This window comes from Leptolyngbya sp. BC1307, assembly GCF_002286735.1.
Taxonomy (GTDB): Bacteria; Cyanobacteriota; Cyanobacteriia; order Phormidesmidales; family Phormidesmidaceae; genus Phormidesmis.
Genome location: NZ_NRTA01000003.1, coordinates 57,138 through 114,808, shown reverse-complemented (window position 1 = coordinate 114,808; position 57,671 = coordinate 57,138). Strand labels below are relative to the sequence as shown.

Annotated in this window: 51 protein-coding genes and 1 pseudogene (2 of these 52 cut by a window edge); 23 read left to right on the top strand and 29 right to left on the bottom strand. The window is 53.7% G+C overall.

Going from position 1 to position 57,671, the window contains the following annotated elements; genetic code table 11:
- Positions 1 to 573, bottom strand: the 5' portion of a protein-coding gene (phnC, locus tag CKL79_RS03055) for a phosphonate ABC transporter ATP-binding protein (RefSeq protein ID WP_240518614.1). It extends 264 nt beyond the left edge of the window; 573 of the gene's 837 nt are visible here — the first part of the coding sequence; its start codon is at positions 571 to 573; its stop codon lies beyond the left edge, outside the window.
- A 244-nt stretch (positions 574 to 817) separates the two neighbouring features.
- Between phnC and CKL79_RS03050 the strand changes: the two genes are divergently transcribed.
- The 3 genes from CKL79_RS03050 to CKL79_RS03040 all read left to right on the top strand — a co-directional run bounded on the left by CKL79_RS03050 (position 818) and on the right by CKL79_RS03040 (position 3,110).
- Positions 818 to 1,174: a TSUP family transporter gene (locus CKL79_RS03050; protein WP_121968192.1), complete on the top strand. Its 357-nt coding sequence runs from the start codon at positions 818 to 820 to the stop codon at positions 1,172 to 1,174.
- Positions 1,175 to 1,250: 76 nt separating this feature from the next.
- Complete coding sequence (locus CKL79_RS03045) at positions 1,251 to 2,162, top strand: histone deacetylase (RefSeq protein WP_121968107.1); 912 nt, start codon at positions 1,251 to 1,253, stop codon at positions 2,160 to 2,162.
- 57 nt (positions 2,163 to 2,219) lie between these two features.
- Complete coding sequence (locus CKL79_RS03040; RefSeq protein ID WP_121968106.1) at positions 2,220 to 3,110, top strand: rhodanese-related sulfurtransferase; 891 nt, start codon at positions 2,220 to 2,222, stop codon at positions 3,108 to 3,110.
- Positions 3,111 to 3,121: 11 nt separating this feature from the next.
- On the opposite strand, the gene CKL79_RS03035 is transcribed toward CKL79_RS03040, so the two are convergent.
- Complete coding sequence (locus CKL79_RS03035; protein ID WP_121968105.1) at positions 3,122 to 3,787, bottom strand: class I SAM-dependent methyltransferase; 666 nt, start codon at positions 3,785 to 3,787, stop codon at positions 3,122 to 3,124.
- Positions 3,788 to 4,345 (bottom strand): SRPBCC family protein, encoded by a 558-nt coding sequence (locus CKL79_RS03030; protein ID WP_121968104.1) that lies wholly within the window; start codon positions 4,343 to 4,345, stop codon positions 3,788 to 3,790.
- Between the two features lie 488 nt (positions 4,346 to 4,833).
- Between CKL79_RS03030 and CKL79_RS03025 the strand changes: the two genes are divergently transcribed.
- Positions 4,834 to 5,019: a hypothetical protein gene (locus CKL79_RS03025; RefSeq protein ID WP_121968103.1), complete on the top strand. Its 186-nt coding sequence runs from the start codon at positions 4,834 to 4,836 to the stop codon at positions 5,017 to 5,019.
- 49 nt (positions 5,020 to 5,068) lie between these two features.
- On the opposite strand, the gene CKL79_RS03020 is transcribed toward CKL79_RS03025, so the two are convergent.
- Positions 5,069 to 6,037: a YihY/virulence factor BrkB family protein gene (locus CKL79_RS03020; protein WP_121968102.1), complete on the bottom strand. Its 969-nt coding sequence runs from the start codon at positions 6,035 to 6,037 to the stop codon at positions 5,069 to 5,071.
- A gap of 355 nt (positions 6,038 to 6,392) precedes the next feature.
- Here CKL79_RS03020 and clpB point away from each other — a divergent pair, with 355 nt between their 5' ends.
- The gene (clpB, locus tag CKL79_RS03015; protein ID WP_121968101.1) at positions 6,393 to 9,011 is read left to right on the top strand and encodes an ATP-dependent chaperone ClpB; all 2,619 of its coding nucleotides are present in this window, start codon (positions 6,393 to 6,395) and stop codon (positions 9,009 to 9,011) included.
- Positions 9,012 to 9,256: 245 nt separating this feature from the next.
- Positions 9,257 to 9,838, top strand: coding sequence for a late competence development ComFB family protein (locus CKL79_RS03010; protein ID WP_121968100.1), 582 nt, complete (start codon positions 9,257 to 9,259; stop codon positions 9,836 to 9,838).
- Positions 9,839 to 9,878: 40 nt separating this feature from the next.
- Here CKL79_RS03010 and CKL79_RS03005 read toward each other — a convergent pair whose 3' ends face one another.
- Positions 9,879 to 11,105, bottom strand: a complete 1,227-nt coding sequence (locus CKL79_RS03005; RefSeq protein WP_205878975.1) for a glycosyltransferase — start codon at positions 11,103 to 11,105, stop codon at positions 9,879 to 9,881.
- Positions 11,106 to 11,176: 71 nt separating this feature from the next.
- Between CKL79_RS03005 and CKL79_RS03000 the strand changes: the two genes are divergently transcribed.
- Positions 11,177 to 11,731, top strand: coding sequence for a Uma2 family endonuclease (locus CKL79_RS03000; RefSeq protein WP_121968099.1), 555 nt, complete (start codon positions 11,177 to 11,179; stop codon positions 11,729 to 11,731).
- Between the two features lie 4 nt (positions 11,732 to 11,735).
- On the opposite strand, the gene argH is transcribed toward CKL79_RS03000, so the two are convergent.
- From argH to CKL79_RS02970, 6 genes are all read right to left on the bottom strand, one after another.
- On the bottom strand, positions 11,736 to 13,160 hold the full coding sequence (argH, locus tag CKL79_RS02995; RefSeq protein WP_121968190.1) for an argininosuccinate lyase: 1,425 nt from the start codon (positions 13,158 to 13,160) through the stop codon (positions 11,736 to 11,738).
- Between the two features lie 149 nt (positions 13,161 to 13,309).
- Complete coding sequence (locus CKL79_RS02990) at positions 13,310 to 13,516, bottom strand: hypothetical protein (protein WP_121968098.1); 207 nt, start codon at positions 13,514 to 13,516, stop codon at positions 13,310 to 13,312.
- Positions 13,517 to 13,710: 194 nt separating this feature from the next.
- Positions 13,711 to 15,105 carry a PP2C family protein-serine/threonine phosphatase gene (locus CKL79_RS02985; RefSeq protein WP_346427040.1) on the bottom strand — a complete coding sequence of 465 codons (1,395 nt, stop codon included), beginning with the start codon at positions 15,103 to 15,105 and terminating at the stop codon, positions 13,711 to 13,713.
- A 398-nt stretch (positions 15,106 to 15,503) separates the two neighbouring features.
- Positions 15,504 to 16,292 carry a cobalt-precorrin-6A reductase gene (locus CKL79_RS02980; protein ID WP_121968096.1) on the bottom strand — a complete coding sequence of 263 codons (789 nt, stop codon included), beginning with the start codon at positions 16,290 to 16,292 and terminating at the stop codon, positions 15,504 to 15,506.
- A 6-nt stretch (positions 16,293 to 16,298) separates the two neighbouring features.
- On the bottom strand, positions 16,299 to 17,030 hold the full coding sequence (locus CKL79_RS02975; protein WP_121968095.1) for a class I SAM-dependent methyltransferase: 732 nt from the start codon (positions 17,028 to 17,030) through the stop codon (positions 16,299 to 16,301).
- Positions 17,031 to 17,045: 15 nt separating this feature from the next.
- Entirely contained in the window at positions 17,046 to 17,231 is a 186-nt protein-coding gene (locus tag CKL79_RS02970) for a hypothetical protein (RefSeq protein ID WP_121968094.1), read from the bottom strand.
- Between the two features lie 320 nt (positions 17,232 to 17,551).
- Here CKL79_RS02970 and CKL79_RS02965 point away from each other — a divergent pair, with 320 nt between their 5' ends.
- Both CKL79_RS02965 and CKL79_RS02960 read left to right on the top strand, forming a co-directional pair.
- Entirely contained in the window at positions 17,552 to 20,062 is a 2,511-nt protein-coding gene (locus tag CKL79_RS02965) for a mannose-1-phosphate guanyltransferase (protein ID WP_121968093.1), read from the top strand.
- A 12-nt stretch (positions 20,063 to 20,074) separates the two neighbouring features.
- Complete coding sequence (locus tag CKL79_RS02960) at positions 20,075 to 20,542, top strand: single-stranded DNA-binding protein (RefSeq protein ID WP_121968092.1); 468 nt, start codon at positions 20,075 to 20,077, stop codon at positions 20,540 to 20,542.
- Between the two features lie 105 nt (positions 20,543 to 20,647).
- On the opposite strand, the gene CKL79_RS02955 is transcribed toward CKL79_RS02960, so the two are convergent.
- From CKL79_RS02955 to thyX, 6 genes and pseudogenes are all read right to left on the bottom strand, one after another.
- Complete coding sequence (locus CKL79_RS02955; protein ID WP_121968091.1) at positions 20,648 to 20,962, bottom strand: STAS domain-containing protein; 315 nt, start codon at positions 20,960 to 20,962, stop codon at positions 20,648 to 20,650.
- A gap of 149 nt (positions 20,963 to 21,111) precedes the next feature.
- A complete protein-coding gene (locus tag CKL79_RS02950; RefSeq protein ID WP_121968090.1) occupies positions 21,112 to 22,239 on the bottom strand; it encodes a glycerate kinase in 1,128 nt (375 codons plus the stop codon).
- Positions 22,232 to 24,067 (bottom strand): DUF3352 domain-containing protein, encoded by a 1,836-nt coding sequence (locus CKL79_RS02945; RefSeq protein WP_170943945.1) that lies wholly within the window; start codon positions 24,065 to 24,067, stop codon positions 22,232 to 22,234. Before CKL79_RS02945 ends, CKL79_RS02950 begins: the two co-directional genes overlap by 8 nt.
- Before the next feature lie 123 nt (positions 24,068 to 24,190).
- Positions 24,191 to 24,796, bottom strand: coding sequence for a transcriptional repressor LexA (gene lexA / locus CKL79_RS02940; protein ID WP_121968088.1), 606 nt, complete (start codon positions 24,794 to 24,796; stop codon positions 24,191 to 24,193).
- Between the two features lie 239 nt (positions 24,797 to 25,035).
- A pseudogene (rpoD, locus tag CKL79_RS02935) lies at positions 25,036 to 26,205 on the bottom strand (RNA polymerase sigma factor RpoD); the annotation flags it as partial.
- Positions 26,206 to 27,134: 929 nt separating this feature from the next.
- Positions 27,135 to 27,857 carry an FAD-dependent thymidylate synthase gene (gene thyX, locus CKL79_RS02930; protein ID WP_121968086.1) on the bottom strand — a complete coding sequence of 241 codons (723 nt, stop codon included), beginning with the start codon at positions 27,855 to 27,857 and terminating at the stop codon, positions 27,135 to 27,137.
- Between the two features lie 224 nt (positions 27,858 to 28,081).
- Between thyX and msrA the strand changes: the two genes are divergently transcribed.
- A complete protein-coding gene (msrA, locus tag CKL79_RS02925; protein ID WP_121968085.1) occupies positions 28,082 to 28,747 on the top strand; it encodes a peptide-methionine (S)-S-oxide reductase MsrA in 666 nt (221 codons plus the stop codon).
- Between the two features lie 81 nt (positions 28,748 to 28,828).
- Here msrA and galE read toward each other — a convergent pair whose 3' ends face one another.
- From galE to CKL79_RS02880, 9 genes are all read right to left on the bottom strand, one after another.
- The gene (gene galE, locus CKL79_RS02920; protein WP_121968084.1) at positions 28,829 to 29,875 is read right to left on the bottom strand and encodes a UDP-glucose 4-epimerase GalE; all 1,047 of its coding nucleotides are present in this window, start codon (positions 29,873 to 29,875) and stop codon (positions 28,829 to 28,831) included.
- A gap of 144 nt (positions 29,876 to 30,019) precedes the next feature.
- Positions 30,020 to 31,126: a glutamate 5-kinase gene (proB, locus tag CKL79_RS02915; protein WP_121968083.1), complete on the bottom strand. Its 1,107-nt coding sequence runs from the start codon at positions 31,124 to 31,126 to the stop codon at positions 30,020 to 30,022.
- Positions 31,127 to 31,129: 3 nt separating this feature from the next.
- Positions 31,130 to 31,663 (bottom strand): YqeG family HAD IIIA-type phosphatase, encoded by a 534-nt coding sequence (locus CKL79_RS02910; RefSeq protein WP_121968082.1) that lies wholly within the window; start codon positions 31,661 to 31,663, stop codon positions 31,130 to 31,132.
- Positions 31,664 to 31,736: 73 nt separating this feature from the next.
- On the bottom strand, positions 31,737 to 32,792 hold the full coding sequence (gene mltG, locus CKL79_RS02905; protein WP_121968081.1) for an endolytic transglycosylase MltG: 1,056 nt from the start codon (positions 32,790 to 32,792) through the stop codon (positions 31,737 to 31,739).
- An 84-nt stretch (positions 32,793 to 32,876) separates the two neighbouring features.
- The gene (locus tag CKL79_RS02900) at positions 32,877 to 33,449 is read right to left on the bottom strand and encodes a DUF3727 domain-containing protein (protein ID WP_170943944.1); all 573 of its coding nucleotides are present in this window, start codon (positions 33,447 to 33,449) and stop codon (positions 32,877 to 32,879) included.
- A gap of 73 nt (positions 33,450 to 33,522) precedes the next feature.
- Entirely contained in the window at positions 33,523 to 34,002 is a 480-nt protein-coding gene (ruvX, locus tag CKL79_RS02895) for a Holliday junction resolvase RuvX (RefSeq protein ID WP_240518608.1), read from the bottom strand.
- A gap of 22 nt (positions 34,003 to 34,024) precedes the next feature.
- A complete protein-coding gene (locus CKL79_RS02890) occupies positions 34,025 to 35,329 on the bottom strand; it encodes a GNAT family N-acetyltransferase (RefSeq protein WP_121968079.1) in 1,305 nt (434 codons plus the stop codon).
- Entirely contained in the window at positions 35,326 to 36,534 is a 1,209-nt protein-coding gene (locus tag CKL79_RS02885) for a F420-0:Gamma-glutamyl ligase (protein ID WP_121968078.1), read from the bottom strand. Before CKL79_RS02885 ends, CKL79_RS02890 begins: the two co-directional genes overlap by 4 nt.
- A gap of 67 nt (positions 36,535 to 36,601) precedes the next feature.
- Positions 36,602 to 37,099: a CRR6 family NdhI maturation factor gene (locus CKL79_RS02880; RefSeq protein WP_121968077.1), complete on the bottom strand. Its 498-nt coding sequence runs from the start codon at positions 37,097 to 37,099 to the stop codon at positions 36,602 to 36,604.
- A gap of 197 nt (positions 37,100 to 37,296) precedes the next feature.
- Here CKL79_RS02880 and wecB point away from each other — a divergent pair, with 197 nt between their 5' ends.
- Complete coding sequence (gene wecB, locus CKL79_RS02875; RefSeq protein WP_121968076.1) at positions 37,297 to 38,448, top strand: UDP-N-acetylglucosamine 2-epimerase (non-hydrolyzing); 1,152 nt, start codon at positions 37,297 to 37,299, stop codon at positions 38,446 to 38,448.
- Positions 38,449 to 38,456: 8 nt separating this feature from the next.
- On the opposite strand, the gene CKL79_RS02870 is transcribed toward wecB, so the two are convergent.
- Positions 38,457 to 38,708: a hypothetical protein gene (locus tag CKL79_RS02870; RefSeq protein ID WP_121968075.1), complete on the bottom strand. Its 252-nt coding sequence runs from the start codon at positions 38,706 to 38,708 to the stop codon at positions 38,457 to 38,459.
- 604 nt (positions 38,709 to 39,312) lie between these two features.
- On the opposite strand from CKL79_RS02870, the gene CKL79_RS02865 reads away from it, so the two are divergent.
- From CKL79_RS02865 to CKL79_RS02845, 5 genes are all read left to right on the top strand, one after another.
- On the top strand, positions 39,313 to 41,115 hold the full coding sequence (locus tag CKL79_RS02865; protein WP_240518607.1) for an alpha/beta hydrolase: 1,803 nt from the start codon (positions 39,313 to 39,315) through the stop codon (positions 41,113 to 41,115).
- A gap of 129 nt (positions 41,116 to 41,244) precedes the next feature.
- Complete coding sequence (ilvD, locus tag CKL79_RS02860) at positions 41,245 to 42,930, top strand: dihydroxy-acid dehydratase (RefSeq protein WP_121968073.1); 1,686 nt, start codon at positions 41,245 to 41,247, stop codon at positions 42,928 to 42,930.
- Positions 42,931 to 43,144: 214 nt separating this feature from the next.
- The gene (locus CKL79_RS02855; protein ID WP_121968072.1) at positions 43,145 to 44,404 is read left to right on the top strand and encodes an exonuclease SbcCD subunit D; all 1,260 of its coding nucleotides are present in this window, start codon (positions 43,145 to 43,147) and stop codon (positions 44,402 to 44,404) included.
- Positions 44,405 to 44,553: 149 nt separating this feature from the next.
- Positions 44,554 to 46,899, top strand: coding sequence for a M48 family metalloprotease (locus CKL79_RS02850; RefSeq protein WP_121968071.1), 2,346 nt, complete (start codon positions 44,554 to 44,556; stop codon positions 46,897 to 46,899).
- Between the two features lie 640 nt (positions 46,900 to 47,539).
- On the top strand, positions 47,540 to 47,992 hold the full coding sequence (locus CKL79_RS02845; protein ID WP_121968070.1) for an RNA-binding protein: 453 nt from the start codon (positions 47,540 to 47,542) through the stop codon (positions 47,990 to 47,992).
- Positions 47,993 to 48,132: 140 nt separating this feature from the next.
- Here the strand turns inward: CKL79_RS02845 and crtB are convergent, their stop codons facing one another.
- Positions 48,133 to 49,068 (bottom strand): 15-cis-phytoene synthase CrtB, encoded by a 936-nt coding sequence (gene crtB, locus CKL79_RS02840; RefSeq protein ID WP_121968069.1) that lies wholly within the window; start codon positions 49,066 to 49,068, stop codon positions 48,133 to 48,135.
- Positions 49,069 to 50,079: 1,011 nt separating this feature from the next.
- Here crtB and glyA point away from each other — a divergent pair.
- On the top strand, positions 50,080 to 51,363 hold the full coding sequence (glyA, locus tag CKL79_RS02830) for a serine hydroxymethyltransferase (RefSeq protein WP_121968067.1): 1,284 nt from the start codon (positions 50,080 to 50,082) through the stop codon (positions 51,361 to 51,363).
- 307 nt (positions 51,364 to 51,670) lie between these two features.
- Positions 51,671 to 52,735 (top strand): MraY family glycosyltransferase, encoded by a 1,065-nt coding sequence (locus CKL79_RS02825; RefSeq protein WP_121968066.1) that lies wholly within the window; start codon positions 51,671 to 51,673, stop codon positions 52,733 to 52,735.
- 44 nt (positions 52,736 to 52,779) lie between these two features.
- On the opposite strand, the gene CKL79_RS02820 is transcribed toward CKL79_RS02825, so the two are convergent.
- The gene (locus tag CKL79_RS02820) at positions 52,780 to 54,354 is read right to left on the bottom strand and encodes a glycosyltransferase family 39 protein (protein ID WP_240518606.1); all 1,575 of its coding nucleotides are present in this window, start codon (positions 54,352 to 54,354) and stop codon (positions 52,780 to 52,782) included.
- 27 nt (positions 54,355 to 54,381) lie between these two features.
- Between CKL79_RS02820 and CKL79_RS02815 the strand changes: the two genes are divergently transcribed.
- The 5 genes from CKL79_RS02815 to CKL79_RS02800 form a co-directional block, all read left to right on the top strand.
- Positions 54,382 to 55,671 carry a competence/damage-inducible protein A gene (locus tag CKL79_RS02815; protein ID WP_240518605.1) on the top strand — a complete coding sequence of 430 codons (1,290 nt, stop codon included), beginning with the start codon at positions 54,382 to 54,384 and terminating at the stop codon, positions 55,669 to 55,671.
- Positions 55,672 to 55,968: 297 nt separating this feature from the next.
- Positions 55,969 to 56,109, top strand: a complete 141-nt coding sequence (locus CKL79_RS23030) for a hypothetical protein (RefSeq protein ID WP_170943943.1) — start codon at positions 55,969 to 55,971, stop codon at positions 56,107 to 56,109.
- Positions 56,110 to 56,265: 156 nt separating this feature from the next.
- Entirely contained in the window at positions 56,266 to 56,715 is a 450-nt protein-coding gene (gene aroQ / locus CKL79_RS02810) for a type II 3-dehydroquinate dehydratase (protein WP_121968064.1), read from the top strand.
- A 57-nt stretch (positions 56,716 to 56,772) separates the two neighbouring features.
- The gene (miaE, locus tag CKL79_RS02805; protein ID WP_121968187.1) at positions 56,773 to 57,378 is read left to right on the top strand and encodes a tRNA isopentenyl-2-thiomethyl-A-37 hydroxylase MiaE; all 606 of its coding nucleotides are present in this window, start codon (positions 56,773 to 56,775) and stop codon (positions 57,376 to 57,378) included.
- Positions 57,379 to 57,390: 12 nt separating this feature from the next.
- Positions 57,391 to 57,671 carry the 5' portion of a GNAT family N-acetyltransferase gene (locus tag CKL79_RS02800; protein ID WP_121968063.1) on the top strand. 223 nt of this gene lie beyond the right edge of the window, so only the first 281 of its 504 coding nucleotides appear in the window; its start codon is at positions 57,391 to 57,393; its stop codon lies beyond the right edge, outside the window.

Sequence of the window (57,671 nt, the reverse complement as noted above, 5' to 3'; positions counted from 1 at the left end):
AATCGGTTCGTCCGCCAATATGATTTGGGCTCCCTGCATCAGGCAGCGAGCGATCGCTACCCTTTGCTGCTGCCCGCCTGAGAGCAACGCCGCCCGCTTGTAGGCTTGACCCAAAATGCCTACCCGGTCTAGCGCTGCTAACGCTCGCGTTTTTTCCGCCTGAGTAAACAGGCGAAAGGCCGAGCGGACAGACGGTGTTCGTGACAAGTTGCCAATCAGCACATTCTCTAAAACGCTGAGGCGGCTGACCAGATTAAACTGCTGAAAGATAAAGCCGACTTGAGCGCGCAGTTGGCGAGCTTTAGAATGCAGCTTGCTGTCACTCTGTAGCGGTGTATCAAAAATCTTGACCGTGCCGCTATCGGCCATTTGCAGGCCGTTGATTGTTCTTAGCAGCGTCGATTTGCCAGAACCTGAAGCGCCTACTAGCGCCACCATTTCACCGTTTCGAACGGCAAAATCCACCTGCTGCAAAGCCGGAATACCCTTGAAACTCTTGCTTAAGTTTGTAACTGTAACCGCTGGCTGGTTCAGCAAGCTCTCAACACTGATGTCTTTCTCAACAGAAACCACGACATTACTGAATGCTTGACTGCCCCCTTACTCAACCACACTGATCAGGTCAGTACTTTAAGCGAGTGTGGTCGGCAGGTTAAATGTAGATTAATGAAGGGTTAAAGCGATAGCGACAGCGCTGTTGATCGGGGAAATGTCGGTCAACAGCGCTACGTTGGCACTGTCAGCATACTCTCTGATAAGCTGCTGCGGTTAGCACAGAATTTTGTTTCAAGACTTTATCGAAGGCGGCTTTGGTCAGATGGAAATTTTGCTGTTTTTATGTCTGGGGTTAGCAGGCGGCATCATCAGCGGGCTAATTGGCATTGGTGGCGGCGTTTTGTTTACCCCGGCGCTGGTGTATCTGTTGGGGTTTTCGCAGCACGAAGCACAAGGAACAACATTGGCGCTGCTGGTGCCGCCGATTGGCATTTTAGGCGCTTGGACCTACTATCAGCGCGGCTATGTAAATGTGCATGCGGCAGCGCTGATTTGCGTTGGGTTCGTCTTGGGCGGTTTGGTGGGGGCAAAGTTTGCGATCGCTATCCCCGCGCTCTTGTTAAAGCGAGTATTCGGCGTGGCAATTTTAGGAGTCGCTGTGCGAATGTTGTTCTTTTAGCTGTTCGTCGTCGTGGTCGTCGGCCCGATCATCATTCATCATAGAGTAGACTACTGCTTGATTTGAGTGGGTTCCTTTGGCTGACTTTCCGATCGTTTACCATGCTGACTATGTAACACCGCTGCCCGAGGGTCACCGCTTCCCGATGCCGAAGTTCCAGCTACTGCGCGATTTGCTGGTGCGAGATCGGGTGATCCATGAGGGGCAAATTTATCAGCCGGGTGCCCCGCCCCGAGAATGGTTAGAACTGGTTCACGATGCTAGCTACGTGCAGGCGTACTGTCAGGGCACGCTAGAGGCTAAGGCCCAGCGGAGAATTGGCCTGCCCTGGAGTGAGGGGTTAGTACGGCGCACCTGTACGGCGGTCGGTGGCACTATCCTCACGGCCAAACTCGCTTTGCAGCAGGGGTTGGCTTGCAATACAGCAGGGGGTACCCATCACGCTTTTCCGCGCTATGGCTCCGGATTTTGCATTTTTAACGATCTGGCGATCGCCCTCAAAGTCCTTCAGTTACAAGGTCTGATCCGCACAGCGCTGATTGTCGATCTCGATGTGCATCAGGGCGACGGCACTGCCTTTATCTTCAGAGATGATCCCAGCGTGTTCACCTTTTCAATGCACTGCGGCATTAATTTTCCGGGTCGAAAGCAGCAAAGCGACTTGGATGTGCCTTTAGAAGAAAATACGGGAGATGCCGCGTATCTAGATGTTCTGCGATCGCACCTCCCCGCCTTACTCACTCGTCTCCAGCCCGATCTGGTCATGTACGATGCGGGCGTGGACGTACACCGGGATGACCGGCTAGGGAAGCTGGCGCTGACGGATGAGGGGATTTATGAGCGCGATCGCACCGTCCTCCAAACCTGTAAAACGGCAGGTATTCCCGTCGCCTGCGTCATCGGCGGCGGCTACGGCGATGATATGAACGCGCTGATTTACCGACATTCACTGTTGCACAGAGCAGCCAAGGCAGTGCTAGCCCAATAGCGCAAGCTAATGGCAAAATAGAAGCAGACTTGCTCAGCGAATTGCCTTACCGTCGATATGTCTCTAACCGTTGCCACCTTTTACAAATTTGTGACGCTGCCCGACTACTCAGCGCTAAAGCAACCGCTTAAAGACGTTTGCCAGGCGCAGGGAATTAAAGGCACTATTTTACTGGCAGCAGAAGGCATTAATGGGACGATTGCCGGAACTCGCAGCGGTGTTGATAAAACGCTGAGCTACATCAAATCAGACGACCGACTGTCCAATATAGATATTAAAGAGTCTTCCGCTAGCGACCCCCCGTTTGAGAAACTTAAGGTTCGACTCAAGCAAGAGATAGTCACGCTGGGTTTGTCAGAGGTCAACCCTACCCAAAGGGTCGGCACTTATGTTCTAGCTCAGCAGTGGAATCAGATTATCTCTGATCCAGAGGTAACGGTGATTGATACCCGTAATGATTACGAAGTTGGCATGGGCACATTTAAGCGAGCCCGAAACCCCGAAACCGCGACTTTTAACGAATTTCCTGACTACGCAAAGAACAACTTATCTCCAGCAAAAAACAAGAAGATCGCTATGTTTTGTACTGGCGGCATCCGCTGCGAAAAAGCCTCTTCTTATCTGCTCTCTCAAGGCTTTGAAGAGGTCTATCACCTCAAAGGTGGCATTCTCAAGTACCTAGAAGACGTGCCTGAAGAAGAGAGTTTGTGGCAGGGCGAATGTTTTGTCTTTGATGAGCGAGTAGCCATTACACACGGACTCGAACCTGGATCTTACGAGATCTGCTACGCCTGCGGTCACCCGATTTCAACGACCGATCAACAATGTTCTGCCTATGAAAGTGAAGTTTCCTGTCCGCATTGTATAGAAGAGTTGACTGAGGAAAGGCGCGATCGCCTCCGCGAAAGAAAGCACCAGCGGCACTTGAATGCGAAAAACAATTGTTAGTGGATCGCTTGTCAGTTGTTTTTAACAGCCAGCAATAGCCCATCGCCGATAGGCACCAAACTCATATTAACGCGCTTATCGCCCTGCACCTTTTCATTTAGAGCACGGATGCGTTTGGTGCGGTTATCCTGCACATCGGGGTCGGCGACGCGGCCATACCAGAGAGTATTGTCTACCGCGATTAGTCCGCCGGGGCGGATGAGTTGCAGAGCGCGCTCGTAGTAATTGTCATAGTTGCTCTTATCTGCATCGACAAAAGCAAAGTCAAAGGTGCCTGATTCTCCAGCGGCGATCAGTCCATCTAAAGTATCCAGGGCGGGGGCAATGCGAAGATCTATTTTGTGGGCAACGTTGGCTTTTTGCCAGTAGGAAAGAGCGATCGCCGTATACTCCTCACTCACATCGCAAGCGATTACCTGCCCATCTTCTGGCAAGGCTTGAGCTACTACCAGGGCGCTATAGCCTGTGAAGACGCCAATTTCTAGCGTTTTCTTCGCGCCAATCAGCTGCACTAGCAGCGCCATAAACTGCCCCTGTTCAGGAGAAATTTGCATTCTCGCCTGAGCGTGCGCTGCGGTCTCGTATCGCAGCTGGGCTAACAGATCTGTCTCTCGTAGGGTTGCCGAGAGCAGGTAGTCATAAAGGCGTTGATCGAGCCCGATGGACTGATTTGACATTTAGGCGGCGCACATCACCCGGCGCATAGTTTTCATGTTGCCAGGCAGGTCGCGGCGAATGGCTTGCTCAATTAAGAAGCCGGGTACAGGAATAAGCGGTGTCGCGCTTACAGAATAGGTGATTAGCGTGCCCTGGCCATAGTCTTCGAGGGTGAGATCGGCGCTAAAGTCGGAGAAGGTGCCACGCTCAAAGCGAAACTGAATCTTTTGGTGTAACGTCTCAATCACCTGTAAGTAAATCTCTACCTGCGCTGAAAACATTAAAAAGGCTTTGCGGGCGACCTGATAGAGCCTGCGGGTCATCGGGTGCGACTGTGACTGCTTTTTGGCTTCTAGTACCTGACTTTGCACAATGTCGGGAAAATAAAGTACCCATTTGCTGTAGTCAGTGAGCTTTTGCCAGGTTTGCGATCGCACCATCGGCACGTACATGGTGGCAGTAACAGCCGCGCCCATATCAGTTAGCGTGGTCGAAATCAAGACATCTCCCTGCAAGAGCGATTTTTCTTGTTGAAGGGCTGCTGCTGATAGCGCAGGTAAACGCAAAGAAGCTGTCATAAGTTAAAAAAGGGGCGTAAAAGGGTTAGGAAAAATCGCGCTCGGGTAGAGAATTAAGCGACACGATTTTAGAAGTATTACAGCAGAAATATAAGAAACCAGAACTTAAAGAGAAACAACCTATAGGAGGATAGCGGTATGTATATCTGCGGGTATGTCTGTGGTTAGTAGCTGCTGCTATTATTACCTAAGCTGACGGCGGTAAAGTTAAGGCTGTAAGAGCGCTGAGTAAACTTTTAGTGAAATCACTGATTTGCTAAAGTATGCAGACTAGAGAATACCCACTTCATTCGCAAGACTCTGTAGTGTGTGATCGTGTTCCTATGGAGGCCAATATATTTCTTTGTTGAATTTTATCGCCGAGAAATTAAAAACGCAGCCAGTATATTTGGTTAGGCTAAAGCTACCAGCTAGCAACCTCCAAAAGCGTATTCGAAGGCACTAAACTATAGTTGAAAACGACCGCTCCTACTATCTCCCTCACCGCTATGGCCAATCGCTTTCGATTAAAAACCGGCTCTCAACTCCTGTTAGCGCTGATCTGTTTTACTCTGGCAGTATGGGTTTTACGGGGCCTGACGCTGCTCTCCTTTTTGCCGGGCATTGTTATCTGGCTGCTGGTACTGGCCTGCCTGACGGTGTTTGTAATTAATAGTTTGCAGTCTATGCGCTAGCAGTCTGTGTCGTAGGAACCTAAGCGCTAGTAAATAGTTTGGCGAGTGCTCAGCGTCCTGGCTGTCGGCGGCTGTCGGCCATCGCTCTGCCCACCGTCAGATTGAGCAAGTCCCCAATTAGCATCACCAAAGAAGTAATCCACAGCCACAGCAGTAAAACAATGACAGTGGCAACTGCGCTGTAGACAAAATTACCAAAGTGCGTGACATACAGCCGAAAAAGGCCGGAGATCACCGCCCAAGAAAGGGCCGCTAAGATGGCTCCCGGCATCAGCGGCTTACCCGGATTCCAGCGGCTCGGGCCAAACCGGTAGACAAAAGCAAAAGCCGTTGACATAATGCCTAAGGCCAAAGGCCAGCGAAACAAGCTCCAGATCTCTGAAACCCAAAGGCTGACATTGCCTCGGCTGTGAATGACCAACTGCTGCACCGCCCAATCGCTAACGAATACCAGACTAGACGCGGTAATCAGCAGGGCGATGGTGCCCAGCGTCAGTGCAATAGATACCAGCCGCGCTTTCCAAAATGGCCGTCGCTTGCGAGGCGGAATCTGATGCATCTGATCGAGGGCTCGCATGGCGGCACTCATTGCCCCGGCTGATGCCCAGAGCGAAAAGGCAAAACTCACCGAAAACAGGCCGCGACTCTGATTTTCAGTCACTACATTGCCAAAGCCGTAAATCAGTTCGGGCACGCCAGTTGGGGCCAGCTCGCTGAGCCGTCCGGCCAGGGTGATAAAAGTCTTTTTGAGCGGGCTAAACAAGCCGATTGCGGTCAGAAAAGCCAGAATGGCTGGAAATAGGCCCAGCATGGAGTTGTAGGCCATCTCTGAGGCAAGGCTAGGCAGGCGCTGGCGAAAGGTGCTGCGGATAACCAACTGCGTAGTGCTCAGATTGATGTAGCTCAGAAACCGGACAAACTCGATAGGTGAAAGGTTGCGCCAAAGTCGCCGCAGCGGTTTTTGCTGACAGTAAGTCGAATAGATTTTTTTAGAGATAGTGCGAGGACGAGAAGACAAGGACGCGACCTAGCTTCGAGAGGGCAGTGTGACGCTACTTGTATAGCTTAATTCGATATCAGTCTAGCTGTGAGGGGGGCAGTTTGCTATCTGTGCACCTTTGGCTGGGCCTGCAAAGTCGATAGTTCGCGAAATTGCTCTGTCGGTTGTCTATAGGGCGGTTGTCTATAGGGCGGTTGTCTATAGGGCGGTTGTCTATAGGGCGGCAATACCTACCTGTTTAAGCCGTGAACACCGAATGGTAAAACGCTCAGGCTTTTTTACAATACAGACATACTCAATTGAGCATCTGGCAACGGCTCAATTCTATTTAGTCAGAATAAAAGCTGGAGCGCTAGACACCGGAAGGGGAACTATGCAACCAAACGATCCCAACAAATTTACAGAAAAAGCTTGGAGTGCGATCGCCCGCACCCCGGATATCGTTAAGCAATCAGCTCAGCAGCAGCTAGAGCCCGAACACCTGATGCAGGCGCTGCTAGAGCAAGAAGGTCTGGCGGTCAGTATTTTTCAAAAGGTAGGTGTGCCCATCGGCGAACTGCGCGATCGCACGACTGCCTTTATCAACAAGCAGCCTAAAGTCAGCGGCAGTAACGACTCTGTCTATTTAGGTAGTGCCCTAGATACGCTGTTAGACCGGGCCGAAGGCTATCGTAAAGCGTTTGAAGATGACTATATTTCAATTGAGCATCTGGTGCTGAGCTATACCCAAGACAAGCGTTTTGGCCGAGATTTATTTAAAGCGTTTAACCTGAGCGAAAAAGACTTAAAGCAGGCAATCGAGCAGATACGAGGCAACCAAAAAGTGACCGACCAAAACCCCGAAGGCAAATACGAAGCGCTAGAAAAATATGGCCGTGACCTCACTGCCTACGCCCGTGAAGGCAGGCTAGATCCGGTGATTGGCCGCGACGATGAAATTCGCCGCACTATTCAAATACTCTCACGCCGCACTAAAAATAATCCGGTGCTGATTGGTGAACCGGGGGTGGGGAAGACAGCGATCGCCGAAGGCTTGGCTCAGCGAATTGTGCGCGGCGATGTGCCGCAGTCACTGCAAGATCGCACGCTGATCTCGCTCGATATGGGGGCGCTGATTGCCGGGGCCAAATATCGCGGCGAATTTGAAGAGCGGCTCAAGGCCGTGCTCAAAGAAGTTACCGATTCTAGCGGTCAGGTCGTTCTATTTATTGACGAAATTCATACCGTTGTCGGTGCCGGGGCGACCCAGGGCGCAATGGATGCGGGTAACCTGCTGAAGCCGATGCTGGCGCGGGGCGAGCTGCGCTGCATCGGGGCGACCACGCTTGATGAGTATCGCAAACATATCGAAAAAGACGCTGCGCTAGAGCGTCGATTCCAGCAGGTGTACGTCGATCAGCCTTCGGTGGCCGATACGGTGTCGATTTTGCGGGGGCTCAAGGAGCGCTACGAAGTTCACCACGGGGTGAAAATTGCCGACGGTGCGCTGGTGGCCGCCGCTGCTTTGTCTACTCGCTATATTAGCGATCGCTTTCTCCCTGACAAAGCCATTGACCTGGTAGACGAAGCCGCTGCCAAGCTAAAAATGGAGATCACCTCCAAGCCCGAAGAGCTAGACGAAGTAGATCGCAAAATCCTGCAGCTAGAGATGGAGCGGCTGTCGCTGCAAAAAGAGAGTGATGCGGCTTCAGTAGAACGGCTAGAACGGTTAGAAAAAGAGCTAGCCGACCTGAAAGAAGATCAAGGTGAACTGAACGCGCAGTGGCAATCTGAGAAAGATACTATCAGCAATATTCAGTCCATCAAAGAAGAGATAGATCGCGTCAATGTTGAGATCGAGCAGGCCAAGCGCGACGTTAATTTGGCCAAAGCTTCTGAGCTTGAGTACGACAAGCTTCCTAAGCTGCAAAAGCAGTTAGCAAAAGCCGAAGTCGTTTTAAGCGAAACTCAAACCTCTGGACAGACACTACTGCGCGAAGAAGTGACCGAGTCCGATATTGCTGAGATTATCTCTAAGTGGACGGGCATCCCGCTCAATAAGCTGGTGGCCTCTGAAATGGAGAAACTGCTCAACTTAGAAGATGAGCTGCATCGGCGGGTGATTGGTCAAGACGAGGCGGTGACAGCAGTCGCCGATTCAATTCAGCGATCGCGCGCTGGGCTGGCCGATCCCGACCGACCGATGGCGAGCTTTATCTTCCTCGGCCCGACAGGTGTCGGTAAAACTGAGCTGGCCAAGGCCCTAGCGAGCTACCTGTTTGACACCGAAAATGCCCTGGTGCGGATCGATATGTCTGAATACATGGAGAAGCACTCTGTCTCTCGCTTAGTCGGAGCCCCGCCGGGATACGTCGGTTATGACGAAGGCGGTCAGCTTACCGAGTCGGTGCGTCGCCGTCCTTTTGCGGTGATTTTGTTTGATGAAATTGAAAAAGCCCACCCCGATGTATTTAACATCCTCTTGCAAGTGCTAGACGATGGCCGCATCACCGATTCTCAGGGCCGGACGGTAGACTTTACCAACACCATCATCATCATGACTAGCAATATCGGCTCTCAGTACATTCTCGATATTGCTGGCGACGATACTCAGTACGACACGATGCAATCGCGCGTCACCGACGCGCTGCGATCCAGCTTCCGGCCCGAGTTTCTCAACCGGATTGATGAAATTATCATCTTCCACGCCCTGGTCAAAGCGCAGCTGCGCAACATCGTCAAAATTCAGATCAAGCGGCTAGGGCGTCGTCTAGAAGATCGCAAAATGGCCCTCAAGCTCTCCGATGCGGCGCTAGACTTCTTGGCCGATGTTGGCTACGACCCCACCTACGGCGCTCGCCCCCTGAAGCGAGCTATTCAGCGGGAAGTCGAAACCCAAATCGCCAAATCCATCTTGCGTAACGAATTCACAGAGGGAGATACCATTTTCGTCGATGTGGAAAATGAGCGCTTAGCCTTCAAACGCTTACCGGCTGAGTTAGTCACCACCTAAGCAACCCAGATCAAAATCAATTGCTAGCTAACTGCTCTCAGGTCAAAACTTTGATCTGGGAGCTTTTTCGTGAATTGTACGGATGGGTTTTCAATAGGCCTGGTGTATTTTCGTTGACTTTGCGATCGCGCCTGATACGTAACCCAAAGCCCCTGGGCAACCTATCTATAAAGCTATACCTGTAGGCTTGATATCCAAGCGCCTTACTGTCAGCTACACACATCTCCACCAGGTTTTCATCGCTTATGACTACTTCTTCCTCGCAGGCCGATAGAGCCTACACCAACGTCATGGAGAGGCTGGTTGCTAAAGAAGTCGGACGGCAAAAGACCAAGCTTCCTCCCAAGCTACGCGAGTATATCAAAACGACCGAAGTCGAAACCTATGCGCTCAACCGGCTGCCTGCACTCTATGCTTCGAGTGAAAAGGGCTGGCAGATGCAGTATGAAAAAGCAGGTAAGGCCCACACTCAAGCAATCCGCAACGCTGTGCGTCAGGGGATCGCTGCCGTCCAGATCGATCCCCTTCGGGCGTCTCAACCCCTCTCAGTGCAGCAAAATAGCGAATCTGAGGTGATTTTGAGTACCTTTCGCCAGTTGCTCAACCAGCCTGAGTTGACCTGGGACGATGTCTTATACAAATGCAAGCGGATTTTGTTGCCTCGCGATCATCCCGACCGACCAGCCCTGCGAGAAGAGACTCAGCACACAGCTTTTTGGCAGCCAGCCAGTCATGGTGGCAGCGAGCCCTGGCAAAAATCGGCTCAGCATCTTGCCGATTTACGAGGCCGTGGCATGTCGGCCTCAAAATTCTCGGACTCAGAATAGACATATCTTAGTCCGACGGGCGTAGTCATCAGTCTGTCGTCTAGCTGAGTCCTAACTTTTTCATCCCTTGCCGAAGCCGATCGCTCTCTGCCGGATGAGTACTCTCAGCGAGCGCGATCGCCTGCTCAAAGGCTCGCTTGCTCTCAGGGAGCCTGCCTAGCTTAAAGAGTACGACTGCCAGATTTTGATAGGCCGCGCCATAGTCGGGAGCCAGCGCGATCACGTATTCGTAAGCTCTCAGGGCAGGCTCTAAATAGCCCCTGGCCCGGTGAACGACGCCCAGATTGAAATAGGTCACTGGCTGAGTGGGATCAATGCGGGCAGCCGCTTCATATTGAGTGAGTGCCCCGGCTAAATCGTTTTTGTGTTTAAGCAGCGCCCCGAGGTTGAGATAAGCGCCTAGCTTCAGCTTGTCGGCGATGGGAATGGCGATCGCCTGACGGTAGGCCGCTTCTGCCGCTTCCCTCTGACCGGCTATCGGCGCTAAATGGCGGTGCGTAATGCCCAGGTGATAGTGCAGCTCGTACTCTGTCATCGGGTCAAAGTTGCCCGAGCTGAGCGCCGTCCGCAGAATGGGCAGAGACTTATCCCACTCGTTATTTTGGGTGTAGAGCGCGCCGAGCTTGTTAGCCATATAGGCGTCCTGCGGATGTGCGTTCAGGTGTGCCTCCATGATCCGTTGCGCCCGGTCGAACTTTTGCTTGGCGGCAATTTCACTGACGCGATAGCCTGTATGGTCAATCGCCACATCGCCAAACTGCGCAATTTGCCAGCGCGAATCAGCGGCCATCAGCGCTTCGGCGCTGTCGTCAATGCTCTCGTGATAGGGGCGAGAAAAGCTCAGGGCGGGCAAGTTGCGAAACAGCCGGGATACCTGGCTATAGGGCGACTGATTGGCACCAATCTCTTGGCGCAGCAGCGTTACTAGCAGCAGATCGTTCGGATCAATTTGTCCTAGAGACTGACCCTGCTTAATCGCGCCAACTAGCTGTCTACCCGCCTGAGTCAGCGTTTCATCGGCATCTAATACCAAAACCCAGTCCTGCGTGGCCTGCTTTAGCGCCGCGTTACGGGCTTGAGCAAAATCGTCGTTCCAGGTCAGGAAGTCCACTTTCGCGCCAGCCTTGGCGGCAATCGTCGGCGTATCGTCCCGTGATCCGGTGTCAATAACCACGATTTCGTCAGCCAAATCTTTCACACTCGCTAGCGCTCTGGGCAAATTTGCCGCTTCATCTTTGACGATCATGCAGAGACTGAGGGTGGCCATAGCGATGAAAAAAACCTCTAGAAGGCGCTGCTACAATGTGGACTACTGGCTAACACAATGGGAGCCGCACAATGACGGTTGCAATTGCAAAATGGACTCTGGAAGAATACCACCAGATGATTGCATCTGGCCTGCTAGACGACAAGCGGGTAGAGCTGATTAGGGGAGAAATTGTCGAAATGCCACCAGAAGGCGAACCTCATGCTCATTTCAGTACTGCCACAGGCAATTACTTGATCCGGCTGCTGGGCGACCGAGCGATGGTACGTCAAGCAAAACCGATTACGCTACCCAACCAATCTGAGCCCGAGCCAGACGTTGCCGTTGTAGTACCTTTGGGAATTGAATACGCTAGCCATCATCCCTATCCAGAAAACATATTGTGGTTGATTGAATATTCAAACTCTAGTTTGCAGAAGGACTTACAGGTGAAAACCCAAGTTTATGCAGAAGTAAATATTGCGGAGTATTGGGTAGTCGATCTCAAAAATCAGTCACTGAATGTCTTTCGAGATCCTCAGTCAGGACAGTATACTTCTCGCGTTTCTTATACCGAAGGTGAATTGACTCCGCTTGCCTTTCCAGATGTGTTGATTGAAGTTAGTGACATTATCAGGCGAGCTTGAATCATTAAGCATCTGGCTTTAGCAAAGATTGAGCCCGATTTAGGGCAATGCGTACCTGTTCAAAGCCGGTGCCACCTGCGCTGTTGCGAGCAGAGACAACCTGAGCAGGGGCGATCGCCTCATAAATATCCGCCTCAAACGCCGGATGCAGCGACTGCCATTCTGCCAAACTCAGATCTTTGAGCAGCTTGCCAGCAGCCAGAGACGTTTTTACGACTTTGCCCACCAAATTGTAAGCTTCGCGAAAAGGCACACCTTTAGCCGCTAGATAATCAGCCACGTCGGTCGCGTTAGAGAAGTCTTCAGCTACTGCCTGATTGAGCCGCTCCGGACGGAAGGTGATGCCCTCTTGCAGCAAAATGGTCATTGCTTCTAAGCAGCCTGACACCGTTGCCACCGTATCAAAAATAGCCTCTTTGTCTTCTTGCAAATCTTTGTTGTAGGCCAGCGGCAGACCCTTCATCATCACCAGCAGCCCCTGCAAGTGGCCGAAGACTCGCCCGGTTTTGCCCCGTACCAGCTCTGGCACATCTGGGTTTTTCTTCTGCGGCATAATGCTCGACCCGGTCGAACAAGTGTCCCCTAGCGTCACAAAGCGAAACTCTTCCGAAGCCCAAAAGATAATCTCTTCAGACAGCCGCGAAAGATGCACCATGATCAGGCTTGCAGCCCCAGCAAATTCAATGGCAAAGTCTCGGTCGCTGACTCCGTCCAGGCTGTTGTGGTAGATATCATCAAAGCCCAGCAGCTCTGCTGAATAGTGCCGGTCAATCGGGAAAGTTGTGCCCGCCAGCGCGCCGCAGCCCAATGGCGAAAGGTTCACCCGTTTGAGCACATCACCCAAGCGTTCCCAGTCGCGCTGGGTCATTTCAAAGTAGGCCAGCAGGTGATGCGCTAGGCTCAAAGGCTGCGCGCGCTGCATGTGCGTGTAGCCGGGGATCAGCGTCTCTACGTTCTGCTCAGCAATGTCAACAAGAGCCTGCTGAAAGGCTTTCAGGCGCTGGCGGATCTGCTCAATCTGGCCGCGCAGATATAGCCGCATGTCGGTGCCGACCTGATCGTTGCGTGATCGGGCCGTGTGCAGCTTTTTACCGCCGTCTCCCACCAGTTCGATCAGGCGATGCTCTACGGCAAAATGCACGTCTTCTTCGTCTATACCCGGGTTAAATTTACCCTGCTGGTATTCTTGCCGAATGGTTTCTAGCCCGGCGACAATGCGATCGCATTCATCCTCTGAGAGAATGCCGACCTTTGCCAACATCTGGGCGTGAGCAATCGATCCAGTCAGGTCACAGTCTAGCAGCTCAATATCGAAGCCAATGCTGGCATTGAACTGAGCGATCGCTGGATGCAGCGCCGATTCAAATCGCTGGCTCCAGGCTTGCTGGCCGCCTGCCGGGGTAGGTGACTGGCTCGGTTGGGTACCCACTGTCTCGCTCTCCTGCACTTTCTCTGTACTTGGGCTTTAAGTATTAGCCCACCATACAGTAGCAGTTTGAGCGGCCTTCCTTTTGTTCTGTCAAGGTTCCCTGGTCTGCTGTTGGCTCCCCTTTCATATCAACTGGATATCAACTGGCCTCAGCCGTAGGAAGACATCGACTTAAAAGCGTAGCCCAGCACCAGCCCAATCAGCAGCGCCCACAGTTGCCCCGACTGATAGAAACCGGTCAGCATCTCGCCAGTAGAGCCGATGAGGTCTTGATCAAAGTATTGCTGGCCAATGACAGGCGTACCCGTGACGGCAGTCGTCTCAAACTGAGCAGTATAAAACTCAAAAGGTTCCATAGATTTTTAGCGGCGATCGCTATCTAATAGGCACCCACCCAAAATACCCGTAACCGCGTGAGCAACTAACAAAGCTGAATTGATTTTGGGGCGGTAATTCTGTTTGGTAAATATTCCTGATGCGCAGAAAAGGGAATAGAAAGTAGGAGATAGGTGCTAAAGCGTGAGACATCTACCGCCCCCTGGGGAAAAGCTCAAGACAATACGCCAGTTGAAAGCTGCCTAAACTCAGCGGGCGCAGTCACCCGCATCACCACCAGGGTTGTATCGTCTTCGGCTTCTCGGTCGGCGCCGACAAAACGCTGAAGCATATTGAACAAATAATCTAAAATCTCTTCGGCGCTAGAGAGATTGCGACAGGCCCAGCAAGAGGATTCTATTAAGTTATCCTCATCAAACCGTTTGCCGCCGCTGTTGGCAGCTTCGGTAAAGCCATCGGTATAGTAAATAACGGTATCTCCCGGCTGAAGCTGAACCTGGTTTTCCTGGTAGTGAGTATCCATGTCTAGCCCTAGCAGCATGCCGTCGGCATCGAGGCGGGTTATCTGCCCGGTCGCGGCCCGCCATAGCAGCGGCGGATTGTGAGCGGCGTTGCCATAGGCCAACATCTGAGTGCGCGGATCATACTGGGCGCAAAACAGGGTGACAAAGCGATTAGAGCTTTCTAAGTCGGTGCGCATGACCCAGTTAAGGTGCTGCAATAGCTGTCCGGGCGAGTGGCGGTTGAGCACTTCAGCGCGCAGCATGCCGCGCAGCATGGTCATCATCAGCCCTGCCGGTACGCCTTTACCCATTACATCGCCGACCGCAAAGCTCCAGGGCTTTTGCCCAGAGGCGGGGGCGTTAGGCTGCCGCAGCTGCTCGTAGGTTGTTGGGATAAAGTCGTAATAGTCGCCGCCAACCTTATTGGCGGTTTTGCAGCGAGCAGCCAGGTCAATGCCTTCGATGGTCGGGCACTCGTGGGGCAGCAGCTGCGCCTGGATTTCAGCGCCCAGTTCCAGCTCTCTGTCAATGCGTTCTTTGTGGCGCAGCTCATGAGTAAGCTCGTTGTTTTCGATGGCGACAGCCGTTTGATCGGCCACCAGACGCACTAGCTTTTGGCGGGTTTCACTCCAGGTATAGTCGCCCTCATTGCTGAAGACATACAGCCGCCCTCGCTCTACATTTTGCACAATGATGGCGGTGCCAAAGATCTGAAAATCTGCGCCTAAGTACCGTCCTGCCTGCTGGTCAAGCGACAGCATGGCGTGGGTCAAGGTAGCGGTTTCACTCGCTGCATTTAGCGATACCGTCGTCTGCCGGGTAGCCATCTCCAGTGCCAGGCGGACGTTTTGGCAGTCGTCAGAGCCCGCACAGTGCACCTGCTCTAGCCGCAGCTGCCCATCCGGCTGAAACATCACCAGCGCCCCACCATAGGCGTCAGTTACCCGGCTGGCAATCATCGGAATCAGCTCTAAAAACTGGCTGAGGTTGTTCAGACTGCGCAGGGCGAACCCTAGCGATCCCAGCAGATCTTGAATCTTGTATTGCTCGCGCTGTAGTCGGGAGACCAGTTCTCTGAGCGCATATACCGAAGTGCTACTGGGCATTGCCGGGCTGGGCCGGGGTGGATTGGGCAACGTCGGCCCAGCGGTATCACTAGGAACTGTACGACCACTGCTCTCTGACGACCTGCCTTCTGGCGACGAATTAAATGGTGGAGTCGGCCTAGATTGCATAGGAGAAGAGGGCATAGGGAGTTAGTTAGGCAAAGGGCAACGACTGTTAAGAATTGCGTCGGAGCCAATTGTCTTGGCAGTGAGTAAGCATTGTGCGAAAAGTAGCCATCACGATAGCACTTCTTGGCACATAGTCAAGGTGAAATTGGTCTTTTTGCGTGACTGGTCGCTTTTTTAGTGATTTCTGCGCTGACCGCTGATGGCGATCGCCACTCATTTACTCTGCTTGACTGATTGAATTGATTGAGCTGCTCCCCTTAAGCGTCAGGTTAGTACAGACTGAGCGCTTCTGAGCAAAATTTAACAGCTATAGACAAAGTGCTGGTTTGCTTGGGGTAGGTGATCGCCGGACGTTGGATCAAAATCAGACCAACGCCCAGTTGTTGAGCCACCTGCTGCTTAATGGTTTCGCCGCCGGGCTGGCCGGAGGCTTTGGCAACCACTTGGGTAATCTGCCACTGCTGCCACAGGGCTTTTTCTAAGGCGAGAGAGACGGGTGGCCTCAGGGCAATGATTTCTGAGGAGGCAAATCCGGCGGCGATCGCCCCTGCAACCGCCTCCACCGAAGGCAGCACCCGCGCAAATAGCTTTGAAGTTTGGCGCAGCGCTGTAAACCTGGCTAGATGCCGGTAGCCAATCGTCAAAAGCACCCGCTGGTCGTGCAACAAGTCGCTGGCTATTAGTGACTCTAGCGACTCAACGACTGTGAGCAACCCGTCTTGTTGCAGGGCGCTGTCTGTCTGGGCCGGGCGTTCGTAGCGTATATAGGCGATCGCCTGCTTTTGTGAGAGGGCGATCGCCTGCTGAGAAATTTCACAGGCAAACGGATGAGACGCATCTAAAATGCACTGCACCCGCTGCTGCATGACGAACGCCTGAATGGCTTCAGCCGTGAGCTTTCCGACCCGAATCTGAGCGGCATCTGGATATAGATCAGCGGCGCTTGGCGTCGTTACCGTCACGAGGTAAGGCACGCCCTGAGCTGAGAGTCGTCTCGCGAGATCAGCGCTTTCGCGGGTACCGCCAATCAGCCAAACCTGGGGTGTGATCGCCGTCAAAGCCGACTACCAGCGCACTTTATAGAGGTGAAACAGCTCGCCTTCTTGTTGCTTGACGACTTTGGCTCCGGTTGCTTTTATGAGCGATCGCCAGTCAGTCAAACTCTCTAAAAAGACTTCTGCGCCCAGATAAGTCTCTAAAATGGCCCAGTTTTCCGCTAGCGCCTGCTCTGGGTCGACCACATCAAATACAAAAAAGCCACCCGGTTTCAGCAGTGGCTTCACCGCCTCCATCACCGCCTGCCAATAGTCCAGCGGGTAGTAGCAGCTAAAGCCCGTCGCAATCACCAGATCAAAGCTCGCAGGCGGATAGTCTAGCTGATGGGCCGGGCCTTGCTTGACCCCTTTAAACAGCTTAGAGTCCAGCTGAGGGCCGCGCTGATGCAGGGTCTTAGTTGCAGTCTCGCTCACATCTTGCCCGTGAAACAGCGCCTGCCAGCTCTTCCATTCGTAGATCAAAAAGCTAAACCCGCAGCCCAAGTCCAAGCAGTGCTGATTTTTTTTCGGCTGAGCGATCTGCCAGAACGGTGAAGCAATGCGCGAATTCAGCGAGCCCGCTGCCCAGTCACGAAATACCGGCATCGCTTCGACTTCTTCGGGTAGATCAAAAGACTCACCCGCATACTCCGCATCAAACCGTTGGGCGACCGCACTAATCATGGGCAGCCAGGGCACAGACTTGGCTTGCAAGACATCCCCCAAGGGGGATTGGGACGATTTACTTATGCTTTGACCCATCTGCGCTACTGTCCTTTAAGAGCCCTTGATGGCCTTAGTAAAATTGCGTCTGTAGTCCTTATTGCCAATCAAGAAAAACGGCCATAGCAAAGTCAAATAGGCTTTACCCGTGCTGAAATTTGTGCGGTTAAACCCCTGCCAAAACTTCCAGGCTCCAGCACCATAAACGCCCAGCAAAATAATCGTAATCAAGGTACTCATTGACGCCCTCCTAGCGTGTTTCCACACTTAAATTGATAGCTCTGTTTGATGACTCTATGACCATAATGATATCAATAGCCTCATGACAGCTCACCTGAGATAGCCGCCCAGTCATCTAGAGATAATCTAGCCCACCATAGCCGCCGCTGCGGAAAATCGCCCTTGATTACAACATCTGCTTAATAAAAAGCGGGCGCTTGCTCTCGCGCTGTGGCTCCGACCGCTTTTTTAAGCGTTTCAAAGGTAGCGCCGTAGGCAACAAGCATCCTGCTTTTCGCAACTCCTATAAAATACATTAGTGACTCATCTGGAGAGTAACTATGCGTGCAGTAATCATGGCCGGTGGCTCAGGAACCAGGCTCAGGCCCCTGACCTGTGACCTGCCTAAGCCTATGGTACCTGTGCTCAACCGCCCTATTGCCGAGCACATTATCAATTTGCTTAAGCGCTATGGCATCACAGAGATTATTGCCACTCTGTTTTATCTGCCCGATGTCATGCGGGACTATTTTCAAAACGGTCAAGATTTTGGGGTGCAGATTACCTACGCTGTCGAAGAAGATCAGCCCCTAGGAACCGCTGGCAGCGTCAAAAATGTCTCTGAACTGCTCGACGATACTTTTCTGGTCATTAGCGGCGACAGCATTACCGATTTTAATCTGCAAAAGGCGATAGATTTTCACCGGACAAAGGGCGCTAAGGCCACGCTGGTGCTGACCCGTGTGCCTAATCCGATTGAGTTTGGCGTTGTGATTACTAACTCCAGCGGGGAGATTGTGCGCTTTTTGGAGAAGCCTTCTGCCAGCGAGATTTTTTCAGATACGGTAAATACAGGCATCTATATTCTGGAGCCCGAGGTGCTGGAGTATTTGCTGCCTGAGTGCGAGCAAGACTTTTCGACTGATCTCTTTCCACTGCTGCTAGAGAAAGGCGAGCCGATGTATGGGTATATCGCTGAGGGCTACTGGTGCGATGTGGGTCATCTTGATGCCTACCGCGAAGCCCATTACGACGCACTGCAGGGCCGCGTAAAAATTGACTATGCTTACCCTGAAGTCAGTAGCGGAGTGTGGGTCGGCAAAAACACCTGCATCGATCCGACTGCCAAGATCATGCCGCCTGTGTTGATTGGCAGCAATTGTCGCATCGGCCCCAGAGCGCTGCTAGAGCCAGGTACAGTCGTCGGGGATAATGTCACGATTGGCAGCGACGCCGATCTCAAGCGGCCCATCATCTGGAATGGCGCGGTGATTGGAGATGATACGCATCTGCGGGCCTGTGTGATCGCTCGGGGCACCCGCGCTGATCGCCGCGCTCAGATACTGGAAGGTGCTGTTGTCGGGGCGCTTTCGACGATTGGAGAAGAGGCCCAAATTAGCCCAGGGGTAAGGGTCTGGCCTAGTAAGCTGATTGAGTCGGGCGCGACGCTGAATATCAATTTGATCTGGGGGAAGACGGCTCAGCGCAATCTGTTTGGCCAGCGCGGGGTGGCGGGCCTAGCCAATGTCGATATCACGCCTGAGTTTGCGGTAAAGCTAGGTGCCGCCTATGGCTCTACGCTGAAGCCCAGCGACCATGTGACGGTGTCTCGAGATCAGCGCAGCATTTCGCGAATGGTGACGCGCTCACTCATTGCCGGACTGATGTCAGTGGGCATTCATGTACAAAATTTAGAGGCCATTTCAATTCCGGTGGCCAGAAATGTGCTGCCGGCGCTCAATGTGGCCGGGGGAATTCACGTTCGGATTCACCCTGATCGCTCGGATCATCTGTTGATTGAGTTTTTTGACGACCAAGGCATCGACATTCCCAAAGCCCAAGAGAAGAAGATTGAAGGGGCTTACTTCAAGGAGAATTTACGGCGATCGCAAATCCACGAAATCGGCTCTGTCTCCTACCCCAGCGGCCTGCTAGATGCCTATACAACGGCCTTTGAAGATCATCTTAATATAGGATCGATTCGCAGCAGCAAGTCCAAGATTGTGATTGACTACGCCTATGCGGTGTCGGGCGCGGTTTTACCCCAACTGCTCGGCAAGTTTGGTTGCGACGCGGTGGTGCTCAATGCCAGCTTAAATCCGACGGTGCCCTCGGCGGCGGCTCGTGAGGTGCTACTCGGTCAGCTCGGGAAGGTGGTGCTGGCTTTGCAGGCGACTTTTGGCGTGCAAATTTTGGCCAACGGCGAGCAGTTGGTGCTCGTTGATGAAATTGGTTCACCCATTCGTGGTGAACAGCTAACGGCGCTGATGGCCTATATGATTTTGACTGCGCACCCCCGAGGGACGGTGGTTGTGCCCGTTCACGCCTCAGGTGCAATCGAAGAAATTGCCCGTCGCCATGACGGTCAGGTGATCCGCACTAAGGCCAACCCGACCGCGCTGATGGAAGCTTGCCGCACCCATCCTAATGTGGTGCTCGGTGGCAGTGGCGATATGGGCTTCATTTTTCCGCAGCTTCATCCCGGTTTTGATGCGATGTTTTGCGTGGCTAAGCTGATTGAGATGCTGCTAATTCAAGAGCGATCGCTAGGCAAAATTTGGGAGGAGCTGCCGCGCATTTCCCACCGCTCTCAGAGCATCCGCTGCCCCTGGACGATTAAGGGAGCCCTCATGCGCTATCTTGTAGAGACCCATCCGGCTGATAGTTTAGAACTGGTCGATGGCGTTAAAATAGTAGACCCGAGCCGACAGAACTGGGTGCTAATTTTACCCGATGCCAGTGAGCCTTTGGTGCGTATTTTTGCCAATAGCGAAGATCGAAATTGGGTAGATAGGCAGCTGCAAACGTATCGGCAGAAGGTTCAACACTTCATTGAAGTAGAGCAGAATTAAGGAAGAGCGGGTATGAACAACTGCATCTTAATGGCGGAAATTGTGGAGGCTCCTCAGCTGCGCTACACCGCCGATAATCAAACGCCGATTGCGGAGTTTGTCGTTAAGTTTCCGGGGCTGCGGGAAGGCGATGCGCCCGGTCAGATGAAAGCCATTGGTTGGGGCAATCTTGCCCAAGAGATTCAGGAGCGCTATCAGGCAGGTGACCGCGTCCTGTTAGAAGGCCGGTTAGGAATGAACACGCTAGAGCGGCCTGAGGGCTTTAAAGAAAAGCGGGTTGAAATGACGGTTCAGCGAGTCAGCCCGATTGGTGATTTGCAGGCCATGGCGATCGCCGAACCTACGCCTATGGCCGAAGGCAAGTTCGCAGGTAGCAGCAGCTCTCCGGCTTCTGTCCCCTCAGCGGCTGCGCCTTCTGCGCCCGCCGCTGCTAAACCCGCCGCTGCCGAAACGCCTGATTACGACGACATCCCTTTCTAAAGGGATCTGCGGGCTGACAGTCTGCCAACTGACTGTTGACTGACTACTGACTGCCTGACTAATCATTGACTGGCTGCTAATCAGCTAGCTACCAATTAACGACCACTACCGTGAAGCTTCAAAAGCTTCGCGGTTTTCAAATATTTCAAACACCCGGTCCATGCTGGTGAGTTCAAACAGCATTTTGACCTGAGGATTGATTGCGCAGACGACCATTTCGCAGCCCTGCGATCGCACCTTCTTCAGTACAGAGACTAGAACGCCCAGTCCAGAGCTGTCGATAAAAGTGATGTCTTTAAGATCCATCAGCAGCGTCTTGGCCCCGGTCGAGAGGGCGCTATCGACTTGAGCGCGAACCTCTTCTGCTTGAGTGCTATCTAGAATGCCAGAGGGCACTAGCACTTGAACGGTTGTATCCATACTCACCATGTTCATTTAGGTTCCCTTCTCTACTGACGGTACTTTACTATTTAGCTTAGAAGCAACTGCCATTTTGTCAGGTAGAGACAGCTGCTGGCTAGAAAGACGAGTCACCAGCCCTAACTCTTTGCTGAGTCTCTACGGGAGGTTCATATAAAATGAGCCCGCCCAGATGAGGGAGAATACACTTCACTTGGGCTGTGGTCGCGCTCAACTTTTACGACCAGGCTGGTATCTGGGCTGCGAATGGCCGGGGTGATAAACAGTTCAGGGTGCAGCGCTTTCCAAAAATAGGTGACAAAGGCGGTGATCTGGCGATCGCCAAGGCCCTCTTTACCCTGCGCTTTCATCTGCTGTTCGGCCTGCTGTCGCCATTGTTGTGACTGGCGGTAGTCGGTAGGGTAGAGCACGAGCAAACTATTGAGAAAATCCCATAGGGGTAAATAGCTTTGCAGTCGGCGGTTGCTGTCTCTGGCAAACTGCCGATCAGCAGCGGTATGGATCGGGTCAGGCAGCGGATGCTGGTCGCTAAAGACGCTGTCATCTACGGGCCGCGTGCCGACAAGCCAGCCCTCAAATAGCACAATCGTTGGGGCCGGTAGGGTAAGGGAGCGCGTGCGATCGCCATCCCCTTGATACAGCGACTTATCAAACTGGGGTAGCGTGATCTGCTCACTAGCTGACGCATTTTTAATTTGCCTCAGCGTGCGCTGCCCTAGCTCAATATCGTGCGTACCCGGCGGGCCGCGCCAAATCAGCCGGGGATCTTGCGCTCTCAGCTCACAGCGCTGGGCATGGGTCAGGTACAGATCATCAATAGACAGCGCCGCTGTCTGGTGGCCTAAGTGGCCTAAAATCAGTCGCAAAATTTTAGTGAGCGTCGTCTTCCCCGTCCCCTGCCCGCCTAAGATACCTTGAACCCAAGGACCGCCTAAGTCCCGCTGCTTTTTATCCAGCCACTGTGCAAGCGGCAGCCACACTGTCCATAGCGGAACAATCCAGTCTGTCCAATCACCCGGTAAGGGCATGGTGGAGTCAGGTGTCTGCTGGCAGAGGGCTTGCAGCAGCGCGGCTCTGGTCTTCAGTGCATGAACGACATGATCAGCAGAGACCTGCCAGACAGCAGCGCGGTTGGGTTCTAGCTCCCAATCAGCCATCTGCTGTTGCTCGCTGGCTGAGGGCAGATGACCCTGTGCCCAAGCAATGACCGATGGCCAGAGGGTCTGGCTAGACTCCCGTGAATGGCCAAAGTCTGAGCGGGCGGGCGGCTCACTCATTAGTTTGGCTGGGAGCTGTAGCTTGACTGGGGGCTGTTTTATCGGCGGGCTGACTCAGCTTGATAAAAATACTCGCAGTTTCACCTTCGCAGGCGGCGGCTAGCGTCTGAATATGGCTGACAAAGGGCCGTGCGGCTACGTCGATCAGGTTGAGTATGGGGAGGGCTCGCTCTGCTGTTGGGGCGATCGCTGGCCAGTCAATATAGAGATATCCCTGGTTAGAGGTGGGCAGCGGAGCGATCGCTTGGGTAAAGCGCTCAGCCTTGAGCAGTGGGTTTTGAGGCGCAGCCAAGGCACTATCCATCGCCGCTGGCGAGCTAGCAAAAATCTCGTAGTCTCCCTGCTGCAAATGTAAGCCCAAAATCTCAGTTTCTAGACTATTAGCTGCTAGCCGGCGCTGGGTCCTGACGCGAAATCGGGTCCAGGCGATCGCTTCGTCTGCCCCGATACTGACAGGAACGGCGCTATAGCCTTGAGCCACGATAGCTCGATCAAGACTGGCTATCCCCTCAGTATCGCGGACAACTGCTAGTACCCAGTCGGGCGACTGACCCACGCTAACCTGGCCTAAGCTATAGTCTGCCGTTGCCCAGTTCCATAGCTCAGGTGACAGCTGAGTTGGCTGTGGAGTACTGGCGACAACACCCTTTTCAGCGGTACCATTTCCACCCGCTGCCGGCTGTTCTAAGAAAAGAAAATCGGGTAAGAGATGGCTGGGTAAGCCTGCTGCTGTAAGCGTAGGCGCTAACTGACTGAGGTCACGGCTGGCAAGCGCGATCACACTATCTGCTGGTAGATACTTCAGGGCAGCTTCAGGGCGGCTCTGGGCAGCGGCATCTGCTGGCAGCTGATCTAATAGCTGGTCTGAGAGCTGAGCATGAGCTATCAGGCCGTTACGGGTGACGCCCAAGCTGACTGCTGTAAACGCTGCGCGGTCTCTGCCCCTATGCAGACTTGACTCGGCTAAATCGGGCTCGCCGCTGCCAATTTTTCCTAGCTCTGCTGCATTGAAGTAGGCAAGGCCAATTCGCTGGGTGGGGAGCTGAGCGATCGCCTGCCGGTAAGCCCGGTTCTGAGCTAAGTTTGCAGCCGTCTGGGTCGCCCGTATGCTGCGTTGCAGCACCCGGACATCATTGGCAAAAATGACGAACTGGTTGCCCACTAGAGCACTAGCCGCTATTAAAGATGGGGGTCTACCCTTTAGCTGAGAGCGCGATCGCGAAGTTTCTGTCGTGAGTCGCTGGCTGCCAGGCAAGTCGTAAAGGATGCGGACACCGCTAATTTGTTGGCTACCAGGCGGGTTGCCAGTGGTCAGACTTTGCTGCTGCCAGAGCGTTTGTAAAAAATTACGGGCCTGCAGCTGTTGCCCAGGGGCGATCTCCAGAGCTAGTAGATATCCCGGCTGCTGACCGTTAGCGCTATCAAAATCTAGATCTCTGTCAGTGAGGGCAAAGGTAATCTCGCTCCCGACCCATGGCTGAATGTCGCGGTCGTAATCGAGACCTGTGTTTTCGAGCAGGCTTTGCTTGAGCTGACTAATTTCACGATGGGTCGGGCGGCGCTGGTCGGGCGAGGCGATCGCCTGCTGTAGAGCAATCAATCGCTCGGGACGAGTGAGTAGGGATAGCGCAAAAGGCGATCGCGCGGGTACAAAAGCGGTCGCTGCAGCAATGGGGCGATCTCCGCCAGACAAGAGGCTCAGCGGGCTATTTGTCGTCATATACCAAAAACCGCCGATGCCTATCGACAGCACCACCAGCACCACTGCCAGTAGTCCTACCGCAAAAGTGCGGCTAGGGCGGTCGGGGGGTTGCGCCGCAGCAGTCATCTTCTGTGCTCCCTTAGCGAGTCTCACATCAGTGTATACCGCCATTTGCGCGCTAACTGATTTGCGCGCTAACCTAGTGGCGCGCTGACCTATTCGCTCGGCTTAGCGAGGTTGCGGGCGGCGCTAGCTGAGATCCTGATTGCGCCAAACCGCCACTAATCGGCCCTGAATGTTCACCTCTTCGGCCGGGTAGTGCATCGGCTCATAGTGAGGGTTAGCGGGCTTGAGCGTGACCTTTCCGGCTTCGCGGTAGTAGTACTTTAATGTGGTGGTAGACTCTACGCGGGCCGCGACAATCGTGCCGTTGCGGATGCGGGAGGGCTCTTCGACTTCTCTCATGATGACGATATCGCCGCTGTCAATCAATGCCTCGATCATCGAGTCGCCGCTGACTCTCAGCGCAAAGTCGCCGCTCTTAAAGATTAGGGAGGCTGGGTCGAAATGCTCTAGCGTATCGGTAAAAGCTTCTACCATTGAGCCTGCGGCGATCGCTCCAAAAATAGGCACGCCCTGAGACTCTTGCAAAATTCGAATGGTGCGAGCCTTGCCTTCCGTCCAGTCAATGTACTCCTTGCGGCGCAGATGCTCTAAACGACTTTGAATGGGCGCTGGTGACTTTAGCTTCATCGCTCGCATCATCTGCCGAATTGAAGGCGAGTGTCGATTTTCTCGGATGTACCTCACCAACCAGTCGTACAGCTCTTGTTGAGCTTCAGTTAAGGGTTCCATTGTAATTTTCAGGCTACCAGCTACACACTAACAAGAACAACTGTACCAACTTGTATAAAAATTGTCCACAGGTGAGGTGGGTGGTGGGCGTGAAGTTTTGGCTGAGGCTGGGAAAAGGGAAAAGGGGAAAAGGGAAATAGGGAAAAAGGAGAGCTTGTGGGCTAGGCAAAAAAAAGAGGAAGTTCAACTATTGTCAAACTTCCTCCCTATGTATGAATTGAACTCTCCGGTCTGAACGCTTACCGGATGTATTCTTTGAGAACGCTGTTGCGATTGGGATGACGCAGCTTACGCAAAGCCTTGGCTTCGATCTGGCGGATACGCTCCCGAGTGACGTTGAAGATCTGACCGATTTCTTCTAGGGTCTTCATCCGGCCATCGTCAAGGCCGTAGCGCAGCCGCAGCACATCGCGCTCACGAGGGCTCAACGTACTGAGTACGCTTTCTAGATCTTCGCGCAGCAGGCTTTTAGAAACCTCATCTTCAGGGGTTTCGCCGTCCGACTCGATGAAGTCACCTAGACGAGAGTCTTCTTCCTTACCGATGGGCGTTTCTAGAGAGATAGGTAGCTGCGCAGACTTGGCGATAAAGCGCAGCTTCTCGATGGTCATCTCCATGCGAGTTGCGATTTCTTCTTCGGTGGGTTTGCGGCCTAGTTCTTGCGAAAGCAGCTTGGTGGTCTTTTTGATGCGCGAGATCGTTTCGTACAGGTGCACCGGTAGCCGGATGGTGCGAGACTGATCGGCGATCGCACGGGTAATCGCCTGACGAATCCACCAGGTGGCGTAGGTAGAAAACTTGTAGCCTTTCTCGTGGTCAAACTTTTCGGCGGCGCGAATCAGGCCCAGACTGCCTTCCTGGATCAAGTCCTGAAAAGACAGACCCCGGTTCATATACTTTTTGGCAATGGAGACAACCAGACGCAGGTTGGACTGCACCATCTTATCTTTGGCGCGGCGACCCAAGTGCAACCGACGCCGAAAAGCAGGAAGCGTCATATCGACCGCATTGGCCCAGTCAGTATCGGTGGGCTCATCTTCTAGCTGGTCGTCAATCTCATCGCGAATTCGCTCTAGCTCTAGCAGGTCTGCAATCTTACGGGCCAGCTCGATCTCTTCTTCAGCGCGCAGCAGGCGAATTCGCCCGATCTCTTGCAGATATAGCCGAATAGAGTCTTCGGTATAGTGCTTCTTTTTGGTCTGAGCGGTGCGGCGGCGAGTGGTTTTCCCTTTGGCAGCGCCCTTAGCGGCCCCTTTGGTGGCTTTGGTAGCAGTAGCGGTGCCTGAATCCGTTAAGTCTATGGTTTTAACGGTTGCTGACGAACTGGTCTTTTGATCGGGCTCACTGCTGGATTCTAAAGTTTGAAGTGTTTCCTTAGCCTGGGTCATGCCGCTTTCCTCTCGCTCCTTCTTATGTGTGACAGGTCAGATGTAATCAATTGAAGCTCAGTAGCCCCTCAACAAGATTGGAGTCCGATGGCTCCTCAACACATTCCATAAGGCTTTTTAGGCATCTATCTACAAAGTCGGTGTCTGGGCACGGTTATGTCTGGCGATCGCAATATCTTTTTACCGATGGGTTGTTACCGATGGGTATGTAAGCCGGTGGCCGATTCGATCAGACTGAGCCGCTTAGGACTACTGATCAGTGATGATACTTGATCAGACTTTATGTAAACAATATATGCCTAGATGCGTGCGCAAAAACGCGCCTCCGGAAAATTGCTGAACTGAGTGAGTAGATACTGAGTCAAGTTAGTCAAATTACTCATGTGGTTGTGCAGAAAAGAGGCTATCCGTTCAATCAATAAAGTTTAACCATTCTTTTCGGAACCCCATAGATTGTAGCTTTCTAGACAGAAATTCACCACCTATGGTTCCACTATCGGAGTTTTAATGATCCCTTGATGTCTTTACAGTGTTAACACGAGCTGAGAGAAATCGACCAGATGCTTTGAAGTTTCTTTGGGTGTCGCTTGTATATTTTGAGTCACCGCCTGATCAGGCAAACCGCTGAGAAGCCTGCTGTACAGACTGCTGCCATATCTATGGTAAGCATGGTCGCTATCTATATATTGAGATATGTGAGTGGCGGAAGTGGCCTAGTGCTCTCATGCTTGTCTACCTCAAATGAGTAACTACAAAGTTTTACTTTACATGGCTTAAAGTTAGGCGCGTAGTGACCGTTCAGTCATTAGATAAACTAATGCCATATATTAGTTTATCGGAAATTTAAAGCGACGCAGAAGTGCCGCTTTAAACAACCTATTGTGAACAAAAGTAAGGCGACGAACCGCTAACCCAATTGACCAAGATCTCTTCGAACTTACTGACTTTGATTAGGGAGATAGGCGAGCTTTTTTGAGACGGTTGGTCTCGTACCACTGAGCGATCGCTGGCACCCACGCTTGAAAATGTGGCCAAATCGCCTCACACAGCTTTTGCGCTTCGAGCTGAGCGTCGGCTTTCCAGCGCAGGTCTAGCAGGTGCATCAGCGAGCGAGCATTAGCCGAGACCACCCAATGCTGCCGCACATCAAACGGGATCAGCCCGCGCGCATGTTCTTCTGAGAAGCCCTGATCAATCCGGGTCTTATACCGCTGAGCCCCTTGCAAGCACCAATCGAGATCCTGCTGACGCAGCGCCTCAGTATAGTCGTACTTTTTGCCCTGGCGGTCAGTGTAAGCCCCTAGCGGGCGCAGATAAAACACATCTTCAACGTCGGCCTTCCCCAGCGCTACATCCAGAATTCTAGAACCTGTATACCGAAAGGACTGGACATCAAAGCTCAACCCGACGCGATGAGTTCGGATTTGCTGCATGGTGGAATGGGGAAAAAAGCCGCAGTTTAAGACGATTTGGGGGTGCTCTAGCGGGCCGTAGTGACCACGTCCGCCTTTGAGCAAGTTGCGAATGACGAGATCGCCTGCTTTTTCTTCTGAGGGCCATTCGCCGCGCTGATCCCAGACAAACGCCTCGGCGTAGTCCTGGTGCATGGCTGCGTAAATTGTCTGCTGAGGGTTGGGGGTTTTAGAAATGACCTCGACTCTGAATCGATCCATAGAGAAGCTGGCTCTGACAATTGATAGGCTTATATTTTCCTCGATCTTCAGGCCAGTGAGTCAGCAGGCACAGAGGATTTAACATTTCATCTGTCTGAATCGGGCTCATCTGTACGGTTTTGCCGACTGCGCAGCCAATTATACCGCGCTAAAATCAACAGTACAGTACAGACGAACTTGTCTCCACTGAGATAGGTCGCACTATTTAATTAGAGAAGAAATTTATGGCATTTTTTGGACTTGGAACCGGCAAAAAAGACACGCTCCCCAGCCCCGACGACGCGCTGCCGGGTCGGGCAAAGGAAATGCCAGTGCCCGCTAAGCACTTTATCAATGGCAACGCCCTCAAGCCACCTTTTCCGGCAGGGTTAGAAACGGCGATGTTTGGCCTGGGCTGCTTCTGGGGCGCAGAGCGCAAGTTTTGGCAGGCTGATGGCGTGCACAGCACATCTGTCGGCTATGCAGCGGGCTCTACGCCAAACCCTACTTACCGGGAAGTCTGCTCTGGTATGACGGGCCACAACGAAGTCGTGCGCGTCATTTACGATCCTAAAGTTATCAGCTACGAAGCGCTACTCAAGTTATTTTGGGAGAGCCACAACCCAACTCAGGGTATGCGTCAGGGCAACGACACGGGCACTCAGTACCGTTCTGGCGTTTACACCTACTCCGACGCGCAGCTAGAAGCCGCGAAAGAGTCGAAGGTGATGTATCAGCAGGTGCTCAACGAAGCAGGCTACGGCAACATCACGACCGAAGTTATGCCTGCACCTGAGTTTTACTACGCTGAAGACTATCATCAGCAGTATCTGGCGAAAAATCCGGGTGGCTACTGTGGCTTGGGCGGTACTAACGTTGCCTGCCCGATTGGGGTGGCGGCTGCCTCGTAGGGGCACTTGCCTGCTCGCTTGACACGAATGGGTGCAGATAGTTGATCTGCACCCGTTTTTTTATGACTTTAATCTAAAGGGTCAAGTGCGATCGCCATGCCGCTGCTGATGCCACTGCCAGGCGTGCGTGATGATATTTTCTAAATCAGGGTACTGAGGCTGCCAGTTTAAGACCTGCTGCGCCCGTTCGCTAGTACCGACCAAGCTCGGCGGATCTCCAGGGCGGCGATCGCACGGCACCGCCACAATCTCCCGTCCGGTCACCCGCCGAGCTGTCTCAATCACTTCTTTAACAGTAAAGCCGCTGCCATTCCCCAGGTTAAAAAATGAGGTTTCGCCGCCCTCCAGCAGGTACTCTAGCCCCTTGACGTGGGCATCGGCTAAGTCGCTCACGTGAATATAGTCGCGGATGCAGGTGCCATCGCGGGTTTCATAGTCGCTGCCAAAAATAGACACCGACTCGCGCTTGCCCAAAGCCGTGAACAATACCAGCGGAATCAGGTGAGTCTCGGGGCTATGGTCTTCTCCCAGACGGCCCTGCGGGTCAGCGCCAGCCGCATTGAAGTAGCGAAAGCACACCGACTGCAAACCGTAGGCGGATTGAAAGTCGAGCAGCATTTTTTCGACCATCAGCTTGCTGGTGGCATAGGGGCTGATCGGGTTTTGCGGGTGATCTTCAGGAATTGGCACCGTTTTTGGCGGGCCATAGATAGCGCAGGTAGAAGAGAAGACCAGCCGCTTGACGCCCGCTGCCACCATCGCTTCTAGTAAATTGAGCGTGCCGTATACGTTGTTGCGGTAGTATTTGGCGGGCTCACTGACCGATTCGCCGACTGCGATGTAAGCGGCAAAGTGCATCACCGCAGCAAAGTTGTAAGTGCTAAACAGCCGGTCTAATAGAGGCCGATCAGTCGTATCGCCGACGACGAGTTCGGCCTTGAGATGGCGCTTGGCTAAATCTTGATGGCCATATTCCAAGTTGTCTAAGATGACGGTTTGATAGCCTGCGGCTTCTAGCGCCAAGACAGCATGAGCGCCGATGTAGCCAGCGCCGCCAGTGACCAGCACAGCCGGTTTTCGAGAAGAATGGGTTGAAGCGTTAGGTGTGGGAGAAGAAGCGATCGCCATGGTAAGTCGAAAAGTATCTCAGCGCTTTACACGCGCAGTCTAATGCATTTGCTGGCGATCGCTATGGTTCCCTGACAAGTAAACCGCAGCTTCATATATTTGCTTCATACATCTGCTTTATACGGTCTGCCTAGTACAGCCGTTTCACGGTGCGAGTACCAGGTTATCCCGGTGAACGACCGTCTCGGCTCCGGCATATCCAAGCAAACCGGCAATATCGGCAGAGCGATGACCGCAGATTTTGCGTAGTTCGCTATCGCTGTAGTTGACTAGGCCGCGAGCGATTTCCTGGCCGCTGCGATCGCAGAGCAAAACAGCATCTTGTGAGGCAAATTCGCCTTCTACTTCAGTGATGCCAGCGGGCAGCAGCGATTTACCGGCAGTGCGAATGGCGGCGGCGGCACCCGCATCTAAGTAGATCCGTCCGGCAGGGACGATGCTGCCTGCAATCCAGCGTTTGCGGGCTGTTGACTTGCTAGCCTGCGCTTCAAAGAGGGTGCCGATGGGCTCGCCCTGCAAAACCTTGAGAATATTTTCGGGCGTTTGGCCTTGCGTGATCACAGTGTGCGTGCCAGCGGCGATCGCAATTCGAGCCGCTTCTATTTTAGTGGACATACCACCTGTGCCCCAACTCGAACCGGCGGCCCCAACCTCAGCCTCTAGCTGATCGATTTGGCGCACCCGGCTGATTGGCTGCGCCAGAGGGTTTTGCCGAGGGTCAGCAGAATAGAGCTGATCGACATCGGTAAGCAAAAATAGATAGTCAGCCGCCACCAGGCTAGCAACGAGTGCCGAGAGCGTGTCGTTATCGCCAAACTTCAGTTCGTCCGTGGCGACGGTATCATTTTCATTGACGATAGGAATCACGCCCAGCTTCATTAACTGGCGAAAAGTGCGGTAGCTGTTGACGTAGCGCGATCGCTGAGCCAAATCGCTACGAGTTAGCAGCACCTGAGCAATCGGCTGCGTGAGCGCGGTAAAAAAATCGTCATAGATTCGTATCAGCCGGCCCTGACCCACTGCCGCAACGGCCTGTTTGAGCGCCATCGTCTTGGGCCGTTGAGTAATACCCAAACGGGCGCACCCCACTCCGACTGCCCCAGAAGACACCAAAATCACTCGATGACCCAGCTGCTGAAGTTGACAAAGAGTCTCGACTAATCTGCCAATGGTTGCCAGCGCCAGCTTGCCAGTGTCGGCGCGGGTAAGGCTTGAAGTGCCAATTTTGACCACCAGCGTGTACTGAGGCATGGCTTAAAGCGTCGCCGTCAGGGTAATGCCTAGCTGCCGGGAAATCCAAAACTCCGCATTGCGCAGCAGATTTCTCGGATCTTTAGAGTTGGGCTCTAGCATCGGCTGCACCAAAATAGTGAATAGCCCTAATCGGTTGCCTGCTAAAACGTCTGTGAAGAGGCGATCGCCCACCATCGCAATCTGCTCAAAGGGTAAATCCATCGCCGTCGCTGCCTTGCGCAGCTTGCGTCGGGAGGGTTTGCCCGCGCTGGCTGTAAAGGGCACGTCTGCGCCATGAGCCATGCCCAGCGCGATTTTGCGAATCCGCTCATAGCCCACGTTGTTGCTGACTAGAGAAAGCGGCACCACCGACTGAATTTCCTCCGCCCAAGTCCGTACAGCCGGGTCGAGCTGTATTTTGCCGATGGGGATGATGGTTTCATCTACATCGAGCACCAGCCCTTTGATGCCATAGTCGCGCACCATCTTAGGGGTGATGCCCAAAACCGAATTACTGACGATTAAGTCGGGCTGTAGGAGATTGATCCAGCTCATAGCAGGGCAGATGAAGGGGACAAAGGCGCGTATCGGTCGGGGTAATTTAGCGGGCTAACCAGCTTTGAAGCAACTAGCCATCGGATTCGGCCTCAACGCGATCGCGAATTTTATTCTGAGCGGACTCATGTTCGCCGAGTGTGCGGCTAAAGACATGGGTGCCGTCATAGCGAGCGACAAAGTAGAGAAAATCGGTCGGGCCCGGATCAACGGCGGCTTGTAAGCTCTTTATGCCGGGGCTAGCGATGGGCGTCGGCGTCAGCCCTGCATTGATATAGGTATTGTAAGGATTAGGCGTCTCTACCTGAGCATACGTCAGCGGGTTTTCCGGAGTTTGAACGATGCCCAAGCCATATTCCACTGTCGGGTCAGAGCCTAGCGTCATGCCCTCTTCTAATCGGCGAGCAAATACGCTGGCAATCTGGTCGCGCTCGTCGGCAACGACGGCCTCTTTTTCTACAATACTGGCCAGGGTTACCCAGTCTAGAAGGTTATATCGGCTAGGCTGATCCTGGTAGAGAGGCAGAGCAACTTCCTCAAACTGTCTGAGCATGACATCAACTAGGCTTTCTGCCGTGACAGCAGCGCTACCAATCTGGTAGGTATTAGGGTATAAAAAGCCCTCCAAATGAGGAATGCCCTCAGGTAGCCAGGGAAAGCGCTCGTAGGGAATATTTTCAGTAGCCGCTAAAAAGTCTGCGGCGAGCACCAAATTCTGGGCCTCGAACTCTGCAGCCATGCGCTCGCGGTTCCAGCCCTCTGGAATTGTAAAGCTCACCTGCACCACATCGCCATCCCAAATGGTATCGGCAATATCTTGCAGGCTCTGGCTGGGGGAGATGACGTAGCTGCCCGCTTGAAAGCCTCCCTCTGCATTGCGAAATGACCTCCACCGGCCCAGCAGCTTCCAAGCAGTCGTTGAGCGGATTAGGCCAGCAGTTTCTAAGATTTGCCCGATCTGATTAGAGGCGGTGCCTTCGGGTATTTGCACCTGCACGAAGTTTTCTTTGGAAGTCGGCTCCTCGGCGACTGGCGACCTAGCCCAGCTCCACCAGGCCCAGCTTTGACCCGCAACTAAGCCTGCCAGCGTCAGCAGCACGATTAAAAAAAGACGTTTTGAACTACGCATATTTATGGGCATGTTCACAGGTCATAGTGAAAGGAGGCAGCTCTTTGAGGTAGGGCCACTTTTTACAAACTCTAGTGTAAGGGGTCAGTCTAAAACGTCAAACAGCTTGTCTTCTAGCTGCGATCGCATCTTTTGAAACTCCTCTGGATCGACTAGCTCTACCTTCCCCTCACGGCGACGGGCAAAGAACAGCAGCGGGTCGAGCGGTGTACAGAGTGTGTACTGCGAGTTGTCGTGGAAGAAAGTCGCCAGCATTTGAAAATCTTCAGTGGCAGCAGGGCTATCTTCCTCGCTAATTTCCAAAGAAAAGCAGTCTTCCTCATCGGCTTCGGGTAGGTCACCAGCGGCAGTGAGCGTGTGGGCAGAGCGCTCTAGCAGCAGATCAAGCTCAGCGAGTACTGCCCGCGCTGACGGAAATAGCGCGTCAATTTCTTCTTCTTCTACGTCAACTAAGACTTCTTCTTCGCTATCGTCTTCATCGGCCTGCCAGACAAAAATCTCAATCGGCAGGTTGACAGGCAGCAGCAGCAGATACTCTTCCCCGTCTACCTCCATGCTTTTCTCAACATAGCAAGGTAGCAGCCGCTCGTCTTCGTCAGTGAGCGTCACAACCGGATATTCAGCGGGCTCATCGAGCAGGTTAGGATCAAACTCCATAGCAGCGTCTCCTGAGGTAAGCAAGGGGCATGTCGGATTGGGCCTTAACGGGAAGCTTTAACGAGAGCTTCAACTAGGGTATCAGTGAGTGGGCAGAGCAGGGTAAGCCTACGGGCTGATCAGAGGATTGATCGAACCGCTCTCGCCGGTTGTCTAGCCACTGCTGTAAGATAATCGCGGCGGCCTTACGGTCAATCAGTTCTTTGTGCCTGGAGGGCGATCGCCGCTCTGCTAGCAGCATTTGCTCAGCCTGAAATGAGGTCAAACGCTCATCGACAAATTCGACCGGTAGGTCTAGCGATCGCGACAGGCGGCAGGCTAACTTTTGAATTTTCTTAGCCTGACGGCCAATTTGCCCGTCCATGGTGTAGGGCAGTCCGATCACTAACACCTCAACCGACCGCGCCCGGATTAGCTCTCGCAGCGGGTTGACCATGCTGTCAAATGAGGTGCGCCGCAGGGTGGTGAGGCCAGTCGCGATCAGGCCAGTGCGATCACACCCCGCCACCCCAATTCGCTTTGCCCCCAAATCCAAGCCCAGTGCAGAAACCATACCCTCATCGAAACCCTTAGCGTCAGTCTGACGTGGCCTCTCCCTCGTGAGCGGCATCGCCACTGCGCTTGTCTAAAGAGAGCTGCGACATACTCTCTAAGAAAAACCGATCCCAGGCCAGCCCATCCCAAGACAGGCCATCGCGCGACGGACTGTCTAGCGCTGGCCCATGCCAAGAAAAACGGCCCGGCAATGGGCTGCCGGTCGGCTTCAGCCCTGGCAGCATATCCGGTAGCTTCAACCCTTCTAGCGCACCTGATTTAGCCTCGCGCACCTTATGCCATACCGAACGCGACATCATCAGCGTGTGCTCAATTTCTAGCGCCCCAATCTGCCGGAGATACTCTTCTCGCTCAGTCTGATAGTCCAGCGAAGTAATTTGCAGCGGCTGGTTAGGAAACTTCTGCACCACGCCCGCCATCTGCGCCATCAGCTCAGGATAGAGCCAGGTATAGGCTGGATGCACTGTGAGCTTGGCGCTGTGGGCGGCGGTACTGTGACGACACAGCTTAATCTCAAAAAAGCCAATAGCCGCCTTGCGCTGCGGTTCAAACACGTAAGCAGAGACAGTCTCTTCACGGTTGACCCAGCGAGTCATCCGCTTTTTTAGCTTACCCGTGAGCGTCGTCTTAAAGTCTTGAATTTGGTAGTCGAGTACCTGACGCACCAGCGGTGGCACCGAGACCGTCTCTAGCTGATAGATCAGCTGAGCATCGGCATTGCTCACCGGCAGCAGATTGGGCAGGGCCGGGTCGCGCTCAGAGAGCGCGGCCAACTGCTCTGGCTGAATGGACCAGTAAGTCGCCCGGGCCAGCGGCTGGAAGCCATTGTGCCGGTAGAGAGAGAGGCCAAACTTGTCGTTGACTTCGGTTTCGCTAATCCAGTATTGAGCCTCTCGGATGCTGCTGAAGCAGTGACGCAGCAGCTGAGAGCCAACGTCTAGACCTAAGTGCAGCTGCCCGCCTTCGCCACTATCAGCCTTTTTGCTAGATTCTTGAGCAGATTTGGCCAAATTAACCAGCATTCGGTCAATTTTCCAGGTGCTCAGGGTGCGGTTAAACGGCGACACCTGAATCATGCCCTGAAGGTTGCCTTCGGCCTCGGCGACAAAGGCCGAAAAGACATGCTGTAGCGGATTGGGAAAAAGCGTCAGCGCCTTTAGCGGCCCATACCAGCGGCGCATCTGCTTGACGTACTGATCAATTTCTGGCGCTTCGGTGTCATGCGAGGCAATCTCGGTTGCGCCAGCCGCCTCCAAATGATCCAGATCACGTAGGTGAATGGATCTGATTAAGAGGCCATTTTCTGGCGAAGGGCTGCGAGTCATGAGGGCTCCGTCGGCGGTGAGGGTGCGGGCTGCGCAGGGCGAATGAGGACAACGGGGGTCTGCTCATCGGCGTTGCCTGCGGGGTTATCGATCAGCGCCTGAATGAGCAGTTGCTGGTCGGTATTGGCAGTCGCTGCTAATATTTTAACCGCTTTTAAATCGTTGACATCGACAATGGCCGCTTTCAGGCCGGTTTCTCGGTAAATTTGGTCAACTAGCTGCTGTGAGTGCTGGGGCCCGAGCACAATAAACTGATCGAAGGGCGGTAGGGTGCCGGTGACATCGTCAATCAGGCGGGCTTGCTCTCCGGCTAGCTGATAGAACATGCCGGGTTTGCCGGCGACTTTGGCGATCGCTCCAATGATAAAAGCGATCGCCACCTGCCACGGCCCAGAGACATCGATCAGCGTTTGCATTCCGCAGGCTGTTGCCAGGCTAGAAGTCGGCATAAAGTAGTAGCACAGTCGCTTAGCGAGCCAGCCCGGTTTGACTGTCGTCGGGTGACGCAACCGCCCCTGCATAATCGCCACGGGTGTTTCGCCAATAGTGACAATATCGCCAGGCAGCGCGCAGGGCTTGACGTAGTGCTTGACAATTTCGATGGGGCTGTCAAGCGGGGTGAGCAGATGAGTGGGTATCGGTAGAATTTTGGCGACGCTGCTTTCGCGCCACTGGGTCGCTGCCTCGGGCTTAGGAAATTTGAGCGGCACGATAAAGTGACCGGTCTTAGGAATTCGCCCCTCGGGGCCATAGGTGATGTAATGCACCTTTAGCCAGAGCGATTTGAGCCGGGTGAGGTCGGCTCCGGTGATGTCTACTTTGAGCTGGGCTTTGGTCGCTTTGCCCACTTTGACAATGTAAGCAAACCAGTAATTATCGGGCCGGGCCGGAAAGTCTTCGTGCTGGGGAACCAGTTCGGTCTTAACGGTGATGCCCTCTAAGCTACTGCCAGAGAGTAGCTCGTACTCAACGCTGACTTCTGGAATAAAAATTTCCAGGCTGCGGGTGCGGTTGGTAAAGACCGTATCGAGAGAAATCGCGTAGTGCTCAGGTTCATAGGTATCCAAATTCCACTCGCTGGCGGTCAGCTCCAGGTCGTTGCCAGGGCGCTGACGATACTGCCACTCAATCAGCAGATAGGCGACAATGCCGGCCAGGATGAGCAGCCCGATGAATCCGCCGATAATCTCTCCAATGGCCGCCATGCTGATACTCTACTTTCTGATAAAACCTGAGTGCTTACGCCCCAGATTGTAGGGGGTAAAGGTCACCTTACAACAGATTAAACAAAGCATCGTCTAGCTCATAGCCCAGCATTTGGGTCATAAACTTGAGCCGGGAGCGACCGTCGATGCCCTGCTGCTTGAGCCATCCATCCAGGCTAAAAACTTTGCTCATGACAAAAATCTCTAGCGCCTCAGGGTTGTAGCGAATGCCGTCAACCGGGCTGAACTGGTGGGGTACGAGCATGGCGGTATAGCGGCTGAGTTCGCCAGATTCCCAGTCGAGGTAAAGCGGTAGCCAGGGGTAATGGGCGTCTAACCGGATAAACCATAGGCGCACTTCTGGAATCTCTGACAGCTCACGCGGATCGCCTGCTTCCTGCGGAAAGTCGATAGCGAAGCTAAAGGTTAGATCGGGGTTGCCAAGTCCCTGTCCCGGTTTGGCGTCCGTTTGGTGGTGCATTAGAACGGGGTCAATTACCTGCTGGGCGAGGGTCAGGTCGAGAGATTGGCAGTGGGTGGCGGTGAGAGCGATCGCATGTTTCATAAGGCAAGGTGAGAGGGAAAAGGAAAAAGGGGAATGGGAAGGGGTTTTATGCTATCAAAGGAACGCTTTAGCGTCGCTATGGACGAGCTGGTTTGCCCTGCCGGTTGTAGGAGATCTGTTCGTTAGGAACCGGTTCGCGTTATTCTGCTGGTTCTTCACGGTTTACTGTTTGCAGCATTTCACTGAGGCGATCGCTCATGGTTGAGTCTTCTCGCGCTTCTGGCGCTCCTATTCGCATCTGCATCACCCTGGGTACTCGCCCTGAAGCGATTAAGCTCGCCCCCGTTATCCAGACCTTTCAGCAACTGCCTCAGTTTGATACACAGGTCGTACTTACCGGTCAGCACCGGGAGATGGTGGCACAGGTCATGTCCCTGTTTGACCTGCAGGCCGATCACAATCTAGATATCATGCAGCCTCAGCAAACCCTCAGCGACATCACTTGTCGTAGCTTAAAAGGGCTAGAGCGTCTCTTCACCCAAATGCAGCCGGCTATGGTGATTTCTCAGGGCGATACGACGACTGCTTTTGCCGCTGCCCTAGCTGCCTTTTATCAAAAAATTCCGGTTGGCCATGTCGAAGCGGGCCTGCGCACTGATAATCTTTTGAACCCTTTTCCAGAAGAGGCCAACCGCAGGCTGGTTTCGCAGATCGCCACCCTGCATTTTGCCCCGACTGCCACCTCAGTAAATAATCTCAAGGCTTCTGGCGTTTCTACTGGCATTCACCAAACGGGCAATACCGTGATTGACGCGCTGCTGACTGTGGCCGGAAAATCTCCGGTCTGTGAGGTGCCAGGGCTCGACTGGGAAAAGCAGCGCGTCATTCTCTCAACCGTGCATCGCCGGGAAAACTGGGGCACTCCGCTCAAAGACATTGCCGATAGCTTTCTGGAGATTCTCGACCGCTTTCCGGATACCGCGCTGCTGCTGCCTTTGCACCGCAATCCTACCGTGCGCGATCCGCTCAAGGCCGCTCTAGACGGCCATCCCCGAGCGTTTCTAGTAGAGCCACTCGACTATGCTCAGCTGGTGGGGGCAATGAAGCGCTGCACCCTGCTGCTGACTGATTCGGGCGGACTGCAAGAAGAAGCGCCTGGCCTGGGTAAGCCGGTGCTGGTGCTGAGAGAGACCACTGAAAGACCCGAGGCGATCGCCGCTGGCACCGCCAAATTAGTGGGTACTCATCCGGCTACCGTCGTTGCGGCCGCTTCAGAACTGTTGGCTGATGCAGACGCCTATGCCGCCATGGCTAAGGCCGTCAATCCCTTTGGTGACGGTCATGCTGCTGAGCGAATTGCCAAAATTGTCACTGCTTACTTTACTCACGAGCCGAGCGACAGTGAGTAGCCCCTCGGCTAGCTCTCCTGGTCTTTATTCAGTAGGTTTTTCTTGGATGCTTTGACCTCTTTCCAAAGCTTTTTAATATCGTCATAGGCTTGAGCGCTGCTAATTTTTCCGCCGGTCTCAAGCCCGCAGATGAGCGATACCCGCTGCGCAAACTCCTGCAAATTGGCGTTGAAGGCTAGATTCTGGGGCGAAAATTCCCCCTGGTATTTGCTGCGAGGCGTCAAGAACTCGTCTAGCTGCTTTCTTTCGTCATCAGTCATAAAATACTCCGGAGTTTGGATGCTATAGCGAAGGTGTGAGAAGGTTGCGGGCTGTCAAAGCCTGCTGACATTAAGCTTTAATTTCACAGGTTTTGATTTTAAACGATTGGCTTCATCTCGCGCTGCAGGCAGGCGCGATCGCTTGTTAGCTTGCCCCGGTTGGCGTCATTTTGACGCTGCCAAAAATAGCTAGTAAAGCTTAAAGGGTCTCCTCTATAGCCTCTGACAGATGTGACTCAGGCGCAAAATATTGAGAAATCTAACAGATAGACCCTAGATAGAACCTGTGACCACCTCTCATTCTTGTGACACCTTTTGCCTGCAAATAACTCAGCAGCAGGGTAGAAAAACGCGAGCGCTACTCCGATACCTGTGAAGGAGTGGGTAAGATATTATCATCAAGTCTTTTTTGTGCGTGCTTTGTAAGTGCCCGGCGTGCCCCCCTATCGTCATACGGGGTCTCATCACCGATACGGCATCTGCGGTGATCACCTACAGGAAGCTGCTCTGCTGATGATTTTTGCTAGTTGTGTTTATGCCTTTAAGCGAAGCGTTCGGTGTGTTGTGCGGTACTCGCCGTGTGTGGTCTTTCAGGGCTGGGCCTTTGAGCTGGGCTGGCTTGAGAGCGGCTGGCCTCAGCATCGGGCTGGCAGCGCTAGTGGCGTCTCCCGGCTGGGCGGCTGAGCGCTTAGTGATTAAGGTGGGGCCGCTGCGTCAGGTGATCGCCCTGCGCGATTTGGAAACATTTGCCCAAACTGGTGAGGTGTCGCCGAGTTTGCGGCTGTATCAGCGGTTTTTGTCGCCGCAGGTGCAGCTTGCCCTGCAGCAGCGGTTAGAACTCGACCCGCAGATGAGCGATCGCATGATCGAAGACGTACTGGCTTCAGCGAACGGCGAGATTTTTACCAACGCGCTGGCGCGAATTGCCCCCAATTTAACGATTCCTCAGCTGCAGGCCGCGATTCGGCTAGCGGCTAGTCAGGCAGATGGCCTTAGCCTTTTGGACATTTTGCGAGCGGTGCCGCAAGAGACGTTAGAAATAGACTTGAGCGCGGCGATCGCTCTGGCCTCTCAGCTCAACTTGTCTAACCTGGAGAGCCGGTCTCTTAGCGGCGTACTGGAGCAGGAGCTAAAGGTAGAGCCGACCTCACTCTCTACCCTACCGCCGAGTGATCTTGACCCGACTGCTCAAGGCCAAAACAACCGCGTCCTTCAGCGCACGCTGTCTTTTCGTGACGTAGATCGCCAGCGGGTGATTCCGGTGGAGGTGCACTGGACCAGAAATCCGCGAGGGCCGCTGGTCGTGCTCTCTCACGGCTTCGGCGCAGATCGCTATTTTTTAGACTATCTTGCTCAGCACCTGGCTTCTCACGGTCTCACAGTGGTGTCAGTGGAGCATCCGGGCAGCAATGTGCAGGCGCTGCTTAACCTGCCAGTTGATCCAGAGCTTGCTGAGTCGCCGAGTCGGCTGCTGCCTGCAACAGAGTTTTTGGACCGGCCTCGGGATGTCAGCTTTGTGCTAGACCAGCTAGCGCAGCTCGATCAGCGCAGCTTTTTCTATGGCGGCGTTTTTAATACTGAAGATGTCACGCTCATCGGCCATTCTCTGGGTGGTTACACCGGGCTGGCTTTAGCCGGGGCGACTTTAGATGTGCGATCGCTCCAAAGCTTTTGTCAGGATATTCAGCCGCTGGGCGTTTCTCCGGCAGACTGGTTGCAGTGCGCGGCGGTGGATTTGCCAGAGCAGGTAGCCGACCTCAGCGACGACCGGATCAAGCAGGTGATGGCGATGAATCCGCTGGTGGGCAAGCTGTTTGGCGAAGCGGGTCTGTCGGCAGTCACGGTGCCCACCCTGATTTTGACCGGCACTCAAGATAGCGTTACCCCCCCGCTCAATCAGCAGCTGGTACCGTTTGAGCAGCTCTCTGGTCCTAAATATCTGCTGGCTGTAATTGGCGGTACTCACCTGAGCGTAGGCGATCCGAGTAATATCAATCAGGCGCTGACTGAGCTGCCCTTTATTGCTGAGCTACGGGGCGATGAGACGGCCAATCTACGACAGCTACTAAAAGGGGTTTCTCTAAGCTTTGCTTTGCAGCGATCGCCTGAGGCTGAGCAATATCGTCCTTTCTTAAGTGCGGCCTACGTGCAGTCTTTTTCGACGCCGACACTGCCGCTGCGATTGGCAGAGGCGCTGCCCGCCAGCGTGCAAAGCTGGCTGAAGATCATGGCTCGACTGACAGCCGATACGCTTTCACCTTCCCTGGTCAGCAGACTGGCTGCTCTGGGCTATCTCAACGCGTTGGAGAGTCGTCAGCAGTGGCAAAAGGCGATCGCCGTTCACTTGCAGGTTAGCCAGGTGGTCACTGTGCTGCGCTTGTCTCTGCCAGTCATGATTGGTCGGTAGCTGACGGTAGGCCGGTAGATTGGCGACATTGTTACAGGCGAAAACTATGGCGCAATGATAAGCTCAGAAACTAAGCCTTGGAAGTCAGAAGCTAAGCCTTGGAAGCACTCAACTCAGGAGAAGCCCCGCATGCCAGAGAATCGCAACAGTCAGGTAGTCACCCAGGGTGTGCAGCGGGCTCCCAACCGAGCGATGCTGAGGGCGGTAGGGTTTCAAGATGGCGATTTCAATAAGCCGATCGTCGGGCTAGCCAACGGCTACAGCACCATTACGCCCTGCAACATGGGCATTAATACGCTGGCACTTCGCGGAGAAGCGGCCCTACGCGAATCCGGGGCCATGCCGCAGATGTTTGGCACGATCACCATCAGCGACGGCATTTCGATGGGCACTGAGGGCATGAAATATTCCCTGGTCTCACGCGAAGTGATTGCCGATTCGATTGAGACGGCCTGCACCGGACAGAGCATGGACGGCGTGCTGGCAATTGGCGGCTGCGATAAAAATATGCCGGGAGCGGTGATGGCGATCGCCCGCATGAATATCCCCGCTGTCTTCGTCTATGGCGGCACCATTAAGCCGGGACATTTAGACGGCGAAGATCTCACAGTGGTCAGTGCTTTTGAAGCCGTCGGCCAGTACAGCGCCGGCAAAATTGACAAGGAAAGGCTTGATGCAGTCGAGCGTCACGCTTGTCCGGGAGTCGGTTCTTGCGGCGGCATGTTTACAGCGAATACGATGTCTTCGGCGATTGAGGCTATGGGGCTAAGCTTGCCCAGATCTTCCACCATGGCGGCTGAGGATGAGGAAAAGGCAGTCAGTACAGAAAAGTCTGCCTCCACGCTGGTAGAAGCCATTCGTCAGCAGATTTTGCCCAAAGATATTCTCACGCGCCAAGCGTTTGAGAACGCGATCGCAGTAATTATGGCCGTTGGTGGCTCGACGAATTCGGTGCTGCATTTATTGGCGATCGCCCACACCATCGGCGTCGATCTGACCATTGATGACTTTGAGACCATTCGCAACAAAGTCCCTGTCTTCTGTGACCTGAAGCCCTCGGGCCGCTACGTTGCCACCAACTTACACCAAGCAGGCGGCATTCCGCAGGTGATGAAAATGCTCCTGAACGAAGGGCTGCTCCACGGCGAGGCCCTTACTATCAGCGGCCAAACCATCGCCGAGGTCCTGGCCGACGTACCCGATCAGCCGTCTGCCGACCAGGATGTCATTCGCCCGTTTGACAAACCGATGTATCCGCAAGGGCATCTCGGCATTCTCAAAGGCAACCTCGCACCTGAAGGCGGCGTCTCTAAGCTCACGGGCATTAAGAACCGCAGCATCACCGGCCCCGCCCGCGTATTTGAATCGGAAGAAGACTGTCTGGACGCGATTTTGGCGAACAAAATCAAGACGGGCGACGTGATTGTCGTGCGCTACGAAGGGCCAAAAGGCGGGCCGGGTATGCGCGAAATGCTCGCACCCACTTCGGCGATCATCGGGGCTGGGCTAGGGGACTCGGTCGGGCTGATTACCGACGGGCGGTTCTCCGGGGGGACGTATGGCATGGTGGTGGGCCATGTTGCGCCGGAAGCGGCGGTAGGGGGAGCGATCGCCCTCGTCAAAGAAGGCGATACTATCACCATTGATGCCGACAAGCTCCTGCTACAAGTGAACGTATCAGACGCAGAACTCGCCCAGCGTAAAACTCAGTGGAGCCCGCCCAAGCCTCGCTATGAGCGTGGGGTACTTGCAAAATACGCCAAATTGGTATCTTCGAGCAGTCAGGGCGCAGTGACTGATAAAGACCTGTTTTAGGGCCCCCCTCTTCTCAGTAAATAGCGTGTCGGCGATGGTGCCCCCTAGCTGCCGAACAGCTTCTGTGGTGATGACCTGTGAAATGGGTGGGTACTCGTAGACGCTACAGCTCGCCTGTTCTACAATGAACGCTCTGGAATGAACGCTCTGGGGTGAGGACAGCCAGGATGGCTATCCTACAAGAGCTGCTTCGCCACTTTTTTAACATTGAGACATGCCAAAATTTCTGCATATCTCCGATATTCACCTCGGTTTTGACCGCTACGACAGCAAGCAGCGCACGCTGGACTTTTTCTACGCCCTGCAAGACGTGTTTGCCAAATACGCTGTGGGTGAGGCAGTAGATTTTGTCATTATTGGCGGCGATCTGTTCGAGCATCGCAATATTAAGCCCGCTATTCTCAACCAGGCGCAAATTTGTCTGCGAATTCTCCAGGAAGCGAATATTCCCGTGCTGGCAATCGAGGGCAATCACGACAACGCACCCTACGGTACTAAGTCGAGCTGGCTGCGATACCTGTCAGACTGGGGACTGCTCAAACTTCTGGAGCCGGGGAACGTCAGCGACGGTGAGCCATTTTATGCCCATTGGGACGAAGAGACTCAGAAGGGCGGATATATTGACCTCGCCTGCGGCGTACGCGTATTAGGCTCTAACTGGTATGGTGCGGCTGCGCCTCGGGCGATTGAGCAAATCGCAAAGGCGCTGGGCGATTTGCCACCTGCCCCTGGGCCGTCTATTTTGCTCTTTCATCATGGGTTAGAAGGGCAGATTGCTCGCTACTCGGGGGCGTTGCGCTACGGCGAAGTGCTGCCGCTCAAAAAAGCAGGAATTGACTACTTAGCGCTGGGTCACATTCACAAAAATTACTCAGAAGATAACTGGATTTTTAACCCCGGCTCGCTAGAAGCGAACAACGTAGAAGAAAGCCAGTTTGAGCGCGGCGCGTATCTAGTTGAGATTGATAGTACGGGCGTTCGCGCTGAGCTAAAGACCGACTACCATCAGCGGCCCATTCATCGACTACAGCTAAAAATGCGCGGCCAAGATCCGATAGAGGCCGTGGAGACAGGTGCGATCGCCCTCCTCACCAAAGCTATCAAATCCAAAGAAGTCGTCCCAGAACAGCAGCCTATCGTCGAGCTACGGATCACCGGCACCGTCGGCTTTGACCGACTAGAGCTAGATACGCGATCGCTCCAAAAGCAGCTACAAGAACAATGCAACGCGCTGATTTTTCTACTGCGTTATGACGTGGATGAAGCAGGTTACGCCTCACCGATTTCTGAAGAAGCCAGTCGTACAGAAGTTGAGCAAGAGGTCTTCACCGATCTGCTCGCTGCCAACACCGTTTACAAAAAGCGCGCCGCTCAGCTGGCGCAGGGACTGATCGATCTCAAAGATCGGCAAATGGCCAGTGAAAGTGAAGAAAGTCTCTACGGGCTGGTCGAAACCTTACTGGACCAGGAATAACCGACCAGGTTCAAGCTTTTGACAAGAAAGCAGTGAAAAGCGGTGAATGCTACTGGCTGCGTTGAGAGGTTATCTTTCATCGGGATCTGCGTACTCTGAACTGTGCCCGCCAGTGGGCACCTGATCAGACGCTACCGATTAAGAGGCCCATGACAGCTGTAGCAGAGTTAGAACAATTGCTCAAAACGGGGATGACTGCCTATCAGCAGGGGGCTTACGAGCAGGCGACAGCGTCCCTGTCACAGCTGAGCCGTACGACCAATCAGGCTTATCGGATGAAGGCCAAGATGGGTTTGGTGCGCACTTACATGGCCCAAAAAGACTGGCAGAGGGCGCGATCGCTCTGTCAAGAAATCAGCCAGAGCCCAAAATTAGCCGCGCAGCAGTGGGCAGCCGCTATTCTCACCAAAATTGAGCGCCAGATTACTCAACCGATCCAAAATCTCAGCGGCTTTCAGCCAATTGCGCCCGATGAGGCGATCGCACCCCCCTCCCAAGCTCGTCAGCCTGAGCTTGATTTAGCCAAACCGTTGCCAGTCGGTCAATCCGACAGTCAGGCTGATCAGGCCGATGAGCGCTCAGATGCTCAAGTCTCTATGTTTCACTATGCCTATCTCAATGGTGAGATTGCAGCGGCCCCAACCGATGAGGATAGGGCAGTCACAGCTTTACAAGACGAGAGCAAACCCTCTCAAGCAGCGGACTCAGAGGCGGGCTACCAACGGGTTTACGCAGGTCGCCTGGCCCAGGGGCGCTCGCTCGGAAAACTCAAGCGCGGCCAGCTACGAACGGCGCAGATCGGCGGCGCAATTGCCTTTTATTTTTTCCTGCGCTCTTTAATTTACGGTGCGATCGCGCTAACCAATGGCTATCTAAACTTTCTAGACAGCATTTTGCCGTTTGGCGTCAGTCAAATACCGGCGACTTTTCTGAACTCTGCCTGGGTGCTTCTAGGCAGTCTGGTTGGCATTGCGATCGCCTCTCCCTGGCTGTGGGATATTTGGCTACAGGCAACAGCCGATAGGCAACCCCTTTCTAGCCAGCAGTTGCGTACCTATTCGGCAGAGGCGGTGACCCTTCTGAGTAGACAGTGTCAGCAGCGCCGCTGGCAACTGCCTACGCTGTGGCAGTTACCTACTGAGGTGCCGCTGATCTTTTCTTACGGCTGGCATCCGCGCCAGGCCAGGCTGGTGGTCTCTCAGGGGTTGCTCTCTCAGCTAGCCGCCGATGAGATTGCAGCGCTGGTCGCCTATGAAATTTCTCACTGGAAGGTCTGGTACTGGCCGCTGCTCTCAGCTCAGAGCCTAATTCTTCAGCTATTTCATCAGGCTTACTGGCAGCTAGCGCTGTGGGGGGCCGGTAAGCCTAAACCGATCAAAATCGCAGCGGGCACCCTAGCTAACTTGAGCTACAGCATTTTTTGGCTGATGCGACTGCCGGGGCTCTGGCCGAGCCGAGTACGAACCTACTACGGCGATCGCGATGCAGCAGAAATCACCGGTAACCCCAACGGTCTTGCCCGGGCTCTGGCCAAGCTGTCTTTCGCTCTAGCGGCCAGCGTTGAACAGCAGGGCTACACACTTCCCTTAATAGAGAGCCTAGCCTTGCTATTACCCGTCTCTGCCGATCTGTCTCGCCAGCAGCTTTACGGCAGCTTACCGTTGGGCCAGCTATACGCCTGGGATAGTCTCAATCCGTTACGAGATTGGATGAGTGTACGAGCTGCTCAGCCGCCACTGGGCGATCGCCTGCGGCTGGTTATGGCCTATGCCAAACACTGGCAGCTAGATTTAGAAATGCAGATAGAGGTACCCCCGCGCCGTAAAGGGCTCTCAGCCTCAGACTGGTCTCAGCTCATCAGCCAGGGAACGCCTTTTTTTGGCCTGGCAATAGGGGTAGCTACCGGGCTGGGGCTATGGCTGGTCGGTGCCCTTGCTCAGCTGCTCGATTGGCAAGTGCTAGCCTGGATGAACCAAGACATCGGGCTATTTCAATGCTGCCTGCTGCTAGGCTTAGGGGTAGGTACAGCGCTGCGCATCAATCGTTTCTTTCCCGATCTGTCTTATGCGATGCCGCCTACCCAAGCGTTGCCTGACTGGGTAAATGACCCTGACCTATTGCCGTCGAATAGCCTGCCGGCCAGACTCTCCGGAACAGTCACCGGCAGACCTGAACTGGCCAACTGGCTAGGCCAGGATCTGCTGCTAAAAACGTCATCTGGCTTGCTCAAGCTCCACTTCTTCACAGCGCTTGGCCCGCTGGGCAATGTCATTGGGTTAGGCCGCAAACCCGCTGCTTGGTTCGGACAGTCCGTTCAAGTACTCGGTTGGTTTCGCCGGGGAAATCAGCCCTGGTTAGATATTGACAAAATTCGATTAGACAACAACAGCTCGAACGGTAGCTTAATTCAAGCGGCTCATCCGATTCACTCATTGCTGCTAGCGATCGCCGCCTGCGGACTGGGACTCTGCCTGTTAATCCAAAGCAGCAGCTAATGCCCAGGAAGGTCGTCAGCCTGGCGGAAGCATAAAGAAATGTTGCGAAATATATAAAATAATGTTATGTTTCGCGTAGGAACTTGTTAAGTCTAGAAAGTAAGCCGGGCAGCGATGTTTTCATAGTCAGCCAGCTTAATCTTCAGGCGCGGGTTCTCCTACTCTCAACACAGCATAATGAGCCAGCCGGTTTGATCGGCTGGTTTTTATTTTGGCCGATTTTCTCTCTAAACTACTAACGCTGTAGCGGCCTCACAAAAAGCCCAGTGCAGGGAGCATTTCGAGGGTTCAGCGCTTCTCTTAGCTGGCTTGATCGTCTGGTCTGGCTACAGACATCGTGATACTTTAGTGAAGGTCAAGTAAGAAATGAATCCTTCCTCTCAAATGATAGGCTGAGTATGGAGCTATAAGGCTATCGTTGTTGAGAGTGAGGCTGCGCAGAAGTCTTGTTAACCGGTTGAGTAGGGCGGACAGGAGAGGTCTAGGCAAGCTGGTATGGGTTGTCAAAGACCGAACTGGTCTTTCAAGAGACGTTGCGATAGAAAGTTTTTCATACTTCCACGGGTAAAGCATCATCAGCGGATTACTTCTGAGCGCTCCTGAGGCTTGTTGTTAAATTTAGAAACTAGAGGTCACCCCCATGTCAGTTCGTCTATATTTTGGCAATTTGCCTAGAGACTTGGAGCACGAAGCATTTGAAGCTATCTTTGCTGAAGAAACCGACAATTTGGTCTCTGTGAAGCTGATTTCAGATCGCAAGACTGGAAAATGTCGAGGCTTTGGTTTTGTCACCGCTAAAACTGACGAAATTGCAGATGCTCTCGTCGAAAAATATAACGGCTATTCGCTTCAAGACGCTACGCTAAAGGTTGAAAAAGCCATGCCCCGCACCAATAAGGAAGGCGATGAGGAGTCAGGTGAAGGCGGTAGCCGTCGCAGCAGCGGTAGCAAAAAGGCCGCTCGTCGTGGCAATTCTAATACTAATACTGTCGTCTCTGAAACTCAAACGGCTTCTGCAGAACCCGATCCTCGCTGGGCGCAGGATTTGGCAAAGCTAAAGGAAATGTTAGCTGCACAGACTACCCCTTCCTAGATTTTTGGCCATCGATTTTTAAGTCATTCCCTATTGCGTACCCATCAGGGCAGTCTGTCAAATCAGTCTGCCTTTTTTGTTTGGGCTTTTTTTATCCATTTTTCTGGCCATTTGTTTATAAGGGGTTGCCTCTTGAAGCGCTAAGAGACTCTCGCTCGGACCAGCGCTTGCGGTAGGCATAGCAGCTTACGAGTTTTAGGAACAAAGGCCCTGCGATTAAAGACGTCGTAGTCGTTTTCAACAATTACGTTTAAGATTTTGCGGTAAAGCATCAAGGCTGACCAGACGGGCCAGCGTGCATTGGGGTGCAGCCTACCGATGCCGCTCTCGGCTTCTTGATAATATTTAAGCGATCGCTGGATTTGAAACCGCATCAGCGCCCGCCAGCGATCATCAATCACCCCGTTGAACAGATCTTCTTCGGTATAGTCAAACAGGGCCAGATCTTCTAGGGGTAGATAGATGCGATCGCGTCTGGCATCTTCCCCTACATCTCGCAAAATATTAGTGAGCTGATTGGCAATGCCGAGCGAAACCGCCTCTTTGATGGGGGGTGCCACTGGGTTTAGCCGTCGCCAGGGCGCAGCGTTAATGGCGGTATCCATTCCCATCACCGTAGTAGACATCAGACCCACCGTGCCCGCCACCCGGTAGCAGTAGAGCTTCAGCTCATCAAAGGTCTCATAGCGCGATCGGTGCAGATCCATTCGCTGACCCGCAATCATGTCTCTAAAAGGCTGAATATCTAGATCGAATCGCTCTAGCGTATCGACCATGGCCACATCGAGGTCATCTTTTGGATGGCCCGAAAACAGCATCTCTAGCTGAGACTCCCAGTGATCTAAGGTGCTTTCGGTAGTGAACTTTGCCTGGGGTCCATCGACCAGTTCGTCAGTACGCCTGCACCAAACGTAAATAGCCCAGATTGCCCGGCGCTTAGCCTCAGGCATGAGCAGCGTTCCCATGTAAAACGTTTTAGAACACTCTGCGGTGATTTGACGGCACTGCTCGTAAGACTCCTGAAGCGTGACACACTTAGGAATGGCAGTAGTTGAAGGATGGGTCAGTTGCAGCATCAACGCCTCAAACTGGAAAAAAATGAACAGTAGCAGGTGGCCAATCTAGCCAAAGCCCAATCTAGCCAAAGCTGTTGGGAGTAGAGTCTGATATCGCAAGCCGCCTCTGGCCGAGGATTGCCTTCGACCGAACCGCTGGCCCAAAAAAACAAAGATTTTGTAATCGAGGACTGTGCTAGCAAGCCAAGCGCTGTGAACTGACAGCCGTAAGCCCGCCCACTCAGAAACGCTTTCCTAAGCGGGCTTGCTAAAGTTGGCGACTGGGCCAAAGCGGTAAATACCAAGCGCATCGCTTTCATTACTTTATACGCCAACAGTGCCGCTGGGCTAGTTCTATACCGTTGCTCGCAGCCGAGTCTTCCTAGCCCCTTCATTTAGGCTTAACGCCAAGACTAAAGACGGGGGCATGCAGCCTCTTCAGGGTTAAGGCCGGTTGGGCAAGTTTTTTTGAGTAAGTTTCTTCGAGCAAGGGTTGTCAGGTGAGGTTAATCTGGGACCGTACGACGAGAGAGCTGCCTCTAAGAACGGCCCCTGAGCGCCGGACTTTGACAGGCAACAGCAGCTATTTACAGCGGCCAGGCATGAGGGCGTCGATACACGCGCTCAACAATGCGTAATTTCCTCATTATATGTTTCAAAGCGTTACATTTTGGCAGATATTCTGAGTTTCTCTAATCGCTTCACAGGCCATAGCTGAGAAAAACCAGCCATCTATCCAGCTTGCTGATTGCCTTCTATGAAGGAAAAACATGGAATTGATAGTGGTTGGCCCGTCAGTCCAGGTAGGCGGCAGGCTATCATAAAACCCTCATGTGAAGACCTCGTAAAAGCCATGACTCAAAAGGTTCATCGCAAGTTTGGATCGGTTTTTTGATGGCTTTGTAGGTTTCCAGCGGCTTTTAAGGGCCTACAAGCTGACTGTTTGATAAGCTGCTGAGGGGTATGGGCGTCTGGCGTATTTTTTGCGTGCATTGCCGGGCAAGGGTTTAGTTATATCGAGAGGGTAAGCAGATGACAAAGGCTAACGTTGACTTTTTGCAGCAGGGCGACCCGGCGATCGCCGCTATTATTGACCAGGAGCTAAACCGCCAGCAGACCCACCTGGAGCTAATTGCCAGTGAAAACTTTACCTCTCCGGCAGTGATGGCAGCGCAAGGGTCTGTGCTGACTAATAAGTACGCCGAAGGGCTGCCGGGTAAGCGCTATTACGGCGGCTGCGAGTTTATTGATCGCGCTGAGCAGCTAGCGATAGACCGGGTTAAGCAGCTCTTTGGCGCGGCTCATGCCAATGTGCAGCCGCACTCAGGCGCTCAGGCCAACTTTGCAGTATTTCTGGCCCTGCTCAAACCTGGCGACACCATTCTGGGGATGGATTTATCCCACGGCGGTCACCTCACCCACGGCTCCTCCGTCAACTTTTCAGGCAAGTGGTTTAACGTGGTGCAGTACGGCGTTAGCCGCGAAACTGAGCAACTCGACTTTGACGAGATTCGTAAAATTGCCTTAGAGCACCAGCCGAAGATGATTATCTGTGGCTATTCGGCTTACCCTCGGACAATTCACTTTGATCGGTTCAGAGCGATCGCCGATGAAGTGGGCGCATACCTGATGGCCGACATTGCCCATATTGCTGGGCTAGTGGCTACCGGCTGCCATCCCAATCCGCTGCCTCACTGCCATGTCGTCACCACCACCACTCATAAAACCTTGCGAGGGCCGCGTGGTGGGCTAATTCTCACCAATGACGAAGCGCTGGGCAAAAAGTTTGATAAGGCGGTATTCCCCGGCAGTCAGGGCGGGCCTTTAGAGCATGTGATCGCGGGCAAGGCAGTCGCTTTCGGCGAGGCGCTCAGCCCTGACTTTCAGAGCTACTGCCAGCAGGTGATCAAAAACGCCCAGGCATTAGCTGCTCAGCTGCAAAAGCGTGGGATTAAAGTTGTCTCTGACGGCACTGACAATCACCTGGTGCTGATGGACTTACGCTCGATTGGCATGACCGGTAAGCGTGCCGATGCCCTGGTCAGCCAGGTCAATATCACGGCGAATAAAAATACAGTGCCCTTTGATCCAGAGTCGCCGTTTGTCACCAGCGGGCTGCGTTTGGGGACGCCAGCCATGACGACGCGGGGCATGGGTGAATCCGAGTTCGTCGAGATTGCGAATATTTTGGCTGACTGCTTACTTAGCCCGGACGATAGCGCGGTCGCGAGTGACTGTCGGCGACGGGTAGGGGCGCTGTGCGATCGCTTTCCGCTTTACCCTCACTTACAGGTAGCTGAGCCTGCGCTGGTGTAGTGGACTGTATCTAGCGGACTGTATCTAGCGGACTCTCTCTATATGAGAAACCGTTGATAATTTTCTTGCTTCAGGTAAATGGTAAAGGGGTATACTGTCGCCGAGTAGACCTAAAACCCCTTCTCCTGAACGACTGCGGTATATTCCTGGTTGGTCACTGCCAGCAGTTAGCTTTTTGGCTCACCCGATCGTAAAGCGCGTCGCCGGGTCAAAATCCTCAAGAAGGTCCAGCTCTGTACTTGTTGAGCTTGTAGCAAGTGGTAGAGAAGGGGTGACAGCATTGCCCACCCTACATGACCTGCTTCTGATGGCGTTCCCGTTCTATCATCTGCTCGCTTTTGCCGTATCAGCAATCATAGTTCTGCTACTGACTCCATTGGTTAAAAAGGCCGGGCTCGCTAGCGGCAGAGTCGATTTGCCTGGCAACCGAAAAGTCCATACTCAACCCATGGTAAGACTGGGCGGTGTTTCAATTTTTGTGGGTGTTTTAGCGGCGTTGCTAATGGTGTGGGCCTCAGGCGGGTTCACCAGCGTCGATGGCGAGCCCCTAGATCGAGTCGCTGACTATTCTATCTGGGGCGTGACGCTGGGCGGCCTAGCCTTTTTTCTGATTGGCCTCATTGACGATCTGTTCGGACTCTCGGCAATCAGTCGGCTGGTTATGCAGTCTGCGGTGGCGGCGATCGCCTGGTATGTTGGTGTCGATATTCATTTTTTGACCATTCCCCTAGTGGGTAACGGCATTACGCAACTGCCAGACTGGCTGAGCCTAATTGTGACCATATTCTGGCTAGTGGGTATGGCCAATGCCATCAACTGGATTGATGGATTAGATGGATTAGCCGCTGGGGTGTCGGGCATTGCAGCGGTGGTGCTGGCCGTCGTTAGCCTGTATATGGGACAGCCAGCCGCCGCGCTGATTGCCGCAGCCCTAGCTGGCGGCTCACTGGCCTTTTTGCGCTACAACTTTAACCCGGCGCAGATTTTCATGGGCGATGGCGGGGCCTACTTTATTGGCTTCACCCTGGCCGGTGTTGGCGTAATTGGCTTAGTGAAAGGGGTGACGACGGTAGCGGTGCTGCTGCCCTCACTGACGCTGGCAGTGCCCATTTTAGATATGTCAACGGTGATTTTGCTGCGGCTGCGCCGGGGACTATCGCCTTTTGTAGCTGATAAGCGCCATTTGCATCACCGGCTGCTCAATGCTGGGTTTTCACATCGCTTTACCGTTCTGTTTATTTACGCGCTGGCCCTATGGGTAGGGAGCTTAGCTATGGCCTTTTCGGGGCTGCGGGCAGGCATTCCTTTTGCCTTTGCCTCTACCGTACTGCTGAGCTACACCGGGTGGCGGGCAATGCGCCACGCCAAATAAAGCTAGCCAGATAAAGCTAGCCAGATAAAGCCAGTCAGATAAATTTAATAAGGGTACAGATAGGGCCGAATCAGCCGATGGGCTCTGTACAGGTAGAAGGTTTCTGTCTTTGTACCGCCGCGCTGGGTGGTGAGCTGCATCAGGGGCGTGACCGCTTGAAAGTAGGGCGTAATCGCCGCCACAGCCGCCACCTGAGAAAAGTCAGCAATGCTAACGAACAGCGCATCTTTGCCTAGCCAATCTTGAGAATCAAACCAAAAAGCGTGGCCGCGTGGATCTTGGGTAAAGCTGGTCACCGGTAAGTCGGTTGATGGGGGAAGGGCGATCGCCACATATCCGCTCAGCCAAAACGCCTGCGTAAAGATAAAGTCAGTGGTAGAAATTGCCGCCAGCAGTTCATCTGACTGCATGAACTGCTGGCGTAGCTGCTTGGTGTCAATTAAAGCCGTCGAAGGATCTTGCTCGGGTGTGACAAAACCGCCAAACAAAGCGTACTTGCCAGGCGTTTGCAGCGTGCCCAGCGTAATATGCGTCAGCGCAAATAGCAGCACTATCCCGACTGCCAACCCGGTTCCTAGCAGCCAACGCCGTACCTGAGCTTTGGGCCAGCTAGCAGCCGTGTGCCCCAGCAACAGCGTCAGACTCCATAGCCCCGGTGCTGGCCAGGCCGGATAGACGCGGGTCAGTCCGCCCAGCAGCGTAAAGCCTACAGCTACAGGCAAACCGCACCAGAGCACCAGAGCCACCCGAGGCGATACAGCCTGCGAAAGTCGCTTTAATAGCACTTTAATACTCACCCACCAAAGCGGCAGTCCCAGCGTCGGGAATAAAAAGCCGATCTCCGCTAAGAAGACGCCTAAGCCATCAGTCAGCGAATAGCTATTAGCCTGCCCAGCAAAGCGACCAGCGAGCTGAAACTGAAACGAAATCCACTCGTGGCGACTGTTCCAGGACAAGATGGGCACCAGACAAAGGCCAAACAGTAGTAGACCCATCCCCATCCACCGAGAACGCAAAGCGCAGCGATGGCGATGGCTACTCAGGCAAAAGCACACCAGGCTCAGACCCAGCAAAAAGCCGTGATACTTACTCAGACAAGCCAGGCCGATGACGAGGGCGATCGCCGTCAGCTTAGCGGTAGGCCGATAGGGCCCATCGTCAGGCGGGAAGAACTCTTGAGCGCAGAGATACAGTGCCAGGCTCCAGCAAACAATCAGGGCGTTGTCTGGCGCAGTCAGCGTTCCAAAGGTCAGTACAAAGAGCGGTGATAAGGACGCCACAGCCGTACTCAGCCATCCGGCTCTCGGCCCAAACAGCCAGCGGCCCGTCTCATGCAGCAGCCACAGACTGCCTGTAAATAGCGCCAATGCCCCGATGCGCAGCGTGAACGGTGAGACCATACCCGTCAGCCAAACGCCCACACCAGTGGTAAAGGCTACTGCCAGCGGATGGTCAAAATAGCTCCAATCTAGATGGCGAGTGTAGAGAAAGTAGTAGGCTTCGTCAAACCCAGGCGGCAAAAAATAGGCGATTGTGCCCCGAAAGATTAGTCCGCTCAGCAGCAGCCCCCAGAGCTTTGCGCGATCGCTCAAACGTCTCATCGCTGACTGGCTACCCACCGAAAAACCTGCCTAACCAACGCTATAATGCCACTTTCACCGCCGCATGTGAGTAAGCAGGCCATGACCCAGAGTGCTGAAATCATCTGCATTGGCACCGAGCTGTTGCTCGGCGATATTGTCAATGGCAATGCCCGCTATTTAGCTCAGCAGCTGGCCTATCTGGGCATTGCTCATCACTATCAGACGGTGGTAGGTGACAATCCGCTACGAATTCAGCGCGCGGTGGCGATCGCCTGCGAACGGGCCCGGCTGCTGATCTTCACTGGCGGGCTAGGCCCCACTCCTGACGATCTGACGATGGCTACCCTCGCCGATTTTTTTGACGCTCCTCTGATAGAGCGACCCGCAGCGATCGCTGATTTAGAAGAAAAATTTGCCCGGCGAGGCCGCCCGCTCACCGCCGCTACTCGCAGGCAAGCCCAGCTACCTGAGGGCGCAGCCATCTTACCCAATCCGATTGGTACTGCGCCGGGTGTGATCTGGCAGCCGAGAGCCGGGCTGACGGTCATGACCTTTCCGGGGGTGCCTCAAGAGATGCAGGCCATGTGGCAGGCAACGGCGGTACCTTACCTGAAAGCCAACAGCTGGGCAGACGGCGTTATCCACAGCCAAACGCTCAAGTTTTGGGGAATTGGCGAATCTGCTCTGGCAGAAAAGGTGCGACCGTTTCTAGACTTAGCTAATCCAACGGTAGCGCCCTATGCCGGTGGCGGCGAGGTGAAGCTGCGGATTTCGGCTAAAGCTGAGTCGGTCGCTGCGGCAACTGAGCTAATTGCGCCAGTCGCTGCGAAGCTACGGCAGATTGGCGGCAGTGACTGCTATGGCCAGGAGGATGACAGTTTAGCCAGCATAGTCGGCTATTTACTAGCTGGGCGAGGGCACACTATGAGCGTAGCCGAATCTTGTACGGGCGGCGGTTTGGGTCAGATGATGACAGCCGTATCCGGCAGCTCTAGCTATTTTTGGGGCGGTGTCATTTCTTATGACAATCGGGTTAAGCAAAGTCTGCTGGGCGTTGACGCTAACGTTCTGACCCGCTGCGGGGCTGTTAGCCCAGAAGTGGCGATCGCCATGGCGGCTGGAGTGCGCACTCGCCTGGGTACAGACTGGGGGGTAAGCATCACTGGCATTGCGGGGCCGGGTGGCGGCAGCGCCGAAAAGCCAGTGGGCCTGGTGTACATTGGCCTGTCTTCAGCCGCTGGCACCCGCAGCGAAAAGTGTTTGTTTGGGGCAGATCGCAGCCGCGACTCGATTCGCCAGCAGAGTGCCCTGACCGCGGTCAATCTGCTGCGGTTGGCATTGGCCTCAAGCTAATTTCTGCCGAGAGTGCCCAGCAGGGTCAGCCAGCAGGGTCAGATAGTGACTAACTCTCAGCCGTATCTGCAAACCTACTTCTAAAGAAATAAGGGAGGTTATATAAAATCTCCCAAGGGTCACCTTGATCATTCCGCTCGATTGGTTATCATGAATACATAGTTTAAGCGGCTTTCATTCGAGCTTCATAGCGGCTCTGACAGCGCGAAATTATTTTTACCTGGTTGTGGTGGTGCAAAATCACCAGCCTCGCCAGTGTAAGTTGTCTAAAGCAGATGAGAGGGAGCAATCTAGCTCATGGATTACATCGATAAGGCGCTCGAAAAGCTCAGAGAGTGGATTGACAAGGTCGTAGATGCCTTGTTGGGTCCCCAAACGCAGCCTGAGCATGAGCCTATTCCTATCCCAGTGGATGACCGCAATCAGCGTCGTCGCTAACTTATCTGACTAGCTGACCGGTAGACAGTGGCGCTCTAGTCAGCGGCCTTTTGGGCTAGCCTGTACGAATGAATGCCTATAGATAGCGTGCTTGCAGATGGCTCGCACAAGCTTCTTGGTGTGGTTCGTTCTCTAAGCGCGCAGTCTGTAACACCTATGGCTTTGCTGAGCATTCTAGTCCTGCACGGGCCGAATCTTAACCTGTTGGGCAGACGAGAGCCAGCGGTCTACGGTTCTCAAACGTTGCAAGATATTAACGATTCACTTACCCAGATAGCGAACTTGCTGGGGGTGAAGCTGACTTTTTTTCAGTCAAATCACGAAGGTGGCCTGGTGGACGAGATTCAAAGTGCTTTGGATCGCCACCAGGGCATTTTGATTAATCCGGGGGCTTACACTCATACCAGTGTGGCTATTCGAGATGCGATCGCTGCCGTCGCAATCCCTACGGTCGAAGTCCACCTGAGCAACATTCACCAGCGAGAAGCTTTCCGTCATCACTCTTATATTGCGGCTGTTGCTATTGGGCAAATCAGCGGATTCGGCGCAGACAGCTATCGCCTGGGTCTAGAGGGCTTGGTGAAACACCTGCAGCAGCAGAGCTAGCCGGTCGATCAGGTTAGACCTTACAATAGCTTTTTGTCTCGACGGGATTTTAGTCTTTTGGTCTCCGCTAGCCCTGCTAAGCCAACGATTAAGTTTTTAAAGACGCCGACTTCTCAGGCTTGGGTGGCACAGGCGATGGCCAATATCGACACCATTCTGCTCGATCACGCCCAATGTGAGCGCAAGGCGGCGGGCACGGCTATTCAGATGATGTCGCGCTATCCTTCGAGCACTAAGCTGGTGAAGGAATTGGTTGCGATCGCTCAAGAAGAACTCAGCCACTACGAGCAGGTCAACCAGTGGTTGGAAAATCGCGGCATTCCCCTGCAGCCCGTACCGCCACCGCCCTATGGCGCAGGTCTAAAAAAGTGCGTGCGCCGAAATGAGCCTGAGCGCATGTTGGACTTGCTGCTGATATCGGCATTAATAGAAGCCCGTAGCCATGAGCGTCTTGGGCTATTGGGCGAGCACTGCCCTGACTTGGAGCTAGCCAAGTTCTACCGCTCTCTGATGGCTTCTGAAGCACGGCATTACGGCAGCTATTGGATATTAGCAACGACTTATTTTGATATTGAACAGGTCAATCACCGCCTGGTAGAGCTTGCAGAAGTGGAGAGTGAGCTGTTGAGCACGCTGCATCCTGAGCCCCGAATTCATAGCTGAGGTGCATAGCTGATGCGGGTACAGTTTAAGGACTTTTTGATTCGAGATTGGGTGAGGAGCGATCGCGCTACTGCTGCCAACGTCATCAAAACCGTACTAGCTGAATATGGCCTGGGCTGGGAAATCAACTGCGGCGGCTGTAGCGATCAAGACGCCGTAGAAGTCGAAAAATACTATCTAGAAACCGGCGGCGAGTTTTGGGTCGTAGAGCACTCAGGTCAGATCGTTGGCACTGGTGGCTACTACCCCATCGAACGCGGGCAAAACGCCGTCGAAATTCGCAAAATGTACCT

Coding starts and splice junctions, on each gene's coding strand:
- CKL79_RS02985 (WP_346427040.1), bottom strand. CDS start 15,105: ATGCCCAGTAGCACTTCGGTATATGCGCTCAGAGAACTGGTCTCCCGA.
- msrA (WP_121968085.1), top strand. CDS start 28,082: ATGGCATTTTTTGGACTTGGAACCGGCAAAAAAGACACGCTCCCCAGC.
- CKL79_RS03000 (WP_121968099.1), top strand. CDS start 11,177: ATGACGGTTGCAATTGCAAAATGGACTCTGGAAGAATACCACCAGATG.
- CKL79_RS03040 (WP_121968106.1), top strand. CDS start 2,220: ATGTCTCTAACCGTTGCCACCTTTTACAAATTTGTGACGCTGCCCGAC.
- wecB (WP_121968076.1), top strand. CDS start 37,297: ATGGTTGAGTCTTCTCGCGCTTCTGGCGCTCCTATTCGCATCTGCATC.
- CKL79_RS23030 (WP_170943943.1), top strand. CDS start 55,969: ATGGATTACATCGATAAGGCGCTCGAAAAGCTCAGAGAGTGGATTGAC.
- CKL79_RS02990 (WP_121968098.1), bottom strand. CDS start 13,516: ATGGAACCTTTTGAGTTTTATACTGCTCAGTTTGAGACGACTGCCGTC.
- CKL79_RS03035 (WP_121968105.1), bottom strand. CDS start 3,787: ATGTCAAATCAGTCCATCGGGCTCGATCAACGCCTTTATGACTACCTG.
- CKL79_RS02815 (WP_240518605.1), top strand. CDS start 54,382: ATGCCACTTTCACCGCCGCATGTGAGTAAGCAGGCCATGACCCAGAGT.
- CKL79_RS02910 (WP_121968082.1), bottom strand. CDS start 31,663: ATGAGCTGGATCAATCTCCTACAGCCCGACTTAATCGTCAGTAATTCG.
- aroQ (WP_121968064.1), top strand. CDS start 56,266: ATGGCTTTGCTGAGCATTCTAGTCCTGCACGGGCCGAATCTTAACCTG.
- thyX (WP_121968086.1), bottom strand. CDS start 27,857: ATGGATCGATTCAGAGTCGAGGTCATTTCTAAAACCCCCAACCCTCAG.
- CKL79_RS02900 (WP_170943944.1), bottom strand. CDS start 33,449: ATGGAGTTTGATCCTAACCTGCTCGATGAGCCCGCTGAATATCCGGTT.
- mltG (WP_121968081.1), bottom strand. CDS start 32,792: ATGCGTAGTTCAAAACGTCTTTTTTTAATCGTGCTGCTGACGCTGGCA.
- ilvD (WP_121968073.1), top strand. CDS start 41,245: ATGCCAGAGAATCGCAACAGTCAGGTAGTCACCCAGGGTGTGCAGCGG.
- CKL79_RS03005 (WP_205878975.1), bottom strand. CDS start 11,105: ATGGCCACCCTCAGTCTCTGCATGATCGTCAAAGATGAAGCGGCAAAT.
- CKL79_RS03025 (WP_121968103.1), top strand. CDS start 4,834: ATGGCCAATCGCTTTCGATTAAAAACCGGCTCTCAACTCCTGTTAGCG.
- galE (WP_121968084.1), bottom strand. CDS start 29,875: ATGGCGATCGCTTCTTCTCCCACACCTAACGCTTCAACCCATTCTTCT.
- CKL79_RS02960 (WP_121968092.1), top strand. CDS start 20,075: ATGAACAACTGCATCTTAATGGCGGAAATTGTGGAGGCTCCTCAGCTG.
- CKL79_RS03030 (WP_121968104.1), bottom strand. CDS start 4,345: ATGACAGCTTCTTTGCGTTTACCTGCGCTATCAGCAGCAGCCCTTCAA.
- CKL79_RS02850 (WP_121968071.1), top strand. CDS start 44,554: ATGACAGCTGTAGCAGAGTTAGAACAATTGCTCAAAACGGGGATGACT.
- lexA (WP_121968088.1), bottom strand. CDS start 24,796: ATGGAACCCTTAACTGAAGCTCAACAAGAGCTGTACGACTGGTTGGTG.
- proB (WP_121968083.1), bottom strand. CDS start 31,126: ATGCCTCAGTACACGCTGGTGGTCAAAATTGGCACTTCAAGCCTTACC.
- glyA (WP_121968067.1), top strand. CDS start 50,080: ATGACAAAGGCTAACGTTGACTTTTTGCAGCAGGGCGACCCGGCGATC.
- clpB (WP_121968101.1), top strand. CDS start 6,393: ATGCAACCAAACGATCCCAACAAATTTACAGAAAAAGCTTGGAGTGCG.
- CKL79_RS02885 (WP_121968078.1), bottom strand. CDS start 36,534: ATGGCGGCCATTGGAGAGATTATCGGCGGATTCATCGGGCTGCTCATC.
- CKL79_RS02945 (WP_170943945.1), bottom strand. CDS start 24,067: ATGACTGCTGCGGCGCAACCCCCCGACCGCCCTAGCCGCACTTTTGCG.
- CKL79_RS03050 (WP_121968192.1), top strand. CDS start 818: ATGGAAATTTTGCTGTTTTTATGTCTGGGGTTAGCAGGCGGCATCATC.
- CKL79_RS02845 (WP_121968070.1), top strand. CDS start 47,540: ATGTCAGTTCGTCTATATTTTGGCAATTTGCCTAGAGACTTGGAGCAC.
- CKL79_RS02825 (WP_121968066.1), top strand. CDS start 51,671: ATGGCGTTCCCGTTCTATCATCTGCTCGCTTTTGCCGTATCAGCAATC.
- CKL79_RS02855 (WP_121968072.1), top strand. CDS start 43,145: ATGCCAAAATTTCTGCATATCTCCGATATTCACCTCGGTTTTGACCGC.
- CKL79_RS02965 (WP_121968093.1), top strand. CDS start 17,552: ATGCGTGCAGTAATCATGGCCGGTGGCTCAGGAACCAGGCTCAGGCCC.
- CKL79_RS02970 (WP_121968094.1), bottom strand. CDS start 17,231: ATGAGTACCTTGATTACGATTATTTTGCTGGGCGTTTATGGTGCTGGA.
- CKL79_RS03010 (WP_121968100.1), top strand. CDS start 9,257: ATGACTACTTCTTCCTCGCAGGCCGATAGAGCCTACACCAACGTCATG.
- CKL79_RS02955 (WP_121968091.1), bottom strand. CDS start 20,962: ATGGATACAACCGTTCAAGTGCTAGTGCCCTCTGGCATTCTAGATAGC.
- ruvX (WP_240518608.1), bottom strand. CDS start 34,002: ATGGTTTCTGCACTGGGCTTGGATTTGGGGGCAAAGCGAATTGGGGTG.
- CKL79_RS02870 (WP_121968075.1), bottom strand. CDS start 38,708: ATGACTGATGACGAAAGAAAGCAGCTAGACGAGTTCTTGACGCCTCGC.
- crtB (WP_121968069.1), bottom strand. CDS start 49,068: ATGCTGCAACTGACCCATCCTTCAACTACTGCCATTCCTAAGTGTGTC.
- CKL79_RS02890 (WP_121968079.1), bottom strand. CDS start 35,329: ATGACTCGCAGCCCTTCGCCAGAAAATGGCCTCTTAATCAGATCCATT.
- CKL79_RS02880 (WP_121968077.1), bottom strand. CDS start 37,099: ATGAAACATGCGATCGCTCTCACCGCCACCCACTGCCAATCTCTCGAC.
- CKL79_RS02950 (WP_121968090.1), bottom strand. CDS start 22,239: ATGAGTGAGCCGCCCGCCCGCTCAGACTTTGGCCATTCACGGGAGTCT.
- CKL79_RS02975 (WP_121968095.1), bottom strand. CDS start 17,030: ATGGGTCAAAGCATAAGTAAATCGTCCCAATCCCCCTTGGGGGATGTC.